General features: G+C 70.9%; 48 protein-coding genes, 4 tRNA genes and 1 pseudogene. 21 read left to right on the forward strand and 32 right to left on the reverse strand.

The genetic code is table 11. The annotated features are described in order from the left end of the window. Positions 1-123 precede the first annotated feature (123 nt). The 3 genes and pseudogenes from HGK34_RS07040 to HGK34_RS07050 all read right to left on the reverse strand — a co-directional run bounded on the left by HGK34_RS07040 (position 124) and on the right by HGK34_RS07050 (position 2,080). On the reverse strand, positions 124-609 hold the full coding sequence (locus HGK34_RS07040) for a YfbM family protein (RefSeq protein ID WP_201845880.1): 486 nt from the start codon (positions 607-609) through the stop codon (positions 124-126). A 729-nt stretch (positions 610-1,338) separates the two neighbouring features. Beyond that, positions 1,339-1,623: pseudogene (locus HGK34_RS07045) on the reverse strand (YxzC family protein); the annotation flags it as partial. A 22-nt stretch (positions 1,624-1,645) separates the two neighbouring features. Next, positions 1,646-2,080: a GntR family transcriptional regulator gene (locus tag HGK34_RS07050; protein WP_201845976.1), complete on the reverse strand. Its 435-nt coding sequence runs from the start codon at positions 2,078-2,080 to the stop codon at positions 1,646-1,648. Positions 2,081-2,219: 139 nt separating this feature from the next. Here HGK34_RS07050 and HGK34_RS07055 point away from each other — a divergent pair, with 139 nt between their 5' ends. Continuing rightward, positions 2,220-2,501, forward strand: coding sequence for a hypothetical protein (locus HGK34_RS07055; RefSeq protein ID WP_201845882.1), 282 nt, complete (start codon positions 2,220-2,222; stop codon positions 2,499-2,501). Positions 2,502-2,618: 117 nt separating this feature from the next. Here HGK34_RS07055 and HGK34_RS07060 read toward each other — a convergent pair. Together HGK34_RS07060 and HGK34_RS07065 are read right to left on the reverse strand one after the other, a co-directional pair. Further along, positions 2,619-2,691: transfer RNA gene (locus tag HGK34_RS07060), tRNA-Arg, on the reverse strand. Positions 2,692-2,896: 205 nt separating this feature from the next. Next, positions 2,897-2,985 (reverse strand) — tRNA-Ser (locus HGK34_RS07065). A 146-nt stretch (positions 2,986-3,131) separates the two neighbouring features. Between HGK34_RS07065 and HGK34_RS07070 the strand changes: the two genes are divergently transcribed. Continuing rightward, entirely contained in the window at positions 3,132-4,835 is a 1,704-nt protein-coding gene (locus HGK34_RS07070) for a GMC oxidoreductase (RefSeq protein WP_201845883.1), read from the forward strand. Positions 4,836-4,932: 97 nt separating this feature from the next. Here HGK34_RS07070 and HGK34_RS07075 read toward each other — a convergent pair. The 5 genes from HGK34_RS07075 to HGK34_RS07095 form a co-directional block, all read right to left on the reverse strand. Further along, a tRNA-Ser gene (locus HGK34_RS07075) sits at positions 4,933-5,017 on the reverse strand. 98 nt (positions 5,018-5,115) lie between these two features. After that, on the reverse strand, positions 5,116-5,739 hold the full coding sequence (locus HGK34_RS07080; RefSeq protein WP_372433083.1) for a GTP-binding protein: 624 nt from the start codon (positions 5,737-5,739) through the stop codon (positions 5,116-5,118). Between the two features lie 154 nt (positions 5,740-5,893). Next, entirely contained in the window at positions 5,894-6,304 is a 411-nt protein-coding gene (locus tag HGK34_RS07085) for a DUF742 domain-containing protein (protein WP_201845884.1), read from the reverse strand. Positions 6,305-6,314: 10 nt separating this feature from the next. Continuing rightward, positions 6,315-6,764: a roadblock/LC7 domain-containing protein gene (locus HGK34_RS07090; RefSeq protein ID WP_123812895.1), complete on the reverse strand. Its 450-nt coding sequence runs from the start codon at positions 6,762-6,764 to the stop codon at positions 6,315-6,317. A 37-nt stretch (positions 6,765-6,801) separates the two neighbouring features. Beyond that, on the reverse strand, positions 6,802-10,854 hold the full coding sequence (locus tag HGK34_RS07095; protein ID WP_201845885.1) for a HAMP domain-containing sensor histidine kinase: 4,053 nt from the start codon (positions 10,852-10,854) through the stop codon (positions 6,802-6,804). Between the two features lie 128 nt (positions 10,855-10,982). Between HGK34_RS07095 and HGK34_RS07100 the strand changes: the two genes are divergently transcribed. Both HGK34_RS07100 and HGK34_RS07105 read left to right on the forward strand, forming a co-directional pair. Continuing rightward, the gene (locus HGK34_RS07100) at positions 10,983-11,990 is read left to right on the forward strand and encodes an NAD(P)H-quinone oxidoreductase (RefSeq protein WP_207193276.1); all 1,008 of its coding nucleotides are present in this window, start codon (positions 10,983-10,985) and stop codon (positions 11,988-11,990) included. Positions 11,991-12,107: 117 nt separating this feature from the next. Further along, complete coding sequence (locus tag HGK34_RS07105; RefSeq protein ID WP_201845887.1) at positions 12,108-12,710, forward strand: bacterial proteasome activator family protein; 603 nt, start codon at positions 12,108-12,110, stop codon at positions 12,708-12,710. 41 nt (positions 12,711-12,751) lie between these two features. On the opposite strand, the gene HGK34_RS07110 is transcribed toward HGK34_RS07105, so the two are convergent. From HGK34_RS07110 to HGK34_RS22570, 4 genes are all read right to left on the reverse strand, one after another. Continuing rightward, positions 12,752-13,612: an EamA family transporter gene (locus tag HGK34_RS07110; RefSeq protein WP_201845888.1), complete on the reverse strand. Its 861-nt coding sequence runs from the start codon at positions 13,610-13,612 to the stop codon at positions 12,752-12,754. A gap of 65 nt (positions 13,613-13,677) precedes the next feature. After that, positions 13,678-14,796: a hypothetical protein gene (locus tag HGK34_RS07115; RefSeq protein ID WP_201845889.1), complete on the reverse strand. Its 1,119-nt coding sequence runs from the start codon at positions 14,794-14,796 to the stop codon at positions 13,678-13,680. A 46-nt stretch (positions 14,797-14,842) separates the two neighbouring features. Then, entirely contained in the window at positions 14,843-15,418 is a 576-nt protein-coding gene (dcd, locus tag HGK34_RS07120) for a dCTP deaminase (RefSeq protein WP_201845890.1), read from the reverse strand. A gap of 184 nt (positions 15,419-15,602) precedes the next feature. Continuing rightward, positions 15,603-16,040 (reverse strand): TM2 domain-containing protein, encoded by a 438-nt coding sequence (locus tag HGK34_RS22570; RefSeq protein WP_201845891.1) that lies wholly within the window; start codon positions 16,038-16,040, stop codon positions 15,603-15,605. A gap of 157 nt (positions 16,041-16,197) precedes the next feature. On the opposite strand from HGK34_RS22570, the gene HGK34_RS07130 reads away from it, so the two are divergent. Both HGK34_RS07130 and HGK34_RS07135 read left to right on the forward strand, forming a co-directional pair. Continuing rightward, a tRNA-Gly gene (locus HGK34_RS07130) sits at positions 16,198-16,268 on the forward strand. A gap of 189 nt (positions 16,269-16,457) precedes the next feature. Next, positions 16,458-17,492: a pirin family protein gene (locus HGK34_RS07135; protein WP_201845892.1), complete on the forward strand. Its 1,035-nt coding sequence runs from the start codon at positions 16,458-16,460 to the stop codon at positions 17,490-17,492. 67 nt (positions 17,493-17,559) lie between these two features. Here HGK34_RS07135 and HGK34_RS23495 read toward each other — a convergent pair whose 3' ends face one another. Beyond that, positions 17,560-18,282 (reverse strand): GntR family transcriptional regulator, encoded by a 723-nt coding sequence (locus HGK34_RS23495; RefSeq protein WP_201845893.1) that lies wholly within the window; start codon positions 18,280-18,282, stop codon positions 17,560-17,562. Between the two features lie 245 nt (positions 18,283-18,527). On the opposite strand from HGK34_RS23495, the gene HGK34_RS07145 reads away from it, so the two are divergent. Beyond that, positions 18,528-18,863 (forward strand): hypothetical protein, encoded by a 336-nt coding sequence (locus HGK34_RS07145; RefSeq protein WP_201845894.1) that lies wholly within the window; start codon positions 18,528-18,530, stop codon positions 18,861-18,863. 619 nt (positions 18,864-19,482) lie between these two features. Here the strand turns inward: HGK34_RS07145 and HGK34_RS07150 are convergent. Then, a complete protein-coding gene (locus HGK34_RS07150) occupies positions 19,483-20,493 on the reverse strand; it encodes a hypothetical protein (protein ID WP_244666514.1) in 1,011 nt (336 codons plus the stop codon). Positions 20,494-20,735: 242 nt separating this feature from the next. Here HGK34_RS07150 and HGK34_RS07155 point away from each other — a divergent pair, with 242 nt between their 5' ends. Beyond that, entirely contained in the window at positions 20,736-21,347 is a 612-nt protein-coding gene (locus HGK34_RS07155) for a TetR/AcrR family transcriptional regulator (RefSeq protein ID WP_201845895.1), read from the forward strand. A gap of 84 nt (positions 21,348-21,431) precedes the next feature. Here the strand turns inward: HGK34_RS07155 and HGK34_RS07160 are convergent, their stop codons facing one another. Further along, positions 21,432-21,908 (reverse strand): PTS sugar transporter subunit IIA, encoded by a 477-nt coding sequence (locus HGK34_RS07160; RefSeq protein ID WP_201845896.1) that lies wholly within the window; start codon positions 21,906-21,908, stop codon positions 21,432-21,434. Positions 21,909-22,047: 139 nt separating this feature from the next. On the opposite strand from HGK34_RS07160, the gene ptsP reads away from it, so the two are divergent. Together ptsP and HGK34_RS07170 are read left to right on the forward strand one after the other, a co-directional pair. Then, positions 22,048-23,799 carry a phosphoenolpyruvate--protein phosphotransferase gene (ptsP, locus tag HGK34_RS07165; RefSeq protein WP_201845897.1) on the forward strand — a complete coding sequence of 584 codons (1,752 nt, stop codon included), beginning with the start codon at positions 22,048-22,050 and terminating at the stop codon, positions 23,797-23,799. Between the two features lie 47 nt (positions 23,800-23,846). Then, complete coding sequence (locus HGK34_RS07170) at positions 23,847-24,707, forward strand: sugar phosphate isomerase/epimerase family protein (RefSeq protein ID WP_201845898.1); 861 nt, start codon at positions 23,847-23,849, stop codon at positions 24,705-24,707. A 96-nt stretch (positions 24,708-24,803) separates the two neighbouring features. Here the strand turns inward: HGK34_RS07170 and HGK34_RS07175 are convergent, their stop codons facing one another. The 4 genes from HGK34_RS07175 to HGK34_RS07190 form a co-directional block, all read right to left on the reverse strand. Further along, a complete protein-coding gene (locus HGK34_RS07175; RefSeq protein WP_201845899.1) occupies positions 24,804-25,961 on the reverse strand; it encodes a magnesium and cobalt transport protein CorA in 1,158 nt (385 codons plus the stop codon). A 404-nt stretch (positions 25,962-26,365) separates the two neighbouring features. Next, entirely contained in the window at positions 26,366-28,471 is a 2,106-nt protein-coding gene (locus HGK34_RS07180; protein WP_201845900.1) for a thioredoxin-like domain-containing protein, read from the reverse strand. Positions 28,472-28,481: 10 nt separating this feature from the next. Then, a complete protein-coding gene (locus HGK34_RS07185) occupies positions 28,482-28,826 on the reverse strand; it encodes a hypothetical protein (RefSeq protein WP_201845901.1) in 345 nt (114 codons plus the stop codon). A 127-nt stretch (positions 28,827-28,953) separates the two neighbouring features. Next, entirely contained in the window at positions 28,954-30,066 is a 1,113-nt protein-coding gene (locus tag HGK34_RS07190; RefSeq protein ID WP_201845902.1) for a chymotrypsin family serine protease, read from the reverse strand. A gap of 179 nt (positions 30,067-30,245) precedes the next feature. On the opposite strand from HGK34_RS07190, the gene HGK34_RS07195 reads away from it, so the two are divergent. Next, positions 30,246-30,452: a hypothetical protein gene (locus tag HGK34_RS07195; protein WP_201845903.1), complete on the forward strand. Its 207-nt coding sequence runs from the start codon at positions 30,246-30,248 to the stop codon at positions 30,450-30,452. A 65-nt stretch (positions 30,453-30,517) separates the two neighbouring features. Here HGK34_RS07195 and phnD read toward each other — a convergent pair whose 3' ends face one another. Then, positions 30,518-31,447, reverse strand: a complete 930-nt coding sequence (gene phnD, locus HGK34_RS07200) for a phosphate/phosphite/phosphonate ABC transporter substrate-binding protein (RefSeq protein WP_201845904.1) — start codon at positions 31,445-31,447, stop codon at positions 30,518-30,520. A 94-nt stretch (positions 31,448-31,541) separates the two neighbouring features. Then, positions 31,542-32,711, reverse strand: a complete 1,170-nt coding sequence (locus HGK34_RS07205) for a TIGR03364 family FAD-dependent oxidoreductase (protein WP_307815837.1) — start codon at positions 32,709-32,711, stop codon at positions 31,542-31,544. Between the two features lie 193 nt (positions 32,712-32,904). Between HGK34_RS07205 and HGK34_RS07210 the strand changes: the two genes are divergently transcribed. Further along, entirely contained in the window at positions 32,905-34,941 is a 2,037-nt protein-coding gene (locus HGK34_RS07210) for a bifunctional copper resistance protein CopD/cytochrome c oxidase assembly protein (RefSeq protein ID WP_307815838.1), read from the forward strand. Between the two features lie 101 nt (positions 34,942-35,042). After that, a complete protein-coding gene (locus tag HGK34_RS07215) occupies positions 35,043-35,324 on the forward strand; it encodes a WhiB family transcriptional regulator (RefSeq protein ID WP_201845906.1) in 282 nt (93 codons plus the stop codon). A 185-nt stretch (positions 35,325-35,509) separates the two neighbouring features. On the opposite strand, the gene HGK34_RS07220 is transcribed toward HGK34_RS07215, so the two are convergent. The 4 genes from HGK34_RS07220 to hisC form a co-directional block, all read right to left on the reverse strand. Continuing rightward, on the reverse strand, positions 35,510-37,003 hold the full coding sequence (locus HGK34_RS07220; RefSeq protein ID WP_201845907.1) for a dihydrolipoamide acetyltransferase family protein: 1,494 nt from the start codon (positions 37,001-37,003) through the stop codon (positions 35,510-35,512). A gap of 12 nt (positions 37,004-37,015) precedes the next feature. After that, the gene (locus tag HGK34_RS07225) at positions 37,016-38,059 is read right to left on the reverse strand and encodes an alpha-ketoacid dehydrogenase subunit beta (protein ID WP_372433085.1); all 1,044 of its coding nucleotides are present in this window, start codon (positions 38,057-38,059) and stop codon (positions 37,016-37,018) included. Then, positions 38,056-39,255: a pyruvate dehydrogenase (acetyl-transferring) E1 component subunit alpha gene (pdhA, locus tag HGK34_RS07230; RefSeq protein ID WP_307815839.1), complete on the reverse strand. Its 1,200-nt coding sequence runs from the start codon at positions 39,253-39,255 to the stop codon at positions 38,056-38,058. Before pdhA ends, HGK34_RS07225 begins: the two co-directional genes overlap by 4 nt. A gap of 281 nt (positions 39,256-39,536) precedes the next feature. Beyond that, complete coding sequence (gene hisC / locus HGK34_RS07235; RefSeq protein WP_201845908.1) at positions 39,537-40,622, reverse strand: histidinol-phosphate transaminase; 1,086 nt, start codon at positions 40,620-40,622, stop codon at positions 39,537-39,539. Positions 40,623-40,712: 90 nt separating this feature from the next. Here hisC and HGK34_RS07240 point away from each other — a divergent pair, with 90 nt between their 5' ends. After that, positions 40,713-41,111, forward strand: a complete 399-nt coding sequence (locus HGK34_RS07240) for a phage holin family protein (protein WP_201845909.1) — start codon at positions 40,713-40,715, stop codon at positions 41,109-41,111. On the opposite strand, the gene HGK34_RS07245 is transcribed toward HGK34_RS07240, so the two are convergent. Beyond that, positions 41,071-42,786, reverse strand: a complete 1,716-nt coding sequence (locus HGK34_RS07245; protein ID WP_201845910.1) for an alpha/beta fold hydrolase — start codon at positions 42,784-42,786, stop codon at positions 41,071-41,073. The two genes, HGK34_RS07240 and HGK34_RS07245, sit on opposite strands and share 41 nt — an antisense overlap. Next, a complete protein-coding gene (locus HGK34_RS07250) occupies positions 42,783-42,992 on the reverse strand; it encodes a hypothetical protein (RefSeq protein WP_201845911.1) in 210 nt (69 codons plus the stop codon). Before HGK34_RS07250 ends, HGK34_RS07245 begins: the two co-directional genes overlap by 4 nt. A gap of 190 nt (positions 42,993-43,182) precedes the next feature. On the opposite strand from HGK34_RS07250, the gene purB reads away from it, so the two are divergent. Beyond that, a complete protein-coding gene (gene purB / locus HGK34_RS07255; protein WP_201845982.1) occupies positions 43,183-44,667 on the forward strand; it encodes an adenylosuccinate lyase in 1,485 nt (494 codons plus the stop codon). A gap of 121 nt (positions 44,668-44,788) precedes the next feature. Here purB and HGK34_RS07260 read toward each other — a convergent pair whose 3' ends face one another. Together HGK34_RS07260 and HGK34_RS07265 are read right to left on the reverse strand one after the other, a co-directional pair. Further along, the gene (locus HGK34_RS07260; RefSeq protein WP_201845912.1) at positions 44,789-47,053 is read right to left on the reverse strand and encodes a YhgE/Pip domain-containing protein; all 2,265 of its coding nucleotides are present in this window, start codon (positions 47,051-47,053) and stop codon (positions 44,789-44,791) included. Beyond that, positions 47,050-49,878, reverse strand: a complete 2,829-nt coding sequence (locus HGK34_RS07265; RefSeq protein WP_201845913.1) for an MMPL family transporter — start codon at positions 49,876-49,878, stop codon at positions 47,050-47,052. The genes HGK34_RS07260 and HGK34_RS07265 overlap by 4 nt, the downstream gene beginning before the upstream one ends. Before the next feature lie 119 nt (positions 49,879-49,997). Between HGK34_RS07265 and HGK34_RS07270 the strand changes: the two genes are divergently transcribed. Further along, positions 49,998-50,735, forward strand: a complete 738-nt coding sequence (locus tag HGK34_RS07270) for a TetR/AcrR family transcriptional regulator (protein ID WP_201845914.1) — start codon at positions 49,998-50,000, stop codon at positions 50,733-50,735. 260 nt (positions 50,736-50,995) lie between these two features. On the opposite strand, the gene HGK34_RS07275 is transcribed toward HGK34_RS07270, so the two are convergent. Next, positions 50,996-52,348 (reverse strand): glycoside hydrolase family 6 protein, encoded by a 1,353-nt coding sequence (locus HGK34_RS07275; protein ID WP_201845915.1) that lies wholly within the window; start codon positions 52,346-52,348, stop codon positions 50,996-50,998. Positions 52,349-52,646: 298 nt separating this feature from the next. Here HGK34_RS07275 and HGK34_RS07280 point away from each other — a divergent pair, with 298 nt between their 5' ends. From HGK34_RS07280 to HGK34_RS07300, 5 genes are all read left to right on the forward strand, one after another. Beyond that, positions 52,647-52,856, forward strand: a complete 210-nt coding sequence (locus HGK34_RS07280) for a hypothetical protein (RefSeq protein WP_201845916.1) — start codon at positions 52,647-52,649, stop codon at positions 52,854-52,856. Between the two features lie 205 nt (positions 52,857-53,061). Then, positions 53,062-53,358, forward strand: a complete 297-nt coding sequence (locus HGK34_RS07285) for a GNAT family N-acetyltransferase (protein ID WP_201845917.1) — start codon at positions 53,062-53,064, stop codon at positions 53,356-53,358. Positions 53,359-53,417: 59 nt separating this feature from the next. Further along, on the forward strand, positions 53,418-55,106 hold the full coding sequence (gene pgm, locus HGK34_RS07290; protein ID WP_201845918.1) for a phosphoglucomutase (alpha-D-glucose-1,6-bisphosphate-dependent): 1,689 nt from the start codon (positions 53,418-53,420) through the stop codon (positions 55,104-55,106). Positions 55,107-55,293: 187 nt separating this feature from the next. Then, positions 55,294-55,749 (forward strand): NfeD family protein, encoded by a 456-nt coding sequence (locus HGK34_RS07295; protein WP_201845919.1) that lies wholly within the window; start codon positions 55,294-55,296, stop codon positions 55,747-55,749. A gap of 112 nt (positions 55,750-55,861) precedes the next feature. Further along, positions 55,862-57,346 carry a flotillin family protein gene (locus tag HGK34_RS07300; RefSeq protein ID WP_307815840.1) on the forward strand — a complete coding sequence of 495 codons (1,485 nt, stop codon included), beginning with the start codon at positions 55,862-55,864 and terminating at the stop codon, positions 57,344-57,346. Positions 57,347-57,671: the final 325 nt, after the last annotated feature.

The following is a 57,671-nucleotide window of genomic DNA, read 5'->3' on the forward strand; positions in this document are numbered from 1 at the left end:
ACCCTCCGCCGAGGGCAACAACGGCTCGATCCGCGCCCAAGCCGCATCGGTCAACTCACCGCGTCCAACACCCACAACCCTGACATTACCGGCCCTGTGACCTGCCCATTCGCAGGACAGGCCCTAGTCAAGCCAGACGAGCATCCCCATGCCGGAATCGGTCGCCTCGCGGAAGAACGCCTTCAGTCCTTCGAGGTGGCCGATCAGATACTCCGCCCACGTCGGTTCCTCCCAGAGCTCCTTGGGGTAGATTCCCTCGGCAGCGAGAACGGAACCAGGTACGGCCCTGACCGTCTCGATCGGGCTGATCTCGTCGAGCGCGGCGGCCAGCTCCCCCACTCGGGCCACACCCAGGGAGGACGGCGGGCCATAGCCCCAGTCGTCGGCGCCCGGGACCGCACCGTCACCGAAGATGATGCCGCTCGGCAGCCCGGCACGATCAAGGACCAGAGCAAGACCGTGCCACGCCTTGTCGACGTCGAACAGGCGCGGATCACCTTCATCGGCTTCGAGCAACTCGTCGACGAGTTCCCAGGCCCACTCGGGATCCGACAGTGCCTTCTCAAGGTCGCCCGGCGCGAGACGAACATACTCGCCGATCATGCTCATCGAGGCAACGATGCAGACCAAAGAGGGTCAGTCCGGCCGGCCCGGAAGAGCATGGAGAGAGCGGCCTACGCGTCGAGGGCGTACCGGAGCACGCACACCCGGCGTCGAGCGTCATGACGTTGGCCTCCACCGGGTCCCCGCCTCAGCACGGAGTGGGTGGCGTGAACGGCCTGCCGAAGTCGGGGCGTAGCCGGCGCACGGTCCCGTTTCCGGCGTCGTGCGTCGAGACGCTTCGTCGTCACCAGCGCGCACAGGAGAGAGCGCACGGCGGCCGGTGGTCGGTGGCGCGGCCTCGGGTACGACGCACTCCAGGCGAAGGTGGAGGTACGTCGCATCAGGTTTCCTGGGCCCGCAAGGGCTGGGCCGGACGAGCATGAGCGACACGCCCGAGGCAGACACACATTTCTGCCGCTAACCCGGGACAGAGCCCCACCCACGACATCCTGGCCAGAACGCGAAAAAGGCTCTGGTCAGCGCTTCCGCTGACCAGAGCCTCTTGTCCGTCTGTGCGCCCGGAGGGATCGAACCCCCAACCTTCTGATCCGTAGATGCGCCAGCCTCTTTAAAGAGGCATCTGGGACGGCTTGCCTCCGTCCGATGGAGTCCGGTGCCGTCCGTTCGCGTGCGCCCAGGTTGGGGCAGTGCATGGGGGCAGGCACAAGGCGTAGCCGCATCAGGCAACGTTCGCCCTCTTCACGACATCGCGGAGAGCGACGGCGCTGCGAGCGCTTACAGGGCTCGGCGTTTCCTCAGCTCAGCGAGCCACGTCCGCACCTGTTCGTCGTCGTGCAGGTAACAGCCGCTCTCGCCCGCAGGAAGATCGATTCCGCAGAGGAGGTCCAGCGCCCACCAGGACAGGCTGTCCCAGACGATCCCATCCTCCGACACCCACCTCGCCGCCCAGCGGTCAGCCTCGTCCCGGGACAGCCGACCCGCGACAACCTCAACGAAGCAATCTTCGATCTCATCAAGAGTCGGCTGGCCGCTGGCATCCACGCCCAGACCGTACAGGCAAGAAGCGCACGGAGAGTGCGCCCTACGCGTCGAAGTCGTACCGGAGCACGTACGACCCGGCGTCGAGCGTCATCACGTTGACCTCCACCGGGTCGCCCGCCTCGGTGACGGCGGTGCGGGTGACGACGAAGACAGGCGTCCCGGGCGCCACCTGGAGCCGCTCCGCCTCGGCCTTCGTGGGCATGCGGGACACGATGTCCTCGCGGAAGTGCGCTGGACCATGCCCGAGGTCAGCGAGCCGCGCGTAGATGCCGCCCGGCCCCGTGTCCTCGTCGAGGATGCGGGTGCCGGCTACCAGGTCCGCCGGGAGATACGACGTCGCCGCCAGGACCTGCTTGCCGTCGAGCAGGTACGTGCGCGCGCGAGTCGCCACCTTTGCCCCGTCCTGGTTCAGCAGCTCTGCGACGTCGGCCGGCGGCTCGACCGACGCGGTCCGCCGCAGACGCCATGGACGCAGTCCTCGGGGGCGTCAAGTCGTCGAGCTGAGGTAGCGGCTCGCGTTCGGCGTGTGGCGGTCAAGGATGTTGGCAGCCATGCGCCGAACGCGGGAACCGCTTGCCGTGCGGCACCAAGTGGCCGTTGGAAGGCTGTGCACCATGGCGACTTTCGAGTACGGGCAGATCCAACTAGGCGCCAGCGATGGCACTCCGATGGTCGTGCAGGGGATGGCCGGCATCCCCGCCGCCGACGGGTCCGTGGAGGGCTTGAACGCGATCGAGGCCCTCAACCGGTTGGGAGCCCGCGGCTGGCGTCCCGTGCAGGTCCAGGACTTGACGAAGGTCATCAGCGATCTCACGTCCGCAGAGGTCTGGCACGTGGTGCGCAGCTCTGACGACAAGCCGAGTGACCCCGTCAAACCCGGGTTCGCCTTCACATGATCGGAGAGCCAGTTGGGGCAGACCGTGGGGGCAGTGCCGGACCCACGGCATGGGCAGGCCAGACAAGAAAGAGGCTCTGACCGGCCTATCGCCTGGTCAGAGCCTCTTGTCCGTCTGTGCGCCCGGAGGGATTCGAACCCCCAACCTTCTGATCCGTAGTCAGATGCTCTATCCGTTGAGCTACGGGCGCCTATCGGTGCTTCCACCGCATCGGCCGCTCACGCGGCCGAACGACGAGAACACTACCGCCTCACGGGCAGGTTCCCAAACCGAAATCCCACTTCGTGACCGACGACACCTCGTCGACCACGTACTGCACGTTCCAGGACATCCAAGACCCCCGGAAACAGCGAAGGCGAGGAGACCCGAAACGGATCGACCTCACCTTTCACCAGCGGAGACGGCGGGATTTGAACCCGCGAACGGCTTGCACCGTTACCACCTTAGCAGGGTGGCGCACTAGGCCTGACTATGCGACGTCTCCTCACGGCGCCACCCGAAGGGCGGCGAGCGCGCAGCCCAGAGTACCTGGCGCACCCGCCGTCCGGCAAAGCGGCGTGCGGTTCGCGACAGATCCGCCTGATCGACGTGTTATTGAAGTTTTCTTCAGTACTCCAGTACCTTCGCCTCATGGACTACGACGTCTTGGTCATCGGATCGGGCTTCGGCGGCAGTGTCGCCGCGCTGAGGCTCGCCGAGAAGGGCTACACGGTGGGTGTGCTCGAGGCAGGCCGCCGGTTTGCGGACCACGAGTTCGCCCGGAACAACTGGCACCTGAAGGACTATCTCTGGGCGCCACGGCTCGGCTGGTACGGGATCCAGCGTGTCACCCTGCTGCGCAACGTGCTGTGCCTGACCGGCAACGGCGTCGGCGGAGGGTCGCTGGTCTACGCGAACGTGTCCTACAGGCCTCGTGGCGACGCGTTCTTCCAGGACCCCGCCTGGGCCGGCATCACCGACTGGAAGGCCGAGCTGGACCCCTACTACGACCAGGCGTCGCGCATGCTCGGCGTGACCACCTATCACGGCGACTCCCCCGCGGACCGCCTGATCCGCGATGTCGCCCACGACATGGGCGTCGCGGACACGTTCCGGCCCACCGACGTCGCCGTGTACTTCGGTCCCGGCGGGGCATCCCGACCCAGCCCGGACCAGACGTTCACGGACCCGTTCTTCGGCGGCGCCGGGCCGGAGCGCACCGGCTGCCGGGAGTGTGGCGAGTGCATGACCGGCTGCCAGCACGGCGCCAAGAACACCCTCGTCAAGAACTACCTCCACCTCGCCGAACAGGCAGGTGCGCAGGTGCACCCACTCACCACCGCGCACGTCGTCCGGCCGCTTGAGGACGGCGGCTACGAGGTTCTCGCCCACCGCACCGGCCGGCGGCGCACGGACCGGCGACGGTTCACCGCGCGCGAGGTGGTCTTCGCCGCGGGAACGCTCGGCACGCAGGAACTACTGCACCGGATGAAGGCCGACGGGATCCTCCCGGGCATCTCGGACCGGCTAGGCCGGCTGACCCGCACCAACTCCGAGTCCCTGCTCGGCGCGGTCACCAAGAAGGTCTCCGACGTCGACTACTCGCGGGGCGTCGCGATCTCGTCCTCGATCTTCCCCGACGAGCACACACACGTGGAGCCCACCCGGTACGGCAAGGGGTCGAACCTCATGGGAGCCCTCGTCACACCCCTCGTCCCCGGCGACAAGCCGCTGCGAGCCCTGCGCTGGGTCGGAGTCCTGCTCCGGCATCTCCCGTGGCTGCGCGTCCTGGTCGACTACCGCCGCTGGTCCGAACGCGCCGTCATCGCCCTGGTGATGCAGGACCACGACAACTCCCTCGACGCGCAGCTGCGGCGCGGGCTCCTCGGGCGGAGACTGACGACGCGACGCCCGGCGGAACGGCCGAACCCGGCGTGGATACCGGAAGGACACGAGACCGCTCGCCGCATGGCGGACCGCATGGGTGGCGTTGCCGGCAGCGTCGTCACCGAACCCTTCGGCGCTCCGATGACGGCGCACATCATGGGCGGCTGCGCGATCGGCACGTCCCCCGAACGCGGCGTCGTCGATCCTTACCTACGCCTGTACGGGCACCCCGGCCTGCACGTGATGGACGGCACCACCATCACCGCCAACGTCGGGGTGAACCCCAGCCTCACGATCGCCGCACAGGCCGAGCGCGCCTGCGCGCTCTGGCCCAACAAGGGCGACGACGACGATCGCCCCGTGCTCGGTACCGCCTACCGGCGTATGGCCCCGGTGCACCCCGCCCGCCCTGCCGTCCCGGCATCTGCACCGGGCGCACTCCACCTGCCGATCATCGACATCACCTGAGTCCCGCTGTCCGACCGGCGCCCGTCGGCCACGCCGGCGTGGCCGATTCCCCACGACGAAGGCCCCGGGGCTGTCTTCCCCGGGGCCTTACGCTGAGCGGAGGGCGAGGGATTCGAACCCCCGGTGCGTTGCCGCACAACGGTTTTCAAGACCGTCACATTAGGCCGCTCTGTCAGCCCTCCTGGTGCCGCACAAGTCTAACGGCGGGCCGCCCGTCCATGGACAACCCGCCGTTCGGCGAGGCACGTCGTGCCTCGCCGGCGAACCTGTTCGGCCGCAGTCAGCCCTGCTTGCCGGCGCGCAGCTGGCGCATGGCGAGCTGCACGAGGGCGATCAGGGTCTGCTTGGTCGCCGCGCGGGAGCGGGCGTCCGTGTACAGCATCGGAACGTGCTCGGGGATCTGCAGCGCTTCGCGCACGTCCTCGAGCCGGTGCTTGGCCACGCCGTCGAAGCAGTTCACGCCGACCACGAACGGGATGTTGCGCGACTCGAAGTAGTCGATCGCCGGGAAGCACTGCTCCAGACGGTCCGTGTCCACCAGAACGACCGCGCCGATGGCCCCGCGCACCAGGTCGTCCCACATGAACAGGAAGCGGTCCTGGCCGGGCGTACCGAAGAGGTACAGCCACAGGTTTCCAGGGAGCTCCACGCGACCGAAGTCCATGGCCACCGTGGTGGTGGTCTTGCGGTCGGTCACGCCGCCGGCGTCGTCGACGCCCACCGAGTGCTCCGTCATGGCGGCCTCGGTGTTGAGCGGCTCGACGTCGGAGATCGAGCCGATGAACGTCGTCTTGCCGACGGCGAAGCCACCGGCGACGACGATCTTCACCACTGTCGGCGCGGTGCGCTCGCCGGTGGGCTGCGCGGCAGCTCCCGACTGACCGGACGGGGGCTGCTGGACCACCGGCGGGGCAGGCTGCGCGGGCTGGGGCGGGCGCGCCCCGGCGGACGGTGCCGCAGGGGCGGACCCACCCCCGCCGAGCACGCTCTGCCGGGCCGGGGCGGCCGTTGCGGAATCGGACACCGGCGCCCAGTTCGGGCCCGCGCCGGTCCCGTTGCTAGAGGGCGGAAATGCCATTCAGAACACTCTCCAAGACACTGAGCGACAGGCCCGAGTTCGAGCTTCCATGGCCTGTGTGGACGTTGACGGGGGTCGAGGTGTGCACCGTGATGTGCCCCTCCTCCTGCATGTCCGCCACGAGGATCCGGACGACACCGAGGGGCAGCCGAAGCAGAGCGGACAGCTCGGCGATCGACACGTACGTATGCGCGGCGTGCTGGAGAATCGCGCGCTTCTCCGGGGGTAGGCCCTGACCATTGACCGCCCCGGGCATCACCTCGACAAGGGCTTCGAGTGGCAGGTCGGACATCGCCGACCGCACACGGCCCCCGGTGACCGCATAGGGGCGGACCGTCGACGTCTCATGGACATCGGCGGACCCCTGGGAACCCAAAGGTGCGTACGTCATCGTCTATGCCTCATCCCAGACTGGCGGCTCGGGTCTGTCCATCGACCGGGAGGCTGCCACGCATCTCCGAGATCAGCTGCGGCGTGAGCGTGGCCTCGGTGCGGGACACCATGAGAGCCATCTCGTAGCCGATCAGACCGATGTCGCAGGTCGCCTCCGCGACGACTCCGAGGACGGAACCGTTGGACACGTTCATCAGGAAGAGGAAGCCGTTGTCCATCTCGATGATCGACTGGCGCACATTCCCGCCGTTGAGCTGGCGCGACGCGCCACGGGTCAGGCTCGACATCCCGGAGACGATGGCGGCCAGCTGGTCACCGCTGGTGCGGTCGAGCTGATCGGACATCGCCATGAGCAGACCGTCCGCAGACACCACGAGCGTGTGGCGGCTACCCGGAACGGTTCGCACGAAGTTGTCGAGCAGCCACCCGAAATTGGTTGCTTCGGTGCTGAGGGTCACTTCTGTTCCTCCTAGTCAGAATCCACAGACGCGCTTGTCACCGCGGCTGCGGCGCTGAGTCAGGGACATCATTCATCGTCGAGGGTGGCCACGTCGAGCCCCCCTCGTCGTCCTTGTTTCCGGGAGCCTGCTCTGTCCCGCTCTGGTCCACGGCCTCGTCTCGTCCGCGCACAGTAGCCGACTGGAAGGCCGACAGGCGCGACCGAAGCTGCTCGGGATCACGTTCGATGCGAGCCGAGTGCTTGTCCACGGCAAGATCCGCCCCCGTCCCGGACGCCCCGCGCGTACGGCGCGTGAGCCCGGCCGGAGCCCCCTGCAAGGGGGACGAGACCGTTTCGGGACGGTAGGAGTCCCTGCCCTCGGTCCTCACATCATCTTCCTGGTAAGCCCCTCGGTTGAGGAGGCTCGTCATTTCCTCGTACAGGGTGGCGGACGCGACCCACTCCGACCGGGCCTCCACGGAGTCCCTCACGTACTCGCGGGCCAGGGGGTCCGCGCCGTCGCTGTCGGATCCCGGCGTACGCCGCGTGAGCGAGGCCGGCTCACCGTAGGAAGACGGGTCGTACACCGCGCCGGTCGGGTACGGATCACGGAACTCGGAGCCGCTGAGCTGTTCGGCGGCCGGCCCCGGAACGGGCCGGGCCGGGGCGAGCGGTGCCGCCGGTGCCGGGGCGGGCGGTGCCGGCATCGCGGATGCGGCCGGAGGCCTCGTCGCGTCGGCCGGGGGCATGGGCACGGCCTCGGTGGCCGGACCTCCTACCCGTGCGGCCGCGTGCGCGACGCGCTGGTCGACAGGGCTTGTCGCGGGAGTCGGAGCCGGAACCGCGGAGCGCGGCACGGTCGACGTGTCCACGTCCACCACCGTGTGAGCCCGGGTCTCCTCCAGCGCGCGCTGGTAGCCCTCCTGGTAGCCGCGCTGGTAGGGCTCCTCCCGTACGGGAGCCGCCGGTGCGGGAGCCGCTGGTGCCGGTGCGGGAGCCGCTGGTGCCGGTGCCGGCGCCGCCTGTGCGTGCCGCGCGAGATCGGCACCCGCCGGCTCGGCCGTCATGGGAGACGCGGCCGGAAGGGCCTGCGGAGCCGCAGCGGGCTGCGGGACCGGCGACACAGGCGGGCGCGACGTCAGGGTCGGCTGCGATTCCGGCTGGACCTCCGGCTGGTAGGCACGCAGCTCGCCCGTGGCAGGCTGTCCGGGCCTGCGGCCGAAGAGTCCGCGTTTGCCGGCCGGCTTCGTGTCCCGCACGGTGCGGCGGCTCGGCAGGTCCTGCATGAGTTCCTCGAAGGCGGGGAGCGCCTCGTAGCGCCCGTCGTCGCCCTCGCCCTGCATCTCCGCACCGAACCCGGCCGACGACGGCACGTGGCCGGGCCGGACCTGTGGCTGCGAGGAGGTCATCGGTCGCTGCTGCGGAATCCCGCTCGTGGGCGGCCTCATGCCTCCGGAAGCCGCCGGGAAGCGCATGATGTCCGTGTCCGGGCCGCCCGGGAGGGAGGCCGGATCCTGTGTCACGGGGTCGAGCTGAAGCGACTGCGGCTCTGCCCCGTCGATGGTGTTCATCGACCGGAAGCTCGAGAAGAGCGCGCTGCGCTGGTCGACGTTCACCGGTGCCGGCGAGGTCTCCTCGAACACCGGAGGGGCCTCGGGCTCCTCCTGCTTCTTCGCCGGTGCGCGGCTCGGCAGCGAGTTCCCTCGTGCGACCTCCTGCGGAGGCGTCCAGCCGACCTCCTCGCCCGGCGCGATGTCCGGCATGGTCGGCGTCTGGATCTCCGGAAGGACGATCGAACCGGTCGGCGTGGTCTGCATCGCCGACGTGGGCGTCGACTGCCGGCGCCGGGGCATACCCAGCGCGGTCGTACCGTCGGTGAGTGCGTCGATGTCCACGGGCACGGCCGCGGGCGGCTCCGGCTGCGGCGGCAGTGCGCTCGCCGCAGGCATGACCGGCGCACCCGACGGGGCGCCCACCTGCGGCCGTCCGTTCGGAACGGGCTCGCCGGCACCGGGCACGGGGAACGACGTCGTACCAGGAGCGGCAGGAGCGACCGGCGGGGTCGGAGCCGAGGAGCCTTCCGGCAACCCGCCGACGCGTGCCGCGGCGGCCTGCGTGGATGCCTCCAGCGGGTCGGTCGGCTGCGGCAGCGGCATCGAGTTGTCCGGGAGGAAGAGCACGGCCGGGAAGCGCACCGTGACGACGGTGCCGTTGCCGTCAGCACCCGTGCCGAACTCGACGGTCGCACCGAGGCGGTCCGCCAGGCGTCCGACCACGAACAGGCCGAGGCGCTGAGCACCGACCGCGTCGGACGCGGCGTGGCTCGCGACCTTCGTGTTCGCCTCCGCGATCTCCTCCGGCGTCATGCCGAGACCGTGGTCCCGGACCGTCACCGAGACGAAATCCTCCGTGCGCTCGGTGGCGACCTCCACCGGCGTGTGCGGCTCGGAGAACATCGTCGCGTTCTCCAGCAGCTCCGCCAGCAGATGTGCCGCGTTCAGCGCGTTGTGGCCCAGCATCATCGGGTCGGTGACGAGGTTGAGACGCACGCGGTCGTACAGCTCGATCTCGGACGACGCCGTACGGATCACGTCGGACACCGGCATCGGCTGACGCACGCGGCGGCCGGAGTCGATCCCGGCGAGGACCAGCAGTGACTCCGCGTTGCGGCGCATCCGGGTCGCCAGGTGGTCGAGGCGGAAGAGGTTCGACAGCGTGGTCGGATCCTCCTCGGAACGCTCGAGGTCGTCGAGGAAGGCCAACTGTCGGTTCAGCAGCACCTGGTCTCGACGCGCCACGTTGACGAACATCTCCGCGATGGACCCGCGAAGTGCCGCCTGTTCTCGCGCGACCTCGATGGTGGTGCGGTTCACGTCGTTGAACGCCGCGGCCAGCTGGCCGATCTCGTCCGCGGACTCGACGCTGATCGGGTCGAGGTCCATCGTCGGGCCCTGGCCCGGGACGGACACCTGCTCCACCAGCGTGGGGAGACGGTCACGGACCACACCGGCTGCCTGGGTCAGACGACGCAGCGGCGAGACCAGGCGGCGGGCGATGACGAGCGCCGTGACGATGGAGAACGCCAGCGCACCGATCGCGATACCACCGGTGATCAGAGCGGTGTTGAAGGCGTCACGGGCCTGCGACTGCGCCAGGTCGAGCGCGTCCTCGCGGATCTCGTCCCGGACGACGCGAGCTTCCTCGACCCAGGTCGCGGACTCACGCTCGAAGGAGTTGGCGAGCGAGCCCTGCTCGGTCACGTCCTGCTCGTGGCCCTGGAGGATCAGGATGCGGACCGTGCCGAAGTCGCCGTCCATCGGCGGCACCCGCCGGTCGCCGGGAAGCTTCTCGAGGGCGAGGTTCGCGTCCTCCTCCTGGATGTCACCCAGGGTGATCTGCTCGATGGCGCGCCGCACGACGGTGGGGTCCACCGTCTTGTCGTTCTGCTGCGCCAGGACGGAAGACGTCAGGAGGTTGGCGATCAGCGGGCGTTCGTAGGTGTTGGTCAGCATCAGCTCGTCCATGAGCTGATGCGCCCGGATCCGCTCACCGAGGTCGCGGTTCTCCGTCGTGTCCGCGAGCTGCTTCATCACGTCGACCGAGTCATCGATGATCTCGTTGTACGGCCCTGTGACCTGCTGCTCGGCAATGACCCGATCGCGGACCTTGCGCTGGATCTCCTGGATCTCGCCGCGGTCGTAGATGGTCTGGTCGATGGCCGCCTGCACACGCGGATCCAGGAAGCTCGTGTCCAGCGCCCTGAGCTTCGCGTCACGCTCGTCCAGGGCCTGGTTCGTCTGCTCCTGAGCCGACGGGAGCACGTACTTGACCTCGCCGTCCTCCTTGACGACCTTGCCGTTCTCGTCCGTCTCCGGAAAACCCTTGAGAAGGAAGCCCTTGTACCGGTCCGCCCGACACGGATTCTCGCTGGGGAGACACGGCGCCGAGGCAAGGATGTTCAGCGCACGTTCCTGCGCGAACGCCGTACCGGCGTTGTCCTGCTGCTCGAGCGCCGCGACCAGGTCGGCGGTCTGCTGTGCGCGCAGCGCCGACTCGATGGACGTCCAGGTGATGTACGCCGCCGCGATGATCATGACGAGGGCAGGCACAACAAGGGTCGCAAGAACTTTCCCGCGAACTCCCAACCTGCGGAACATGCGTACCTCTCTCCATCACTGTCCGCGACGTGGAAGAACTCGCTTGCGCGTGCTCCGACACTCTCGCGGAGTGCGTACAAATGACCGACGCCCGGCTAGGCTCCATCGGTGTGCGAGCCGTCACGATATCCGCAACCGGGCGCTCAGGGAAACTCTCCCTTTCGACCATATCTGACCCGGTTCCCGGGATAGGCGAAGTGCTGGTCAACGTTGCTGCGGCCGGCGTAAACCATGCTGACCTGCTGCAACGAGCCGGACATTACCCACCTCCGGCCGGGGCTCCCGACTGGCCCGGCCTGGAGATCTCAGGTGAGATCACGCGTGTCGGTACCGGCGTGTCGGGCTGGCAGGAGGGAGACCGCGTGGTAGCCCTCCTCGACGGCGGCGGGTACGCGGACCAGGTCACGGTGCGTGCGACACAGGTCCTGCCGGCACCACGAAGCGTAGACCTGGTCGATGCCGCAGCGCTCCCCGAGGCCGTGTGCACGGCGTGGGACAACCTCGTCACGGTCGGCGGGCTCCGCGCCGGGGAATGGGTCCTGATTCACGGAGGATCCGGTGGCGTGGGCACCACCGCCATCCAGCTCTCGAAGGCCCTGGGCGCCCGGGTGGCGGCGACGGCCGGCGGCCGGGAACGTGCAGATCGATGCTCTGACCTGGGCGTTGACCTCCCGATCGACTACCGCGAGCAAGACTTCGTCGCCCTGGTTCGCGACGCTTCCGGAGGTTCCGGCGCCGACGTCGTCCTCGACGTCGTCGGGGCCGCCTACCTGGACGACAACGTGCGCGCCCTCGCCCGCGGCGGGCGTCTCGTCGTCATCGGGCTTCAACGGGGCCGCCGCGGAGAACTCGACCTCGGAACCCTCATGGCCAAGCGCGCCACCGTCACCGGGACCACCCTCCGCTCACGCCCCCCGGCGGAGAAGGCCGCCGTCGTCGCCGCCGTGCGCGACCACGTGTGGCCCATGGTCGACGACGGCCAGGTACGGCCCGTCGTTCACGCGCGGCTCCCCCTCGCGGAGGCCCAGCAGGCGCACGAACTGCTGGAATCCGGCGAAGTCTTCGGCAAAGTGCTTCTGGTGCCCTGACCAAGCCCGGGGGCGACGACGGAGTGAGACTCGCAATCACCTGTGGACGACCACTTGTCCACATCGTGATACGCGTTGCGCCTGCCGTGTCGTGACCGGACGCGCAACACTGGGACCATGAGCCACGCCGACGACACACCGACCGCGCCGGAGACCGGCACGACCGCCCACGACGAGCATTCCCAGATCGTCACGCCTGACGGCCGCACCATCAGCCCCCACTCGCAGGAGCGCCCCCGCGAGCAGGAGGAGGACACCGACGCCGAGGACGTGGTGAGCCAGGTCGAGGAACCGGCGAAGGTGATGCGGATCGGCGGCATGATCAAGCGGCTCCTCGACGAGGTCCGCGACGCACCGCTCGACGACGCCGCCCGCACCCGTCTCGCCGAGGTGCACGAGCGCTCCATCAAGGAGCTCGAGGACGGCCTCTCACCCGACCTCATCGACGAGCTGCACCGCATCACGCTGCCGTTCACCGAACAGGACCCGCCGTCCGACGCCGAGCTCCGCGTGGCCCACGCTCAGCTGGTGGGCTGGCTGGAGGGCTTGTTCCACGGGATCCAGACCGCGCTCGTGGCCCAGCAGATGGCAGCCCAGGCACAGCTCACGGGCATGCGCCGCGCACTCCCGCCGGGCGCGCACGTGAGCCCCTTCCCTCCCGGGGACGAGGAGCAGGCGGACGGGCGCCACCACGAACGCGGCCCCGGACAGTACCTCTGACCGGTCCGCCGCGATCCGGCGGTACGCCGGACAGTCCCGCGTCAGTCCGCCCGGGGAGGCGCCAACGCGATCGCCGCCGACACGCACAGCAGCCCGATCACCTGCGTCGTCCCGGGCAACTGCTGCAACATCACCGCGCCGACCACCGCCGCCGTCGCGGGCAGCAGCGCGAGCAGGACCGCGAACGTCGCCGGGGGCACACGCCGCAGCACCACCTGCTCCAGGCCGTACGGCACCACCGAGGAACACACGGCGACGACCACGAGGAGCAGCACGAGGCCGCCGTCCGACAGCACGTCCGGGACGCTGCTCAGGAAGAACGGCGCGAAGCAGAGCGAACCCACCGACATCCCGATGGCAAGTCCGTCCACACCCGCGCCGACCCTCGCGACCCGCCGTCCCAGCAGGATGTAGAACCCCCAGCAGGTCGCCGCACCCGCGATGGCCAGCAGCCCGGCGACGGCGTCCGCGCGGGACAGCCCGGAGTCGAGCGCGACGCCCGCGAGCAGCACCACTCCGGCGGCCGCCCCGGCGATCGCCGCCCGCGAGCGCCAGCCACGCCCGGTCAGGGCGGCGACCGCGACGGGGCCGCAGAACTCGATCGCGACGGCGGTCCCGAGGGGCAGGTAGGCGATGGCGATGTAGAAGGCGAGGTTCATGGCGGCGAGGACTGCTCCGAATGCCGCCGACCAGCCCAGGTCCTGTCGTGTCCAGGCGCGTCGCCACGGCCGCCGCCAGAGGACCAGCACGACCGCCGCGAAGGCGATGCGCCACCATCCGACCTCGGGAGCGCCGAGCCGGGCGAAGAGCCCGACCGCCACGGCCGCGCCGGCGTACTGCGTCAGGCCCGAGACGACGAAGACCGCGGGGGCGGGAACGCGTTCGAGCGGGTTGGCGTGCACTGGCGGAGCGTAACCTCCGCGCCTCGAGGCCGCCGGAGCCGACCACCGGGCCCGGCGGGACGGTGCTACAGGTCCGCGGGGTCGAGGAGGAACTCGTCCTCGTCGGCGATCTCGCCGCCGACGGCGTCCTGGAGCCGGCCGGCGATGCGTGCCACGAGCTCGGCCGCGCGTCTGCGTGCGACGCGATGCTCCATGCCCGGCTGTTCGCGGTTGGCTTCGACCTGGTCCGGCGGTTCCCAGTGCACGCGGTAGCGCACGGCTCCGTCGGCGGTCCACGGGAGTCCGCGCAGCACGGGCGGGAGGTGTTCTTCGCCGGCCACCTCCACGGCGACGATGCCGTCCACGCCGAGGTCGGTCAGCAACCCGTATCCGTGCAGGAGCTGCGGCCCTTGAAGTGCGGCGATGTCGTACCGCTCGGCGGCGGCGTGAAGTTCCTTGCGCCGCTGCGGGTCCATTTCCTCGCCGGGGTAGAGGGGCCGGTCGGCGATCCCCTCGGGCGGGCCTCCCCATTCCGTGCCCTCGGTGGCGAGCCGGGTGCGCGGGTGCAGGGGCCGCACGGTCGCGAAGGCGGCCTCCGGCTCGAGCCACACGCTTGAGTAGACGGACATGTCGACGGCGACGTCTCCGTCCGGTGTGAGCACGACGCCGGTTCCCGGACGGGGTCCGGGTCCGCCCTGCGCCGGTCCGGACGCCCACAGGCCACCGACGTCGACCCTGATCGAACCGCCGAGCCGCCGGGCGACGGCGACGAGCCAGGTGAGCAGTCTCCCTTCCTCCCGGGTCGGGAGGCCCTCGGCGAAGGCGCGTCCGATTCCGTCCCGGTCGCCGATGCTGAACGGTGGTTCGCCGCGCTCGCGATGGCAGACGACGTCGAACACCATGGCGGTGCCGGGCGGGAGGCCGAGGTCGAACCCGTCGCCCTGCGGTGCGTACGGTCCGGTGAGCGTGGCATGCCGGGAGACCCGCAGGATGCCGGGGGCGTGGCCCTTGGCACGGGGGCCCTGCGGCGCGCCGGTGACGTTGCCGGGCAGGATCCCGGCGGGCGTCAGTTCCCATCGTGTGCCGGTGAACCGGGAGGTGGCGAGCACCTCGATCTCGTCCACGGTGACGTCGCCGGGGACGGCGAGCAGGTGTCGCGCCTGGTGGGCCTGGGCCACGCTGCGCGGTAGGGGCGAGTACGTCATGAAGCGTGAGCGTAGCCCGGTCGCCTGACGGGCACGCTCGGGTGGTTCAGACGTCGGTGCGGTGGAAGGCCCTGGCGGAGCGGGACGCCGTCGGGCCGCGTTGTCCCTGGTAGCGGGATCCGTACACGTCCGAACCGTACGGGTGTTCCGCGGGTGAGGAGAGGCGGAAGAAGCACAGCTGGCCGATCTTCATCCCGGGCCAGAGCGTGATGGGCAGGGTGGCGACGTTGCTGAGTTCCAGGGTCACGTGGCCGCTGAACCCTGGGTCGATGAAGCCCGCGGTGCTGTGGGTCAGCAGACCCAGCCGTCCCAGGGAGGACTTTCCCTCCAGGCGTGCGGCGACGTCGTCGGGGAGGGTGACGGCCTCGAAGGTGGAGCCGAGGACGAACTCCCCCGGGTGGAGGACGAGCGGCTCGTCGGGCTTCACATCGACCAGCCGGGTGAGCTCGGGCTGATCCTGGCTCGGGTCGATGAACGGGTACTTGTGGTTGTCGAAGAGCCGGAAGTACTTGTCGAGGCGTACGTCGATGCTCGACGGCTGGATCATCTCCGCGTCGTACGGATCCAGGGAGACGCGCCCGGCGTCGAGTTCGGCGCGGATGTCACGGTCGGAGAGCAGCACGCGGAAACGGTACTCGGTCGGCGGCTCCCCGGCAGCTCTGGTCCGGCTTCCGTCGCGTCAGGGGTGGACGGTCAGGAGCGGACGGTCGGGAGTGCGGATCCTCGCGAACCAGCTCGCGCTTGAGCTGCCGGGACGGCGTCCGGGCAGCTCGCGCGGCCGGTCCGCGAGGATCGCGGGCCTCTTCTCAGTCGCGCAGCGGGCGCTGCTTGGCGTCGACCGCCCAGTAGCCCTTGCGCAGGGCCAGGTAGAGGATCCCTTCGACCACACCCCAGATGGCCGAGATGAAGCCGAAGTTGGCGATCGCGCCGATCACGGTGATGGCGAGCATGACGAAGCCCAGGGCCCGGTACCCCAGGTAGAAACGGTGTGCGCCCAGGGCGCCGAGGAAGATCCCGAGCAAGCCGGCGACGACGCGCGACTTGCCCCTGGTCGCGGAGGTGGGGTGCTGCGGAGGTGGTGGGGTGCTGCCGGGGAAGTGCAGCGGGCGGGTGTAGCCGGACTCGACGCGCTCCCCGCCGGGCAGCGGGATGGTCTCGTCGAGGGGTCGGCCACCCGGGACCTGCACGGTCTTCTCGTAGTCGATGGCCTCTGTCGGCTCGTCGTTCGGATGGTGCCTGTTCACGGCGTCTCCAGTCGCGGGCGGTGTCGTCGGGTTCGGCTTTCCGGCGACGTCGGTTATGATCGGTGCGCGCACCAGTTCAGTGGTTCGGTGTGGGGATCGCGTGGATCCTCACGAAGGACCATCGTAGGATGGTTAAACCCGGCTGAACCGGGACGATGCGGGTGTAGTTCAATGGTAGAACTTCAGCTTCCCAAGCTGACAGCGCGGGTTCGATTCCCGTCACCCGCTCTCTGAGGCTCCGCCCCAGGTCAGGACACATGTCCCGGCCTGGGGCGGAGCTGTTTCCGGACGACGACGGAAGACGCCGCCCCAGATCGGCCCCGGCCGAGGCCGAGCGTCGCGATTCCCGGACGTTGCCGCCGCACCCAGGGCGGCACCCCCGGAACTTGATGCCGCACCTCGCCGTACTCTCGGTGCATGAGCAACCTGGAGACCCGGCCGGCTGAGCAGGTGTGTTCGTCGGGGACGGCCGACGACGGAGTGCAGATTCTCGGGGCACGCGAGGTCCCGCTCGGCGGGCCTCGTGCGATGACGGTCCGGCGCACCATTCCCCAGCGCGCCCGATCTCTCGTCGGCGCCTGGTGCTTCAGCGACCACTACGGGCCCGACGACGTGTCCGGCACCGCCGGGATGCAGGTCCCGCCGCATCCGCACACCGGGCTGCAGACCGTGTCCTGGTTGTTCGCAGGGGAGATCCTGCACCGCGACTCGGTGGGATCGCTTCAGATGGTCCGCCCCGGCGAGCTCAACCTCATGACGGCCGGCACCGGCATCTCCCACTCCGAGGAGTCACCCTCCGGCGCACGCCCGCCGTCGCTGCACGGGATCCAGCTGTGGACCGCCCTGCCGGGCACCGCGCTCGACGTCGCGCCGCACTTCGAGCACCACGGCGACCTCCCGGTCTCGGACGCCGACGGCGCCCGGGTGCAGGTGTTCCTGGGGGGCCTGCGCAGGGCCGGGCAGGATCTCGTCTCGCCCGCGACGACGTACTCACCGCTCGTCGGCGCGCAGCTCGACCTGGAACCAGGCGCCGAACTGCACCTCGAGATCGATCCGGGGTTCGAGCACGGCCTCATCGTGGACAGCGGGGACGTCCGGCTGGAGGGCACGCCGGTGCGGCCGTCAGCACTCGGATACCTGGGTCCGGGACGACGCCGGCTCGTGGTGGCCGCGGGCGCGGGCCGCCCCGCACGGGCCGTACTGATCGGCGGCACACCGTTCACCGAGGACGTGGTCATGTGGTGGAACTTCGTCGGACGGACGCACGACGACGTGGCCCGTGCCCGCGCCGACTGGATGGCACAGATCGCCGACCGGCCCGACGGCTCGACCACCTACGGTGACGGCGCCCGTGAGCGCCGGTTCGGCCAGGTGGACGGCTACGCGTCCGGGCCGCTGCGCGCGCCGGTGCTGCCCGATGTCCGCCTCAGGCCTCGAACCCGGCCGGCCTGACCGCTTCCGCCGCGACGAGCGGCCGGGGTGTCGAGCGGCCGGGCTGCCGGGCAGTGACGGTCGGGCGTCACGCGTCGAAGTCGTAGCGGAGCATGAACTCGCCGCCGTCGAGGACGATGCGGCTGTACTCGACCGGCGCGCCGCCAGCGTCCAGCGCGGTGCGCATCACCTGCAGCACGGCGGTGCCGGGCTCGATGCGGAGCGCCTCGATCTCCTCGATGGTGGGCATCCGTGCGACGACGTCCTCGTGGAACCTGACGGGTTCGTGCCCGAGTTCCTTCAGGCGGGCGTACGTGCCACCGGGCCCGATCTCGTCCTCGGCGATGGCTGTGCCGGCCGCGATGGACGCGGGAACGTAGGAGACCCCGTGCAGCATCGGCTTGCGCCCCTTGACGTGGAGCCGCTCCCGGGTGGTCACCTGGACGCCCGGATCGAGACCGAGTGCTCTGCGGGCCTCCTCCGTCGGGTCCTCCTCGGGAGTCACCGCGAGCGTCCGGACGGTCAGCCCCGCATCGGTCTCGTCCATCACCGGGGTGATCGTGGCCTCACCGGACGCCGACCCCGTGCTGTCGAAGACGATCGGATCGAAGGAGCGCACGAAGACGCCCGATCCGTGGCGGGTGACCGTCAGGCCCTCGTCCTTGAGCATCGACAGGCCGTGGCGTGCCGTCATGCGGGCGACCCCGTAGGTCGCCATCAGCGCCGCCTCGCTGGGAAGCCGGTCGCCGGGCTTGTACGTACCCGCGCGGATCTCGGCGCGCAGGTCCTTGGCAATGCTGGAAGCTGTCACTCGGCCCTCTCTAGACACGGGATCCACCTAACTATCTGCCGTTGCGGATGCGCAACTTTTCAGCCTTCGAGTTGCGGGCTCTAGTCATCGTACCCATCGTGGACTACGCACCTAGAGCTACTCACATGAGGTACCGAAAGGACTGGAATGGGCACTTCGACGAATTCTGCCTGGGTCTCGGGCAGCCGCTTCCGTCGCGCCGAGGATCACTGCGCGCACAAGCAGTCCATCCGGAGGTGGGCGCGGTGAGCCGGCCCGCTCCGGCCAGGTCCGGCCCGGCCGAGCTCGTCGCCGTCACTGCCCTGATCGCCCATGTCACCGACACGCACGCGCTCGAGGTGCGGGCCGGCGTCGACCATCTCGACCTCGGGGAGGAACTTCTCGGCACCATCTCCGTCGACGTCCTCGTCGCCCAGGCCTCGGCGGCGCAGCGGCTGGCGGGCCGGCTTCAGCTCATGGAGCGCTCCGGCCATCACCCGGCGCGGGACTGCGGCGTCGCGCGGCGTTGCTGGAGCGGCTGGCTGGCCGGGGCGAAGTGGAGCCTTCCCGTGTCGTTGCACCTGACGACGCTCGATCGCTGAGGAGGCTCACGGGCGGGCGCTGCCACCGGCGGGGCAGTTGCGGGGCCGCCGTCGATCGTGGGAGGCGCCAGGGCTCCCGGGGCAGGCCGGGAGCCCTGGCGCACCGCGTACCTCTGGCCGACTTACCCGGGGACCAGAGGCGCCGCGTCGACGTCACGGCTCCGGTCCACGCCCCTCCGGCCCGGATCGCCGGGCCGTAACTGGTGCAGAGCGTGTCGGACGCGGGTGGTCTTCCGGGTCCGTTCAGGCGCCTGTGTCGTCACCCACAGCCCGTACCGCGGTACGGGGCGGCCTGTCGTTCTCCGGTCGACCGGCGTCCGGCGGCCCGGCCCTGCGGTGCTGCTGCAGCGCACCGACCAGGCCGTCACTCACCGAACCGATAGCCACGTTTCTAGTTGCCGTTCGGCGCCGCGGCAACCGGTCGAGCGCCTTTCTCGACGCACACTTTTTCCGACACGTCAGTCCACAACACTGTCCACAAGCCTTCCTGCGACTTCGCCGGATATACACACCCCTGTGGAAAAGATCTGTGGATAATGCATATGCATACACCTCGCCGGCCACCGCTCCCCGGGTTCGCCGGGACGGTCCACGCCCGGCGATCGAGCCGTCGCGGCCGTCAGACCCAGGCGCGTCCGCCGCTGCCCGTGCCGGCCTGCGGATCGTTGCGTGTCTCGAGCTCGCCCGCGCCTGCCACGAACCCGCCGTCGTCCACCACGATGCCCGCGATCCGGCTCTGCAGCGTGACCGCCAGGCGCGCCATCGACGACCTCATCCGGGCGCGCGCGATGACATGGAGGCCCGACGGCTGCTCCAGGTCCAGCTCGTACGGATTTGCGGGGACCCAGCTCATCCGGTAGGCGAAGGGCCCGTAGGACCTCCAGTCGAGCTCGGCGAGCGCACGAGGCACCCGGTCCACGCGCTCGACGTCGATCACGATCGATCCGTCGTAGGCGGTGGGACCCACGAGCCGGTAGTGCGGCGAACCGTCCGCCGTCGGCTGGTCCGCGCCGACCTCCGCCGTGGCGATGAACGCCCGGAGCAAGGGCAGGATGTCGCCGGACGCGAGCGGGTGGGCGCTGTAGAGAGTGAGGTTCACGGAACCGGTCGGGTCCGGGGCCATGAGGCGATGCCCGTCGGCGAGCAGCACCCCACCCGTCTTGCGCGCGGCGGCGACCGCCCACTGGATCACCCGCAGTTCCCCGCCCTGCGGCAGCGCCTGGGGGAACGACCGCGCGATACCGTCCCTGTCGTCGTACGACGTCGGCGCCGGAGCGCGCACGTCACGCAACCCGTCGCTGCGCGCCAGAACGTACGCCTCGGCCTTCGGCGCCTTCAGGGAGACCTCGGCGAGCCGCTCCCCCTCCACCGCGAACGGGCCCGTGGCGATGTGTTCCTCACCAAGACGCATGACCCCGGGCGTGACCGACTCGGCCTGCTGGATCCCGCGGAACCGGGCTCCTGTCATCTTGCGTGCCCCGGAGGCGCGCGACGGCTCGCGCAACCAGGTGACGTCGGAGAACCAGGCCGACGCCATCGGACTGACCGCGACCGGACCGTCCGGACACGGCAGGACGAGCGTGTGCCCCGCGGCATGTTCTGCGGGGATGATCCCTGCAAGAAGCGTCATGCGGGAACAGTACTGCCGCTGTCGAGAGGCCCGGCCTCGACGAGGTTACGGCCGCGAAACACGCCTGTGACGAAGACCTCGATGTGTTTCACGCCGATGAGCCCGATGTTTCCGGCGTGAAACACGGCGGCGGGAAAAGTGGGGCCGGCCTGCGGATCACAGCCACGGATGCGGCTCCCGCCCTCGTGAGGAAGGGCAACGACACCGACCTCTAACTGACAGGCTGGTCCTATGATGTCATCATGCCCAAGATCATCGGCAAGAGCCTGCACGAACACCGCCAGATGACGAGGCAGAAGCTGTTCGCCGCGCTCTCGACCCTGATGGCGGAGCGTGGCTTCGACACGATCACCCTCGCCGACATCGCCGGAGCGGCCGACGTCGGACGCACGGCGGTCTACAACCACTTCCACGACAAGGAAGCGCTGCTGCTCGGGTTCATCACCCACGAGACCGAGCAGTACGCACACACCCTGGAACGTGCGCTCGACGGCGTCGACCACCCGGTGGAACAGCTCCGCACCTACATCCGCCAGCAGGCTCAGCTCACCCGCGTCTTCCATCTCGCCCCCGGGCCGGACCTTCGCACCGTCCTCTCCCGCGCCACGCAGGCCCGCCTGCGTGAGCACGCGGAGATCGTGGAGTCGATCCTGCGCCGCATCATCACCCAGGGGATCGAGACCGGGGTCTTCCCGCCGCAGGACGTCGAACCCACCGTGCACCTCGTCAACGCCTGCCTGTCGGGCCGGCTGATCCCGGACGAGCCCGTGGCCCGCGAACGCACCATCCGCGCCACGGAGACCTTCGTCCTGCGGGCGGTGGGGGCGCGTGCCCTCGAACGTGTCCCGGTCTGAGGCCGACGACGAGACCCGGCGCGGCGCCCTGGGCACAGCGCTCGTCCGCCGCCGGCCAGGTCAGGGAATCCGCCGCCGGCCAGGTCAGGGAATCCTGAGGAGCGCCGTTCCGGGCGAGTCACCGCCGGCCGCTGTCACCCGTGTCCCCGGGGCGGTCAGGATCTCGAGCTCGTCCGGCGTCACCTCCAGGGCGAGGACCGGCACCAGCGGTGAGCGGCCGCCGGCGGCGACCTCGGCGGGTGACCAGGTGATCAAGGGCTCGCCGGCCCGGACGGCGTCTCCCTGGGCGACGTGCACGGTGAATCCGTCGCCCCGGAGCTGGACGGTGTCGATGCCAAGATGCACCAGCACGCCTCGTCGGCCGTCGGAGACGACGAACGCATGAGGGTGCAACGAGACGACCGTCCCGGCGATCGGCGCCACGGCCGTCGACGTGTCGCCGATCCCCACAGGATCGACGGCAATTCCCGGACCGACCATCCCCTCGGCGAAGACAGGATCGGGGACGTCCGACATCGCGACGACGGTACCGGTGACCGGGGACAGCACGACGAGGGCCATACCGTCATCCTGGCAGAGGCGGCCTCCGGGTCGCAGGAGGCCGGCCCGCGCCGAGCGGGCACCTCGGCAGCCAGGGGCTCGAGCGGGTAACGTGCCTCGCGCACTCGAGGTAGTCATCTCACGCAGAGACGGGAGCGGTATGCCCGGCGAGAAGCGAACCGGCGTCCCCGCGAGTCCTGGCCGAGCGGCTGGTCCGGTGGTTCACATGCCCCCGCGTGTGCTGGAGCCGGCGACCAACCGGATCCAGCCGGGGGCGGTGGACAGGGCGGTCGAGGCCGTGCGGGAGGCCGCGGTCCGGGTCGAGCGTGACCTCGCCGAACGCGCGGGGCGCGCTTCGAGGACCGCCGCGGACATCCTGGCCGTCACCGCCGCGATGGCTGCCGACCCGACGCTGGCCGCCGATGCGGCGCACCGGGTTCGCGCCGACCATCTGACCCCGGAGCGGGCGGTCTGGGACGCGGCAGGCACGGTGGCGACTCAGCTCGAGTCCCTCGGCAGCCCGATGGCGGAGCGGGCTCGCGACGTGCGGGACGTCCGCGACCGCATCGTGGCAGCGCTCACCGGTGCCGCGCCCCCGGGTGTCCCTGATCCGGGCCACCCGTTCGTCCTGGTCGCCGCCGACCTCGCACCCGCCGACACCGCGACGCTCGATCCGGCGACCGTCCTGGCGGTGGTCACCACCCGCGGGGGCCCCACCTCGCACACGGCGATCATCGCTCGGTCGCTCGGGATTCCGGCCGTCGTCGCGCTCGGGGAGGCCGCTGACCTGCGCGCGGGCGAGACCGTACTGGTGGACGGCACCGACGGCGAGATCGTGGTGGCCCCCGGGGACGACGACCTGTCCGCGGCGGGCCTCGGCGAGGAGACGAGTGCCGCGGGGACGGGGACAACGGCCGGTCCGGGCCTCGTGATCCGTCGCGGCGCCTCGATCCGCGGGACGTTCGACGGCACCGCGGCGACACGCGACGGGCACGACATCGACCTCGTGGCCAACGTCGCCGACCCTGCGGAGGCCGTCGCCGCGGCGGAGGCGGGGGCACGCGGCGTGGGCCTGTTCCGCACGGAGTTCTGTTTCCTCGGCCGGGGCGAGGAGCCCACCGTGGCGGAACAGGTGGAGGCCTACCGTGCGGTGCTCGCGCGGTTCGGCGGGCGTCGCGTCGTCGTCCGCACGCTCGATGCCGGTGCCGACAAGCCGCTGCGCTTCCTCACTCCGGATCACGAGGCGAACCCCGCGCTCGGGGTCCGGGGAATCCGGACCGCCGTCGACCACCCGGATGTGCTGGACCGTCAGCTGGAGGCGATTGCGCTGGCGGCGCGTGCCGAGAGCGCGGAGGTCTGGGTCATGGCGCCGATGGTGTCCACCGCCGACGAGACGAGTGAGTTCGTCGCGGCCTGCGCCGCCCACGACCTCACGACGGCGGGCGTCATGATCGAGACGCCTGCCGCGGCCATCCAGGCTCGCTGGCTGCTCGCCGATGCCGCGTTCGCCAGCCTCGGCACGAACGATCTCACGCAGTACACCATGGCCGCCGACCGTGACCTGGCCGGGGTGGCGGCGCTGTCCACACCGTGGCAGCCGGCAGTGCTGGACCTCGTCCGGGTGGCGTGCGAGGGCGGGACGGTGCATGGTCGTCCGGTCGGTGTGTGCGGAGAAGCCGCCGCGGACCCGCTGCTGGCACCGGTGCTGGTCGGTCTCGGCGTCACCTCGCTGTCGATGACGCCACGCGCACTCGCCGGGGTGGCCGACGCCCTGTCCCAGGTCACGCTGGAGCAGTGTCGCGCGCTGGCCGCGAGCGCACTCGACAAGCCGACGGCTCGCGCCGCGCGAGCCGCGGTACGGGATTCCAGGAGGGGCTTTCGTGATGTCTCCGCACGTCGCCATGCCCTGTGAACCCTGGGGTCACGTTTTCGTTACGAACCCCTCGTAAGGTGGAAGACATGCAGGAACCGATCGGATCCGACGGGACCGCGCCCGGTGTCGCGCCCGGTGTCCAGGTGACGCTGTCCACGGCGTCCGTGTTCCCCCGCCGGGTGCCCTACGCCTTCGAGGCTGCCGCCGAGGCGGGGTATGACGGCATCGAGGTGATGATCTGGTCGGAGGAAGCGACCCGGAACCCGCTCACGCTCGCACGCCACGCCGCCGAGACGGGGATGCCGGTGCGCTCGCTGCACGCCCCGACGCTGCTGGTCAGCCAGCGCGTGTGGGGCCGCGCGCCAGGTCCCAAGCTGGACCGGACCGTCGAGATGGCGCAGGAGCTCGGTGCCGGCACGGTGGTGGTGCACCCTCCGTTCCGCTGGCAGTTCAAGTACGCGCGGCAGTTCGAGGAGCAGGTCGCGGCGCTCTCGGAGTCGACAGGAGTCACGATCGCCGTCGAGAACATGTACCCGTGGCGTGGCGGCGGCCGGGAGATGCAGGCGTATCTTCCCGGGTGGGATCCTGCCGATCACGGATATGACTCCGTCACGCTCGACCTCTCGCACGCGAGCGTCGCGCAGCAGGACGGTCTCGAACTGCTCGAGACGTTCGGCGACCGGCTTCACCACCTGCACCTCGCCGACGGCACCAGCAGCGCGCGGGACGAGCACCTCGTCCCGGGGCGCGGGACGATGCGCTGCGACAAGGTGCTCGCGGAACTGAGCCGGCGAGGCTGGCAGGGTGATGTCTGCCTGGAGATCTCGACGCGGGGACGGAGCGCCGTGGAACGCACGGCCGACCTCGCCGAGGCCCTGGCCTACGCCCGCGACCACCTGGGCGCCGGCGCAGGTGTCACCGTTCCGGATGTCACGAGCCGTACCTGATCGGCGACGAGAGGCACCTGAACGGTGCGGGCCGGCACCCGTATCCGAGAAGGAGAGCGGAGCCCCGACGTCGCCGCGAGCGGTCCGTCCGGCGCCTCAGATCCAGCGCTTGCCCCGGAACACCCCGAAGAGCCCCGTGCTGACCGCGGCCATGGCGACCAGTGCGCTCGGGTAGCCCCAGGCCCAGTCGAGTTCCGGCATGCCCTCGAAGTTCATGCCGTAGACGGTCCCGACCAGGGTGGGCGCGAAGAGGATCGCGGCCCAGCCGGAGATCTTCTTGACCTCCTCGCCCTGCCTCAGGCTGACCTCCGAGAGGTGCTTCATCTCCTCGTTCTGCCGCTGCGCGACGAGCGTGGAGTTCACGGTGAGGATGTCGCGGAGCGCCGCCCGGTAGGAGTCGACGCGATCGGCGGCCTCGGTGAGGTGGTCCGCGACGTCGCGCAGGTAGGCCTGCAGCTCCAGGTGGACGTCGTACTTCTCGGCGCCCTTGGCCAGCGACGCGCAGATCTTCTGCGCGGGGCGGACGGCCCGCTGGAAGTCCACGACCTCGCGGGACAGCTCGTACGTGCGCCGCGAGACCTCGGGGTCGCCGCCGAACACGTCGGACTCGATCTCGTCGATGTCGTTCTCCAGCCCTGAGACGACCGGCGCGTAGCCGTCCACGACGTCGTCGAGGATGGCGTAGAGCACGGCCTCCGGGCCGCGCGCGAGCATGTTCCGGTCCCTCTCGAGCCGCGTGCGGACGGCGCCGAGGTCCGGGGAGGCCCCGTGCCGGACCGTCACCACGAAGTCAGGTCCGACGAAGACGTGCAGTTCGCCGAACTCCACCCGTTCGGCGGCGTCGTCGTAGCGGGCCGCGTGGAGCACCACGAAGAGGGTGTCGCCGTAGCGCTCGATCTTGGGACGCTGGTGTGCCTGGATCGCGTCCTCGACCGCGAGCGGGTGCAGGTCGAACTCCTCGGCGAGCGAGTTGAGCTCGATCGCGTCGGGCCGCTCGAGACCGATCCAGGCCATGCCGCCCGGGCGGCTGCGCAGCGCGCGGAAGGTGTCGGAGAGCTTCGAGAAGGACGCGGTGCGCTCTCCGTCGTCGTAGATCGCGGCCGCGACGACGGGCGACCGGCGCGGCGTGGAGGGCATCAGCGTGCCCGGGTCCGGCGTGCTGAACGGAACGTCCGGACGACGGCGTGGGCGTGGGCGCAGTGCGTCCAGGAGAGGGCGTGAGCGGACGGGGCGTGCGGGCAGGAAGGTGGCCATGGGGTACTCCGAGGTCGTTGCGGCTTCGCCGGCGCGCCGTTCAGCGGCATGGGCGGTGCAGCACAAGAGGACAGGGGCACGGAGTTGCCGCGGCTCAACGGCTCGGGGAGGACGGCACGACACACCGATGCGGCGGACGCATCGGCGCGTTCTCGTGCGTGGGTGACCTGTGGGCCGAACCGTCAGCCGCGGCTCTGACTACTGGGGGGCTCGCTGCGGGTCATGAGCGCCACCCCCTCCAGGTCCGGGCGGCTCGTGGGCCGCCGATGAATGCGCGGGCCGCGAACTGCGAGACCGTCACGCCGGTGATTCCTGCGGGGCCAGTCTAGCCAGGGGCCATTCGGGTTCGAAACCTTTCGAGACCGCCATCACAAGGTCTTCACCCGTGCCCGGCCCCGCCCGCCTCATCCCCGCAGCGGAAGCGTGAGCGCGCCCTGCCCGCCGTCAGCGGCCGGAACCACCCGCACCGGGACACCCCAGTCCTGGCTCGCGAGATGGCAGGCCGGGAACACCTCCGGGTCCGGCTCGCCGTCCGGCCCCACCGGCACGACGTCGCAGGAGGCGGCCTTGGCGGTCACGTGCAGCACGCCCTCGGGCACGTCCGGATCGATCTCGAGGTCCCGGAACAGGTCGGTGCCGCTGCCGGCCCCGGCGCGCAACAGCTCGGGAGGGGTGGCGCTGACCCGCAGCTCGGTGGACGGCCCCCAGCGGTCGTCGAGCTTCTGGCCGGGCGCCGGCTCGAAGGGCACCTCCAGCCGCAGCCTCCCGGCGGTGACGTCGGTGGCGGGCCGCCGGGTGTGCCGTGCCCCGGAGTCCAGCACCTCGCCGACGAGATCGGCCGGGACGGGGATCCTCGTGAGGCGGTGTGCGGCGGACTCCACGACGGTCACGTGCAGTTCGTCGCCCGAGACCTGCACGAGCACGCCGGACGGCTCGGCCAGGCCGGTCGCGAGCGTGGTCACCTCACCCGGGATCCGGAATCCGCCGTACATCCCGCCCAGGCTCTCGCGATCGGCCCTCTCGGCCCCCTCGACGTCAGGGACGAAGCGGCGCAGGGCACCGTTGTAGGTGTCGGCGACGACGACGGAACCGTCCGGCAGCGCCGCCACGTCCAACGGGTGCTGGAGCCGCGCCGCGTCCGAGAACCCGTCCCGGTGACCGAAGTCGAAGAGGCCGCTCCCGACCGCGGTGACGACGGCAACCCCGGGCAGGTGGTCCGGCGTGACCTCACCGACATAGGACAGGGCTTCCGGCGAGTTCCGGAGATCGACCGGGGTGACCCGGCGCAGGGCCGAGGTCTCGGAGTCGGCGAGCCAGAGCATGCCGTCCGGCTGCCCGTCGGGGCCGATCGACTCGGCCAGGCCCGAGGGCTGCGCGAGCCACGCGGACGTGCCCGGGCCGTCCTCGAGCCCTTCGTTCATCGTCCCGGCCAGGAGCCGCGCCCGCAGACGCACCTGGCCCTCCCGTCCTTCCGTCCCGCCGAGGGAACCGACCGCCCAGAGCGTGTGGTTCCCCGCCATCGCGACGACCAGCGCGCCCAGCGCGGCCGACCACGTCACGTCCCACGGGGAGGACAGGCGGATCGAGCGGGCGTCGTAGGACGCGTCCGGATCGAACTCGCCGGTACGCTCCTCGTGGTTCTCCAGGCCACCCACCATGAACTGGCGCCCCGTCCCGGCCAGGGTGGTCACGACCCCGTCGGCCAGCCGCACGCCCCGCAGCGCGTGGTTCACCGTGTCGGCGACGACGACGTCGCAGCCGAACGCGTCGCGCGCCTCCTGCGGAAGCAGGCAGATCCCGTTGGGCTCGCTGAACCGCGCCTCACCGGGACCGCCGTCGGCCAGGCCGCGCTCGCCCGAGCCGATGCGCCGGACCAGCGTCTCGCCGTCGCCCGCGAGCTCCGCGAGGGAGTGGTGGCCCGCGTCGGCGACCAGGAGGTTGCCCGACGGCAGCGCGATCGCCTTCGCCGGGAACCGCAGCGTGCCCGACGCCGGCACCGGCGGCACGTACGGGCCGTCACCCCGGTGGAGGGTGCCCTTGGCGTCGTGCTCCTCGATCAGTTCGGCGACCAGCGCGGTGAGGGCGGACGCGTGCCCCTCCCCCGCCATCTGGGCGACGATGTACCCCTCGGGGTCGATGACGACGAGGGTCGGCCAGGCCCGCGCGGTGTACGCACCCCACGTGACGAGCTCGGGATCGTCGAGCACGGGGTGGTGCACCTCGTAGCGCTCGACGGCGGCGGCGAGCGCCTCGGGATCGGCCTCGTGCTCGAACTTGGGTGAGTGCACGCCGACGATCACCAGCTCGTCGCGGTGTGCGGCCTCCAGCTCACGCAGCTCGTCCAGGACGTGCAGGCAGTTGACGCAGCAGAACGTCCAGAAGTCGAGCACGACGATCTTGCCCCGCAGATCGGCGAGGGTGAGTTCCCGGCCTCCGGTGTTGAGCCAGCCGCGGCCGGCGAGCTCGGAGGCACGGACACGGGGCAGGCGGGTGGTCGGCGCGGTGCTCACCGAGCCATTGTCACCCGGCGCGAACGGCCCCTACGACGCGAACGCGCACGGAGACGTCCGCGATCTCCTCGGGGATCTTGTCCACCACGGCAGGGTCGACCACGTTCACCTGGAGCACCCAGCCACCGTCCGCGCCGGGGAGGTCGTCGACGGCCACCTGCTGCGCGAGGACGTTCACGCGCGCGGCTCCTGGGGCGGACACCCGTTGCAGCGCGGTCCCTCGCGGGGTGGGCCGCTCCGGGTCGACCGGACTGGTGAACTCGGGAGCAACGCCGATGCCGACCACGCCGCTGATACTCGAGACCGCTGCTCGCAGCCCCTGCTTCGCCGCGCGCGCCTCGTCGAGTGTTGCCATCGGCGCCCACCTCCAGCCCTTCGTCCTGACCCACCATTGTGCGCCTGTTGCCCGGGCATGGCCAGGGCACATCGACGGTCGATCAGAGTGGCGAAGGTCACATTTCGGACGCCACCCGGCGTCGGGACTACCGCTCGGCCGCCGCGAGCTCGACCTCCATCGTCTCGAGCACGACGTCGATCGGGTTCGCGTACGTCAGCCCCCTGCCGCCCTGGCCGCCGCTCTCAGAGCCCGCGAAGAGCAGTCCGATGGCCGCGCCGTCCTCGCGGTAGACCAGCGCCCCGGAGTCCCCTCCCCGGGAGAAGGGTCCCTCGTTCCCCTCGATCTCCACCTGGTCGTCGAAGCTCAGGGCTCCGAGGTCCTCGTAGCCGACGACGACGTCGTCCAGCTCGATCGCCGTGACCCGGCCACGGGTGACCGCCGTCGTCCGCCCGACCTTCTCCACCGTCTCGCCGCCGAGCGGACGCGCGGTGCGAGCCACCCGGCCCACCGGGTACGTGTGATCCACCTGGGAGCTGTCCAGCAGCGCGATCGCCGCGTCCGTGGCACATACCTCGCCCGCCACGAGCGTGGCCACCCTGGTCAGCTCGCCGACCCTGTCGCCGGGCATCAGGCCGCCGTCGGCCGGGCCTGGCTGCAGCACGACGTCGCCCGGGATCGCCTGTGGGCTGCCTGCCAGGACGTGGTAGTTCGACAGTGCGTACAGCTCGCCCGGCTCCTCGGGCCGCCGCACGAACGCCCCGAGCGTCCCCGCGGTCACGCCGATGTGCCCGATCGAGATCCCGGGCCGGAGCGGACGCACGTGATGTGTCTCCCCCTCGGCCTGCGACGTGGGCGCCAGCCGGCGTGGGTCGAGCTCGCTGAGCGGACGGATGCGACCGGTGCGGCGCACGTCGGCGTCGGGCCCGGCCTCGTCCGCGATCCTGCGCACGACGGCCCGCGCCTGCGGAAGTCCGAGCCGGTACCGCACGGCGATGCCGTAGCCGCCGTCGGGCCGCGGCACGAGCCCCAGGGCAAGCGTGGGAGCGCGCACGGCGTCGGCCGCCGACGGCGTCGCCTCCGGAGGCGCGTCGGCGGGCCTGGCACCTGCGCCGCCGGTGCGCACATCCGAGGGTGGGGCGGCCTGAGCGCGCGGCCGCGCGCCGGCCCGGGAGGGCGTGCCCGGCCCGTACCGCTCACCCAGCTCACGGGCGAAGTCTGCAAGCTGCTCCTTCATCTTGCGGGCCGCGAAACGCTCCATGGCACGATCCTTACCGAAGTCACCGACACTCCGAGGGACAAGTCGATGCGACACGCCGGATGGCTGGAAAAGTCACCCCAAAGATGGATAACCACGATCTTCGGATCACGATATCGTTCCTGCCCGGACGGCCGTCGGGCCGGAACACCACACCACTTCGACCGAGGTCGCGCGCCCAGATGATCGGAACGACGAGCGAGACCCGCAGCACGCGGCTCAGTCGCGACGTCGTGCTCAAGGCCCTGATGTGGGCGCTCGAGCACGACGTCGCCGCCTTCGACGAGCACCGCACGGCGAGCCGCTCCGCGACCGACGACCTGTCACGCGCCCGGGCGAACAAGCGTCTCGTGGAGCGCTACCGCACCGAGGTGACGCGCCGCTTCTGACCGGCATCGACGGAACGGGAGTCGACGGAGCAGGAGTCGACGGAACGGGAGTCGACGAAGCGGGATCAGAGGTTCGCCTCGTCGATGCCCAGGGTGTCGACCACGTCGACGGCCTCGGCGTACGCGACGTCGTTCACCCCGACCATCCGGCCGCCAGGCGTGACGCCGGCGTGCTCGGCAACTCCTTCGATCGCGGCCGGCGCGACGTTCAGCAGGGTGTCCGAGACCGCTTCGGAGAGCTCCTCGGAGACCTCGGGCGCCATCACGATGGGGTCGTCCGGGATCACGCCCGACTCCCAGATGTGCCGGTAGTCATCGGGATCGAAGCTCCCGTCGGCCAGGGCGGCGGCCAGGGTCCGCGAGTCGATCTCGGCCGCCTCCGCCGAGCCGCTCGTCAGGGCGTCGAGCGCTGCGACATGCCCGCCGGAGTACGAGATCCGCACGTCCCCCGCGGCGAGGTTCGCGTCGGCGAGAGCCTTGCGCGGCAGGATGTCACCCGACGCGGACCCCTTCGCCCCCAGCGCGAGCGTGCGCCCCGCGAGCTGCCCGGGCCTCGTGATCCCGGAGTCCGCCGCCACCCAGATCCCGGCCGAGTAGCTGGACAGGTTGCCGTTCGGCATCCCGAAGGTGGCGACGGGAGTCACCGCCATCTTCTCGGAGGCGACGGCGTAGCCGAGCGCGGAGAACTGGGCGATCTCCAGCTCGCCCGCCTCCATGGCATCGACCGTGTGCGCGTAGCTGTCGAAGATACGGACCACGACGGAGCAGTCGAGCTCCTCCGCCATGGCGTCCGCGAGCGCCGTGTACGCGCCCTCGAGGTTCGCGGAGTCCCCGGAGGGCTGGACCCCGAAGCGGATCCCCTGCTCGGGGCAGACGTTGCCGGCCGCCAGGGAGGCGGGTGTGCAGGCGCTGAGGGACGTGGCGACGAGTGCGGCGAGCGTCAGTCCGACGATCGCCCGGATCGGTGTGGTGTGGTGGACGCGGGTTGCCTTCATGGGCGAACTCCTCGCAGTGATGAGGGTCGGGTGCATCCGGCCGCTGGGTGGTGCCGTAAAGCCTCGGGGGTGGGAGACGACGGGACGTCGGGGATCAGGCCACCTCCTCCATGACCTTCGCGGCGAGCCCGAATGCGCAGGCCATGCCGGTTCCCGAGGTCACGGACACGGCCGTGACGCCGGGCATCGGCTCGGCGACGAGGAAGGGCTGCGGGGCGGAGGCATACATCGCTTCCCAGCGCTCCACGGCTCGGAGCGGGACTCCGAGCAGGGACGCTCCTTCCGTGAGGAGGAGCTCGTCGAACGCCTCGGAGCGGAACGGGGCGAGCACGGGCCCGTAGGCGTGCGTCGCGCCGAGCGTCACCGTGCCGTCGGGCAGCTGGGTGACCGTGAGGCCGAGGCCGGCGCCGAGCAGCTCGGGGCGCGTCTCGGCGAGACGGTCGCGGATGCCGGCCACCCACGGGCTCCAGGCGAACCCGTCGTGGTGGAGCATCGACGTCCCGGTCAGCACGGCGGGGCCGATCTCCCCGATCGTGCGGCGGGCCGAGCGTGCCGGTTCGACCCGGAGCATCTGCTGTCGGCAGGGCTGCGTCCCGGCGTCGCGTGCGGCGGCGGGGAAAAGGTGTCCGACGTCGTGCCCGACCGCGCAGACCACGCGTCGCGCGACGACGTCGCCACGCGACGTCCGTACGAGCGTGACGCCGCTGCCCGGCTCCAGCCCGACGACCGACGTCGACCACTCGACGCGGCACCCGGACCGGGTGTTGAGCCACGCGGCGACGGCCGCGACAGTCGTCCGCTGGTCGACACGCAGGTCCAACGGCAGGAAGGCACCACCGGTCACACCTCGTGGCGAGACGGCGGCCCGCTCGGTCACGCCCCTGCGGGTGAGCAGCTGGGCGTCGCCGTCGCGACGGGCGGCGAAGTCGTCGAGGGCGGCGAGCTCGTCGTCGGCTCGGGCGACGACGAGAGACCCTGTCTCCCGGACGGCGAACCCTGCCTCCTTCCCGAGCCGCAGCCAGCGCTCCCGCGACGCCAGGGCGTACGAGAGCGCGACCCCGTCCTGGACCGTGACGCCGAGATGACCGAAGTTGCGCACGGAGGCGCCGACCGCGCGGGCGTCGCGCTCCACGACGAGGACCGACTGGCCGCGTGAGACCGCCTCGAGGGCATGGGCAAGGCCGACGATCCCGGCGCCCACGACCACGAGGTCCACACGAGCGGGCAGCAGGGATCCACCGGAGAAGCTGGTGCGTCGGCTCACAGCCAGAGATTGCCGGACGCGGAGAGTTCGGCTCAAGATCCCTGATGTCCTGCGAAAACACCTTCGCGTACTATTCATCGGCCGTTCCGCGGCGGCCATCTGGCGACCATCTGACGTTCACCGGACAGCCATGTTCGGTGGCGCCACCACCAGCCGTTTTCTCGCTCGACGCCGTCGGCAATAGCCTTGGCCGGTGACCACCCGGCAGGACACACGGACAGCAACCTCCACGGCATCGCTCCTCGCACGCCCGAGGTGGCTGCTCGGCGCGGTGGCGGCCGCCGTGGCGGTGGCGCTGGCCGCGCTCGGGGCCGCCGGATCGTTCTCCGGAGCGTTCGCCGCGTTCCAGCAGTTCGCGGATCCGGGGGTCCTGGCCCGCTGGGGTACTCCCGCGGCCCAGACCCTGTCGAACCTGTCCGCCGCCGTCACCGCGGGTTCCCTGGTCCTCGCCGCCTTCGTGCTGCCGGCCGGGCGCGACGCCCGCCGGGCGCTCGGCATCGCCGGACTGGCCGCCGGCGTGTGGACCGTGACGGCACTCGCCGCCCTGGTGCTGGGCACCTCCTGGGCCACGTTCCTGCCGATGTCCGACCCGGCGTTCGGCACGGCGCTGTGGTCCTACCTGACGGACGGCGAAGTGGGCCGGGCCCTGCTCGGAGCTGCCCTGCTCGCGGCCCTGACCTCGACGACGGCACTCCTGGTGCGCGGCCCGAGCGGCGCGGCCGTGGCCTTGGCGCTGGTCATCGGGGCGCTCGGGCTGCAGGCCTCGACCGGGCACGCCTCCGGCGCGTCCAGTCACGACCTCGCGGTGTCCGCGATGTTCGTGCACCTCGTCGGTGCGGCGATCTGGCTGGGCGGCCTGATCGGGATCGCGCTGCTCGGTCACCGGGCCACGACCCGGGCCGCGACCGTGCGCCGCTACTCCGCGATCGCCGGCTGGTGCTTCGCCGCCGTCGCCGTCAGCGGGGTGGTCAGCGCCTGGATCCGACTCGGCTCGCTGAAGGCCCTGGACACCGACTACGGCACGCTGTTGATCACCAAGGCGGTGCTGCTGGCGACCCTGGGCGGCGCCGGCTGGCTGCACCGGAGCAACGTCGTGCGGCACCTGGAGGGTGTGGAGCGGCTCGACGGAGGATCCCGGCGCGCGGCCGGCCTGTTCTGGCGGCTCGCCGCCGTGGAGCTCCTCGTGATGGGTGCCGTGTCCGGTGTCGCGGTGGCCCTCGGCTCGACGGCGCCGCCGGTACCGGACGACCCCATCTCCGACCCGACCCCTGCCGAGCTGGTCACGGGCCACCCGCTTCCCCCCGAGCCGACGTTCACGCGCTGGGTCACCGAGTTCCAGTGGGACGTGCTGTTCGCATTCGGCTGCGCGGCGGGTGTCGTCGTGTATCTGACCTGGTACCGGCGCCTGCGCAAGCGCGGCGACCGCTGGCCCCTGGCGCGCGTCGTCTCATGGTGCTGCGGCATGGTCGCGATGTTCTGGGTGACCAACGGAGGTGCCGCCGCCTACGGTCACGTGCTGTTCAGCGGGCACATGGTGCAGCACATGGTGCTCGCGATGGTGGTGCCGCTGTTCCTGGTGCTCTCCGCACCGGTGACCCTGCTGCTGCGGGCCGTACCGCCGCGGAAGGACGGGTCCCGCGGCCCTCGCGAGTGGGTCCTGTTCTTGGTGCATTCGCGGTACGGGACGTTCATCGCCAACCCGATCGTGGCCGCCGTGCTGTTCGCGGGCGGGATGATCCTGTTCTACTTCACCCCGCTCTTCGAGTGGGCGCTGACCAGCTACGTGGGTCACGTGTGGATGTTCGTCCACTTCACGCTCGTGGGGTACCTCTTCGCCAACGCCCTGATCGGGATCGATCCGGGCCCCAGCCGGCCCACGTACCCGATGCGGCTGGTGCTCCTGTTCGCCACGATGGCGTTCCACGCGTTCTTCGGCGTGACCCTGACGACCGGCACGGCTCTGCTCGTGCCCGAGTGGTTCGGGCTGATGGGGCGCGACTGGGGGCCGTCGGCGATCGTGGACCAGCAGCGCGGCGGCGCCGTCGCCTGGGGAATCGGCGAGTTGCCCACGCTGCTGCTGGCCATCGGTGTCGCCGTGCAGTGGTCGCAGTCCGACGCGCGGGAGGCGCGCCGCAGCGACCGGGCCGCCGAACGCGACGGCGACGCCGAGCTCGAGGCCTACAACGCGATGCTGGCGCGCCGCGCGGAACGCTCACAGCGGTCGAACTGACAGGCGCACCAGGACATGCACGGCTGACGGAGACTTCTTCCAGAAATCCTCGTCCGGGCCCCATCCTTTTCCCCGGCGAGCACGTTCTACCTAGTGTGAACATGATCGCGACCACCCCCAGCGCCGCTGATGTTCTGGAGTTCGCCGGCACCGACGTGCCCTGCGCGGACGAGCCCGACCTGTGGTTCTCCGAGCACCCGACCGAGCTCGAGTCAGCCAAGCGGCAGTGTCTGGCCTGTCCACTCGCCCAGCAGTGCCTTGAGGGAGCCATCTCCCGCCGGGAGCCATGGGGCGTGTGGGGCGGGCAGATCGTCGTCGACGGCGTCATCCGTCGGCGCAAGAACCGCCGCGGACGCCCGCGCCTGCAGAACTTCGCGGCCTGACCCTCACCGACGCCGCCGCCGGGGCCCTGCCCCGGACATGGCTTCGGCGGTTCTTCCCGCACCGGCGCAGCGGCATCCGCGGTGCGGGGCCGGGCGGGCGCAGGGGCCCACCCGGACCCGGAAATGCCACAGCGGCCGGAGCAATGGCTACCAGCCGCTGCCCCGGCCGCCGTGGCGACCTGTCGCTACCTGCCCCAGACCAGCCCTCGGGCCGGGTCCTGCAGCACGGCGGCGACATCGGCCAGGAACTTCGCGCCCAGCTCACCGTCCACGAGACGGTGGTCGATGCTCAGCGAGAGCTGCGTCACCCAGCGCACGGCGAGCTCGCCGTCGTGCACCCACGGCTGCTGACGGATCGCGCCGAACGCGAGGATCCCTGCCTCGCCCGGGTTGAGGATCGGCGTCCCGGTGTCGATGCCGAACACACCCACGTTCGTGATCGTGAACGTGCCACCCGTCATCGCTGACGGCTGTGTGCGCCCGTCCCGGGCGGTGGCGGTCAGGTCGGCGATCGCGGTGGCGAGCTCCAGCAGGTCGAGCCGGTGCGCGTCCTTGATGTTCGGCACCACGAGGCCCCGGGGAGTCGCCGCAGCGATACCCAGGTTCGCGTAGTGCTTGTAGACGATCTCCTGGGCCGCCTCGTCCCAGCTCGCGTTGATCTGCGGGTGCCGGCGGATCGCCAGCAGCACCGCCTTCGCAGCGATGAGCAGCGGAGTCACCTTGACCTCGGAGAAGTCGCGGTCCTTCTTGAGGTTCTCGACCAGCTCCATCGTCCGGGTCACGTCCAGCGTGTGGAAGACGGTCACGTGCGGAGCGGTGAACGCGCTGGCCACCATGGCCTCGGCCGTCCGCTTGCGCACCGACTTCACGGGGACGCGCGTCTCACGCCCGTCCACGCTGACAGCACCGGACTCGAGCCACGGCTCGGTGTCGCCCGCGTACGTCGCCAGCGGCTTCGGCTGCGCCGCCGCCTGGTGCGCGAGCACGTCCTCACGGGTGACGATCCCGCCCGGACCGGAGGCGTGCACGCCCGCCAGGTCGATGCCCAGGTCCTTGGCCAGCTTGCGGACCGGAGGCTTCGCCAGCACGCGGGTGTTGGTCCCCGGAGCCGGAACACTCACGACGCCACCGGTGGGAGCCGGGGCAGGCGCCGGAGCAGGCGGCGCCTGCGCGGCCCGGACCGGAGCGGACGGCGCGGGAGCGGACGGCGCGGGAGCGGACGGCGAGGGAGCGGACGGCGAGGGAGCGGACGGCGAGGGAGCGGACGTGGCGGAACGACCGTCCTGGTAGCGCCGGCGCCGGCCACTTGCCTTCGCCTCCTGGGTCCCGTACCCGACAAGCACCGATCCGGAGGCCTCCGAGTCGGACGAGTCGGACAAGCCGGCGGAGTCGGCCGCGGGGACGTCCGACCCCGGACCGCCGTCGGATGCGGCAGCGCCACCGACGGTGATCTCGATGATCGGTGTCCCGACCTCGACGGTGGTGCCGGGCTCCACGAGGAGTCCGGCGACCGTGCCGCTCCACGGCGAAGGAAGCTCGACCAGCGACTTGGCGGTCTCGATCTCGACGATCGTCTGGTTCACCTGGACCGGATCGCCGGGTTTGACCCGCCACTCGACGATCTCGGCCTCGGTCAGCCCCTCCCCGACGTCGGGCAGGGGGAAACTCTGGTTTGCCACGGTACCTCCGGTTCAGTGCGCGAAGGCGCGGTCGACGGCGTCGAGGATGCGATCGACGCTCGGCAGGTAGTCGTGCTCGAGCTTGGCGATCGGGTACTGCATGTGGAAACCGCCCACGCGCAGCACGGGAGCCTCGAGCGCGTAGAAGCACTCCTCCGTGACGCGCGCGGCGATCTCCGCACCCACCCCGTAGAAGACGGGTGCCTCGTGGATCACGACGCAGCGTCCGGTCTTGCGCACGCTCTCCACCAGGGTCCCGGTGTCGAGCGGCGACAGGGCGCGCAGGTCGACCACTTCGGCGGAGCGTCCCTCGGCGGCGAGCGCCTCGGCGGACTTCATCGCGGTGGCCACGGTGGGCCCGTACGCCACGAGCGTGATGTCGGTCCCGGCGCGTGCGATGCGAGCCTTGTTGAGCGTGTCGGATCCGACGGGCGCTCCGAGGTCGACGTCGCCCTTGGACCAGTAGCGCCCCTTGGGCTCGAAGAAGATCACGGGATCCGGGCAGGCGATGGCTTCCTGGATCATCGTGTAGGCGTCCTGCGGCGTGGCCGGGGTGGCGACGCGGAGGCCCGCGGTGTGGGTGAACAGCACCTCGGGGCTCTCGCTGTGGTGCTCGACCGCACCGATGCCCCCGCCGTAGGGGATCCGTACGACGACGGGCACCTGGATCTTGCCGCGGGTGCGGTTGAACATCTTGGACAGCTGGGTGGTGATCTGGTCGTAGGCGGGGAAGACGAACCCGTCGAACTGGATCTCGCAGACGGGCCGGTAGCCCCGCATCGCCATGCCGATGGCCGTGCCCAGGATGCCGGACTCCGCGAGCGGGGTGTCGACGACGCGCTGTTCGCCGAACTCGGCCTGCAGACCGTCGGTCACGCGGAAGACTCCGCCGAGAGGCCCGATGTCCTCACCCATGAGCACGACCTTGTCGTCGTGGCGCATGGCCGCTCGCAGGCCTTCGTTGACGGCCTTTGCCAGGGTGAGGGTCTCGGTGCGTGGCTCGGTGGCCTGCATCGTGGCCGGGTCGGTCATGGTGCGCTCCATCGTGGCGGTCATCGGGTCCCTCCCTGCTGCGCGACGGCGGTCTGCGAGGCGGCGCCGGCCGGTGCCGACGTCGCGTAGGTGGCGTCGGTGGGCTCGCCTGCCTCGTAGGCCTCGAACCAGGCGCGGTCCTCGGAGACGATCGAGTGCTCGGTGGCGTAGACGGTCTCGAACATCTGGGTCTTGGTGGCCGGTTCCAGCTTGCGGGTGCGCTCGCGCAGCCGCTCGCCGAGCGCGTCGGCCTCGGCCCGGAGCTCGGCCTCGAAGTCGCCGTCGATCGCGCCCTCGTTCTCCAGGAGGATGCGCAGGCGGTCGATCGGGTCGCGCTTGCGCCAGATCTCCTCCTGCTCCGTGGTGCGGTAGCGCGTGGGGTCGTCCGACGTGGTGTGGGCGCCCATGCGGTAGGTGAAGGCCTCGATGAAGGTGGGGCCACCACCGGAGCGGGCGCGTTCGAGCGCTTCCTGGGTCGCGGCGTAGCAGGCGAGCACGTCGTTGCCGTCGACGCGGAGGCTCGGGATGCCGAAGCCCTCACCGCGCTTGTAGAGCGGTGTGCGTGTCTGGCGGGTGGTGGGCTCGGAGATCGCCCACTGGTTGTTCTGGCAGAAGAAGACCACGGGCGCCTGGTTCACGGCCGCGAAGACCAGGCCCTCGTTGACGTCTCCCTGGGAGGTGGCGCCGTCACCGAAGTAGGTGACGACCGCGGTGTCCTTGGCCGGGTCGCCGGTCCCGACGAGACCGTCGCGCTGGACACCCATGGCGTAGCCGGCGGCGTGCAGTGCCTGCGAGCCGATGACCACCGTGTACACCTGTGCGTTGTACTCGAGGGGGTTCCAGCCTCCGTGGTCGGTGCCCCGGTAGAACTCGAGCCGGTCCACGGGGTCGACCCCGCGGACCTGCAGGACTCCGTGTTCCCGGTACGAGGGGAAGACGAAGTCCTGCGGGGCCAGTGCGTACGCGTTCCCCACCTGGGCGGCCTCCTGGCCGCGGGACGGGGCGTAGAGGCCCAGTTCTCCCTGCCGCTGCAGGGATGTCGCTTCGTCGTCGAAGCGGCGGGTCAGCACCATGTCGCGGTACATCCCACGCAGCTGCTCCGGCTTGAGGCCTGCGATCCGCTTCCGGTACGCGGAGTTGCCGCGGCCGGTGACTCGTGCGCCCTCGGGTGTGAGGAGCTGCAAGAGCGGGACCTTGTCCTCGCCAATGTCGCTGTTCACGATCTCTCCTTCGCTGCGGGCCGTAACCTACGTTCACGTAGCTTACGCAAGCGTAGGTTAGGGCCCACCGTGTCCGGCAGCCGCCGTGTCAGCCAAGGCTTGAGTCGTGCATTTGGAGGGTTCCCCCAAACGACTCCGGCCCGCTGGCGACGACGGTGTCGCCGGGAGATGGCATCTTTCCCGTTCAGACTGTCACCCTCCGCCCGCAAAGGAAAGTGAAGTCGCCCGGGACCGAAAGATCTTCGGGGTCTCACCCGAGATCCGTGCGGCCGAGACCGCGTTCAGCGCCAGGCGGCGGCAACCTTCAGGAAGGCGTCGTTGGCCTCCGGCTCACCGATCGAGACGCGAATGCCGTCACCCGCGAACGGGCGGACGAGGATGCCTGCCTCCGTCGCCTCCCTGGCACGGTCGGTGGTGGCATCGCCCAGGCCGAACCAGACGAAGTTCGCCTGGGTCTCGGGCAGCTCCCATCCCTGGTCGCGCAGCGCCTCCACGACCCGGTTCCGCTCGGCGACCAGCGCGTCGACCCGCTCCATGAGCTCGGCCTGTGCACCCGGGGCGAGCGAGGCGAGCGCTGCCTGCTGCGCGATCCCGGACACACCGAACGGCGTGGACGCGGAGCGGATCCCGGACGCGAGCTCGGTGGGTGCGAGGGCGTAGCCGACACGCAGCCCGGCAAGCCCGTAGGCCTTGGAGAACGTGCGGAGCACGACGACGTTCGGGTGCGCGCGCAGCAGCGCCACGGCGTCGGGAACCTCGGGGTCACGCACGAACTCCAGGTACGCCTCGTCGATGACGACGAGAACCTCGCGCGGGACCTCGGCCAGGAAGGTGGCCAGCTCACCGGCGTGGACGGCGGGACCGGTCGGGTTGTTGGGAGTGCACACCAGCACCACCTTGGTCCGAGGCGTGACCGCGGCAGCCATGGCAGGCAGGTCGTGTCGGCCGTCCGCGGTGACCGGCACCGTGACCGACGTCGCGCCGGCGACCGCCGCATAGATCGGGTAGGCCTCGAAGGACCGCCACGCATACATGACCTCGTCGCCGGGCTCGACGACGGTCTGCAGCACGTGGCCGAGCACAGAGACCGACCCTGTGCCCACCACGACGTTGGCCGGTGCCAGCCCGACGTGATCCGCGATCGCTCCCACGAGTTCCGTGGCGTACATGTCGGGATAGCGGTTGACCTCACCGGAAGCGCGAGCGATCACCTCACGCACGGACTCCAGCGGCGGGTAGGGATTCTCGTTGGAGGACAGCTTCCAGGCGCCGGACCCGGGCGCCACACGGGCACCTGGCACGTAAGCGGGCAGCGCGGCGACGGCGGCGCGCAGCGGGACCGTGGTGTTCTCGGGGGTGGTGTTCACGCGATTCAGGATGCCACGTGCCACGGGGCAAGGGAGCGGCCCGCGAAGGGAATCCTGCGATTCTCCGGCGACCACGAGTAGGTTCGACCCATGAGGCTCCTGCTACGCATCCTGGTCACCGCGTTCGCGATCTGGCTGACGACGGTGCTGTTCAGCGACCACGTCGAGGTCATCTCTCCCGAGGGAACCGGCCCGTACCTGCTCTCGCTGGTCGTGATCGCCGTGATCTACGGCCTGGTGCACGCGATCATCAAACCTCTGGTCAACCTCCTGGCGCTGCCGCTGTACCTCCTCACGCTCGGGCTGATCTCCTTGCTGATCAACGCGCTGATGCTGTGGATCACCACGCTGGTCACGGGACTGTTCGACAGCTACGGGCTGGAAGTCACCGGAGGATTCTGGTGGTACGTGATCGCGGCGCTGGTCATCGTGTTGGCGCAACTGGTCGTCATGGCGATCCTTCCCGACCCGTCGAGGCGCCGGAACTGACGCCGCCCACGACCCGTTCGGCCCGGTAGAACACCGTCTCGGCACGCTCCGCACGCAGAAGCGGCTCGATGCGGTCGACCACGGCGGCGACGCGCGGGTCGCCCGCCTCACGAGCCAGCGCCAGGGTGCGGGCATGTGTCGGGATCGAGTGCGCACGAGAGGCGTCCCTCGCCGCCGCCTGGTCCACTCCGGCCGGCGACGCGCCCAGCACGCGTCCGATCGTGACGCGATCCGGAGCACGCGGGTTCTCCGTACTCGACCGGCCGTCCGTGCCGGAGACCACCTCCTCGGCCGTCTCCAGGTGAAGTACGGGCGTGCCGGGCAGGGTCCGGAACGTGGCGACGGGCGCACCGGCCGTCACGACCCCGCCGATCCGATACCGCTCCGCGACGGCGGGGCTGCCGGCCAGGGCCGTGACGACGATCCCGCCGAGGCTGTGTCCCACCAGGACGACCGGCTCGTGGGGCCCGATGCCTGCCGCGGACATCGCCGCCTCCACGGCCTCCGTCGCCTGGTCAGGACGGCCGGCCACGAGCTCCAGGTCGGAGAGGCCGTCCCACGGATGGGCAGCTGGTGTCGCCGACTGCGTGCCGGGCACCAGCACCAGCCACGACGTCGTGCCGTCCGCGCCGACGGTTCGCTGCACGGCGACGGTGGCTTGCGGCGCACCGCTGCGGGGGTACAGGTCGTCGATGCGGGACAGCGCCTCACCCACCGTCCCGGCACCTTGATCGCGCCAGGCGGGCAGGCCCCCGGCGAACTCCTCGGGCCGGGACCGTTCCAGCCGGACGCTCCGGCCCAGGGTGCCCACCGGCACGTCCCGTACGGCGTCGGCCAGCGCGCCCGCGCCGCCCGGAACCCCGTGGCCGGTACCGGCAGACCAGGCGACCCCGTGGCCGAAGCCGTATGCGAGCTCGTCGGTCCACCGTGCGCCGTCCCGGACGACGACGCCGCCGAGCCCCCCTGCGGCTCGGCGGCCGTCCTCGACGGCACGCTCCTCGGCCCCGCCTGCGGGCGCGTCCCCCCGCTCACCAGGTGGTCGGCGGCCGCCGGCCCGGTGCGTTCCCGCCACGTGGAAGGCGGCTGCGGAGCCGGGCACGACCGGTCGTCCCACCGCCCTGGCCGACTCGTTCAGGACGGCCAGACTCCCCAGAGCCCGGTATGCCGAGGCGAGCAGGCGACGGACCGGCGGGACGCCCACGGCCGTGCCGATCGCGAAGCCCTCGGCCGTGACCAGTCCGCCGACGAGCCGCTCGGCCAGCCCCTCTGCCTCGTCGTACAGCCCGGCGACCCGCAGCAGCCGCCACCCGAGGAGGTCGAACGCCGCCGCGCAGCGCCTCAGCCCGGACGTCGCCGCCTCGAGCGATGCACACACGGCTCGGCGCGCGGCCTCGGACTCGAGCCCGGCCGCGCCCAGGCCTGCGCCGGCCGATGCGGACGCAAGAGTGCCGGGTTCCACGGCGACGGAGCCACCTGCCACGTCCGCCCAGGCGGTACCGGCCAGTCCGGCCGCTCGCCGGAGGCTGTCCGCGACCCCCTCCATCCGTGCCGCGGCGAGCCGAACCTGCGCCGCGTCGACGGCGGACGGCCCGGTTCCACCCGTGACGACGATCGTGTCGGACGGGGCGCGCGGTCCGTCCGGCCGTGGATGCGACGGAGCGGCCGAGGAGGTCACGCCAGCTCTCCCACCAGTCGTCCGGCCTCGTCCAGGGCATCGAGCTCGGCCACGAGCAGGCGAGTCAGTGAGGCGGCCTCGTCACGGAACCGCTCGGCCGCCGCCGAGTCCCACCCGACCCGCGTGGCCTGCGCCGCGTCCTCCATGGCGGCCTCGACCAGTCCGCGAGCGGCTGCGAGAGCCGGCATCGGCTCGAATACGCTCACCTACCCTCCCCCCGTCGTGTTCCGTACTGTCCGCGCCGGTACGACGCTACGGGCACAGTGGTTGCCTCCACCGGGCGCCGCTCGGCGCGTGTCGACAACTCCTCGGCGGACGCCTGTGTGGTCAGCGTCGCATCCACGGAACCGCGTGAGGACGGGACGCCTGGGCCGCCGGAGCGCCTCGCGTGGGAAACTGGTGGACGTGCCAGAGACCACCCTGAACACGTCCGTCCCGGCCCGCGTCAGCCTCGCCGAGGTGACGCCGCCCATCGCTCTCGGTCCGCTCGACGGCCGGTACCGCTCCGCCGTCGCGCCGCTCGTCGACCATCTGAGCGAGGCCGCGCTGAACCGCGAGCGTCTGCTCGTCGAGGTCGAGTGGCTGATCACGCTGTGCAACGGCGTCGACGGTGTCGCGGGACCGGTGGTCCCGGGAGCACCGCGCCTGACGGACGAGGAGATCTCCTACCTGCGCGCGATCCCCGCGACGTTCGGCGCGGACGAGATCGCCGAGCTCAAGGAGATCGAGCGCACCACGGTGCACGACGTGAAGGCGGTCGAGTACTTCATCAAGCGGCGCATCGCGGCAGCACCCGAGCAGATCCCGGGGACGGACCTGCCGGCGGCGTCGGAGCTGGTGCACTTCGCGTGCACGAGCGAGGACATCAACAACCTCTCGTACGCCCTGATGGTGGCAGGCGGGGTCCGTGGCGTATGGCTGCCGGCGGCGACGGCGCTGGTCGACCAGATCGCGGACATGGCGCGTGAGCACAAGGCGGTGCCGATGCTCAGCCGCACGCACGGGCAGCCGGCGACGCCGACCACCATGGGCAAGGAGCTGGCGGTCCTCGCGCACCGGCTGCGGCGCCAGCTGCGGCGGATCGAGGGCGCGGAGTTCCTCGGCAAGCTCAACGGAGCGACCGGGACGTTCGGGGCGCACACGGTCGCCGTGCCGGGTGCGGACTGGCCGGCGGTCTCGCGAGCGTTCGTCGAGGGGCTCGGGCTGACCTGGAACCCGCTGACCACGCAGATCGAGTCGCACGACTGGCAGGCCGAGGTGTACGCGGACATCGCCCGGTTCAACCGGATCCTGCACAACCTGGCCACCGACGTGTGGACGTACATCTCCATGGGCTTCTTCACCCAGATCCCCGTCGCGGGAGCGACCGGGTCGTCGACGATGCCGCACAAGGTGAACCCGATCCGGTTCGAGAACGCGGAGGCGAACCTCGAGATCTCGTGCTCGCTCCTGGACACACTGGCGGCCACGCTGGTCACGTCGCGCCTGCAGCGCGACCTCACCGACTCGACGACGCAGCGCAACATCGGCCCGGCGTTCGGGCACGGCCTGCTCGCGATCGACAACGTCTCCCGCGGCCTGAAGGCGCTGGCGGTGAACGCGGTGCTGATGGCCGAGGACCTCGACGAGAACTGGGAGGTGCTGGGCGAGCCGGTTCAGTCCGCGATGCGCGCCGCCTCGGTGGCAGGCGTGCCCGGCATGGACAACCCGTACGAGCGCCTCAAGGACCTCACGCGTGGGCAGCGGGTGAACGCGGAGCGGATGCGTGAGTTCGTCACCAGTCTGGGGCTGCCCGACGACGTCTCCGCACGCCTCACGGAACTGACCCCGGCGGCGTACACCGGGCTGGCGGAACAGCTCGTGGACGAGTATCTGGGCTGATCGGGATATCGCGGCGGTGCCGGTCCCGCAGGCGTCTCGCGTGACGCCTGCGGGACCGGACCGGCACCATGGCGCCGGTGGCCGCGCCTGCCGGGATCGGCAGGCGCGGCCATCGGTGTTCTCAGGCCGTTCGAAGGCTCGCCGCACGCAGGGAGCGGGAGCGGGAGACCATGAACGTCGTGGCGGCCATGCCTGCCAGCGCCCAGACGACCACCGCGACGCAGGCCGCCGCGACCCCGCCCGTGCCGGCGGTGATTCCGGACAGCGCGTCCTGAGCGGCTCCGACCGGGAGGAACGCGGCCAGTGCGCGGATCCCTCCTGGCGCGGTCGAGACCACCCCGGCGGCGATGACCAGGACAGCGACGATGAGGCTGATGCCGCGTCCCACATGCCCGAGCGCGGCGGCGAGTGCCTGGTTCACGGCGACGAACGCCACGGACACGAGGGTGCCGACCCCGATCGCGGCCGCCCAGCCACCGGCGTCGAGGCCTTCGACACCGGCGAGGATCGCTCCTGTGAGTGCCCCGGTCGCGAAGCCGATCCCGGCCGGCACCGTGAACGCTCCGAGGGCCAGGCGCAACGAACCGCGTGTCGACCCGCGTGCGCCGAACGGTACGGGCGGGAACACCAGCATCAGTCCGAGCGCGCCGAGCCAGAGGGCCAGGACCGCGAACATGGGTCCGGTCGCCCCGGTGCTGAGCTCGGATGCTCCGCTCACCTCGACGGGATCCGCCACGACGGAGGCCAGGGTCTGGCGCTCGGAGTCCTTGTAGTCGGGGATCTCCTCGGTCGCCTGTCCGAGACCGTCGGACAGGTCGTTCGCTCCCCCGGCCATCTCGTTGATGCCGACCGCGAGATCGTCCGTCCCGGTCGCGACCGCCGCGATTCCTCCCGAGAGGTCTCCGGCGCCGGATGCGAGCCCGCCCGCGCCGTAGGCGATACCGCCGGCGCCGGTGGACAGCTCGTTCGCCCCACCTGCCAGGCTCGTGGCCCCTCCGGCAAGGTCTCGCGCACCGGCAGCCAGGCCTGACATCCCGGAGGCGGCGTCGTTCGCCCCGGACTGGAGCTGCCGGAGCCCGCCGGACAGCTGACCGGCGCCCTCCGACAGACCGGTGACACCGTCGGCTATTTCCTGGGAGCCACCGGCCAGCCGCGCCGACCCGTCCGCGAGGTCGTTGGCCCCGGTCGCCAGCCGATCGAGCTCGTTGGAGACGTCCCCGATTCCGGACTCGACCCCGCCGTTGAACTCCGCCAGCTTCGCGCAGAGTCCCGCAACCGTGGGGTCCTCCTCGGCGAGCGGCCCAGCACACAACTCGCCGAGTGCCGCGCTCAGGTCCTCGAAGTTCGCGCCGAACTCCTCGACAGCCGCAAGGGTTTCCTGCGCCTGGCCGGTGAACGCACCGACCTCCTGATCCATCGCGGCCAGGCCGTCGGCCAGCTCCTGCGACTTGTCGGCGACCTGCTGGGCTCCACCCGCGAGCTGGTCCGCGTTGGCCGCCAGGTCACCGGTACCGTCCGCGCTCCTTCCGATACCACCTGCGAGGTCGTACAACCCGGAGGAGAGGCCGTCAGCTCCCGCCGCCCACTGGCGGGCGCCTCCGGCCCACTCGCCCGCGCCTCCGGCCCACTGGCCGGCGCCGCCCGCGAGTTCGCCGGCGCCGCCCGCCAGCTCGCTGGCACCGTCGCCGAGCGCCGACGCGCCGTCGGACGCCTGGTGCGCGCCGTCAGCGAGTTGTTCCGCGCCGTCACCGGCCTCGGCGGCGCCGTCGGCGAGCTCACCCGCTCCGTCCGCCGCCGTGCCGAGCTGATCGGACAGGGTGGAGAAGCCCATCAGGACGTTGTCCACGTACGTCTCGGTGAGGGTGTCGCCCAGGACCCGCGTCGCCGTCTGCGCGACGATCTGGGCGAGAGCGTCGTCCAGGATCCGCCCGTCCGGGGCGGTCGTGACGTCGATGGTCGCCTTGCGCGCCTCGGACGGGTCGTCACTCCCGTACGACGTCGCCGCGGCGGAGAAGCCCTCGGGAATCGTCACGACGGCGGCGTACCTGCCGTCGGCCATCCCCGACGCCGCGTCCTCCTCGTCGGTCACCTGCCAGTCGTAGCTCTCGTCCGACGGCCGCACGGCGGCGGACTCGCCCTCCTCGGGTGTTTCTCCGCCGCTCACCAGGCCGGCCGTGAGCTGCCGGCCGAGTGGAACCAACTGCTCGTCGACCGTCACCGGCTCGTCGAGGTTCACGATCGCGGCAGACACGGTGTCGAGCCGTTCCTGCGGGTTCCACAGCGCCGCCAGCAGCAGCACCAGAATCATGAGCGGCAGCAGTGCGACAGCCACCGCTTGCGGCCGGTTTCGTACCGGCTCCGGCCGCAGCCACCTCGTCGCGTTCATCGCCGAACCTCCCACATCGAAATCTCGTTCCCGCTCCGGTCCACAAGGCCGGCGGCACCGGTCACGCCGATGTCCAGCACCGGCGTACCGGCCGGGGCCAGGTCCGTCGCAGGGGCGCCGACCGCACCCACCACGACGGCGATGTCCTCGCGCTGCGTCTCCGCGAGCACCTGGGCCAGCTCCATCCGTTCGGCGAGATCGCCGACCATCTCGGTGCCGACCACCACGACGATGCGTGCGCCGTCCCGCACCGCCTGCCGGACCGCCCGGCCCGGCCCGGTCCCGGCACCCGCGTCGTCGATCTCTCCGGCATCGACGACGGCCACCCGTCCGCGCACCGTCGCCGCCCGTTCGGGCAGCGCCAGACCGGTGGTCTTGAGCTTGCCCTCCAGCTCGATCCCGCCTGCACGCACGATCCGTCCGGCGATCGCAAGCAGCACGCCGCCGACCTGGGCCGCGGAGTCGCCGCGGACGAGCAGCGCCGCCCCGGACGGAACACGGACGTTCACCGGGCCCGCCACCACGCCGGCCTCGCTGCGGATGACCAGCCCCTCGGCCGCGACCGCGTCATCGGCGCCGGGCTCGGGCCAGTCGGCCAACGCGATCTCCCGCGCCAGTCCCTCGCCCTCGACGTCGAACGACGGCAGCACGGCGTCGAGCTTCCGCGGGATCCACCACGCCTTCTCACCGAGCAACGCCAGGACCGCGGGCACCAGCATCATCCGGACCACGAACGCGTCCACGAACACACCTACCGCCAGGCCGAGGGCAATGGGCTTGAGATTCATGTCCCCGTGCGGGACGAACGCGACGAAGACAGCCGTCATGATCACGGCAGCCGCGGTGACGACCCCGGCAGCGCCCCGGAATCCGGCGCCGATGGCCTTGCGCGCGCGATCCCTGCCCCTGCCGTGCACGTACTCCTCACGGATGCGGGAGACGAGGAAGACCTCGTAGTCCATGGCCAGGCCGAACAGCACACCCATCAGGACGATGGGCATGAAGCTGATCACCGGTCCCGTCCGGGTCACGCCCAGGAGGTCGGCGAGATATCCGTTCTCGAAGACGAGCGCGATCACGCCGAAGGCGGCGCCCACGGACAGCAGATATCCCACGGTCGCCTTGATCGGCACCGCGACCGACCGGAACACCATGGTCAGCAGCACCAGCGACAGCCCGACGACGAGCAGGGCGAACGGCAGCAGAGCGGCTCCCAGCTTCGCCGAGACATCGATCCCGACCGCCGTCGAGCCCGTGACCGCGAGGTCGACCCCATAGGTGTCCAGGAAGTGATCGTGCAGGCTTCGGATCTCGTGGACCAGAGCCTCGGTCTCGGCCGACGTGGGGCCGCTCTCGGGGATCACCTGCACGATCCCTGTGTCCGCCGACTCGTTGGGCGTGGCGAGGGGCACATCCGCGACGCCTGGCAGACCGGCCAGCTCATCGCCGATGTCGTCCATCAGCGTCACGGGATCGTTGCTCGTCACGATCGTCCCCGTGATGATGAGCGGCCCGTTGAAGCCGTCGCCGAACTCCTCGGACACCAGGTCGTAGGTCACGCGGGCCGAGTTGTCCTCCTCCAGCACGCCGGCGTCCGGCAGCGCGAGGCGAAGGTTCATGGCGGGTACGGCGAGAGCACCGAGCCCCACCACCACGAGCGCGACGGTCACCGCCGGGAAGCGCGTCACACCCCGCACCCATCCGGCGAAGAACCGGTCGGCGACGCCGTGCGGCCGTGTCGCGGCCGCCTCGGCATCTGCCTCCTCGCCATCTGCCTCCTCGGAGATCGCTCGCGAGCGTTGCCTGGGCCGCAGCCGCTCGCCCGCCATGGCCAGCACCGCCGGCAGCAGGGTCAGGGACACGACGACGGTGACACCCACCGTCACGGCGGCCGCCACACCCATGACCGAGAGGAACGGGATGCCGGCCACGCTGAGCCCGACCAGGGCGATCATGACCGTCAGTCCCGCGAAGACCACGGCGGAACCCGCAGTCGCCGTGGCGCGGGCCACCGATTCCTCGACCGGTAGCCCGTCCTTGAGCTGTTCCCGGTGCCGCGACACGATGAACAGCGCGTAGTCGATGCCCACGGCCAGCCCGAGCATCACGGCCAGCATCGGCGTGGTCGAGCTGATCGGGCCCAGGGACGTCGCGGCGAACAGCAGGGCCATCGACACCCCGACGCCCAGCAGCGCGTTGAACAGCGGAAGGCCGGCCGCGACCAGTGACCCGAGGGTCATCACCAGGACCACGAGCGCCACCAGCAGCCCGACGCCCTCGACCAGGGAGAGCTCCGGGAACTCCTGGGCGAAGAGCTGGCCGCCCAGATGCGCCTCACCGCCGGCGGGCAGCGCGGCGTCGAGGGCCGCGGCCTCCTCGGACAGGGCGTCCTTCGTCTCGTCGGTGATCGAGCCCTGGTCACCGTCGAGCTGGATGGTCAGCAGGGTGGCGGTGTCGTCGTCGGACACCGAGGCCGGCATCTGGTCGTCGTACGGGGACGTGACCGCCGCGACCTGGGAGACGTCGCCGAGGGCGGCCACGCCGTCCTCGACGGCGCTGCGCACGTCGTCGGCGAACACGTCCGAGCCGTCCGGCGCGACGACGATGACCTGCGCGGAGGCGCCGCTCACCTGTGGAAATGTCGCCGACAGCTGGTCGAGCGCGAGCTGTGACTCGGTGCCGGGGATCGTCACCTCGTTGTCGAGGCCTTGTTGGAGCAGGCCCGCGGCGCCGCCGGCGATCCCGAGCACCAGGATCCAGCCGATCAGGACGAGCCGGCGTGCGCGCACGGCCCAGCGGCCGAGCGAGTAAAGAGCAGAAGACACGAACGCTCCCAGGGGGTTCCAGTGGTTCGATGCATCACTGTATCGGATACATTCGTGTATCGGAACCTGAGCAACCGGACTACACTCCGTAGTCGCACCACCACCCGAGGAGAGAGATCGTGACCGCCGAGCCGCTGCGCGACAACGCCGGGACGGACGCCGGTACAGCCGCACGTCCGTCACCGATCGACCGCGCCCTGGCCAACACCCTGACCCCGCGCCGCGAGCGCACCCGGGCCCGCCTGATGGACGCCGCCTACACCATCTTCGCCCGGGACGGGATCAACGGCGCCTCGATCGAGGTCGTCTGCGAGACGGCGGGTTTCACCCGAGGCGCCTTCTACTCCAACTTCGGTAGCAAGGAGGAGCTGTTCCTCGCGCTCGCCGACCGCCTCAAGCGACAACAGCTCGACGCGCTGGAGGCTGCCACCGCCGCGCTGGACCCCAGCGAGTTCCGCTCCGGAACGGTCAACCACGAGGTGATCACCTACATCCTCAACGCGGTGTCCACCGATCCGGACCACCGTCAGTGGACGCTGCTGAACTCCGAGCTCGAACTCCTCGCCATGCGGGATCACCGGGTCGCGGAGCTCTACGCCGCCCACGTGGCCACGCTCCGGGAGGAACTCGTCGCCGCCATCACGCGCATCCTCAACACGCTGGGCCTGCGCTTCGTGATCGGGACGGGCATGGCCGTCGAGCTGCTTCTCGCCGTGCACGACGCGGGCGCACGCCGACAGGCCGTCGAACGCTCGCTCGCGGAGTCGGGCGCCGCGGACACGTCCACGGGACCAGGCAACCCGGAACAGGCCCTGCTGAGCGACATGGTCGACTTCCTCATCACCCCGAAGGCGTGACGCGAAGACCACTCCTGGACCACCTCGCACGGGAACGGCCGCCGACCACGAGCCGGACCGGCCAGCCGGCAGGTCGCCGAATGCCCACCGGGTTCGTCGTGCCCGTCTACTTCGTGGCGCGGGTCATCGAGTCGATGGTGGCCAAGAGCGAGGCGCGCGCGGACGAGCGCGCACAGGCGAGCGCCTGAGAAGCTCCCGAACGGACGCCGGGGCAGGGGGATCGGACGGATCCCCCTGCCCCGGACCGTCACCGGACGGCCTCACCACGCAGCGTTGCGCGCCAGCTCCAGGGCCATCTCCTGCCACCAGGCACCCGCCGCCGGGCCGCCGTTGCACTCACCGTCGGACTCTCCTGGGAGCTTCACCCAGAGCAGGGCGTCGAGGTGCGTCCCGTCGTCGACGAGCGCCGGACGCTCGCCGAGCGCGCGACCGCCGGGGTTGCACCAGTCACTTCCGGGGCCGTTCCCGTTGCGCGAGGTGTCGATCACGAACGGCCGGCCGCCGAGCTGGGCCGAGACCTGCTCGCCGTAGGCTCGCGAGTCGGCCGTGGTCCGGTAGTTCGACGTGTTCAGCGCGAAGCCGACGGCGCCGTCGAAGCCGACCTGCTGCAGGCGGCTCGCCGCCTCGCCGGCGCTCAGCCAGGCGGAGTGGCCCGCATCGATGTACACGCGGGCGCCCGCGTCCGCGAGCGAGTTCGCGGCGTACCGCAGGAACCCGACGCGGTCCCCCTGACCGTCGCAGTCACCGAGCTGCGCGAGCGCGTCGGGTTCAAGAATTACCCAGGGCTCCCCTTGGATCCCCGAGGCGACGGTGTCGACCCACTGGGCGTACTCGCTCTCCTCGACGCCGCCCCCGGAGTGGCTGCCGCAGTCGCGGCCTGGAATCGCGTACACCGTGAGCAGGGGCGTCGCCCCGGCCGCGACGGCACGTGAGGTGTAGTCGGCCACCTCCTGACGCGAGTGGTCGGCGTCGGCCCAGCTGCCCACCCAGTAGGACTGGGGTGTCAGCGCGATCTTCTCCAGCAGTTCCCTGTCGGTCCCGGAGGCCGCCTGCCACGCCTCGTACGCCTGGGTCCCCGTGTCGACGTAGAACTCGCCACCGCCCGGCGGATTCGGTTCGGTGGGGTCGCCGGACGGGTCACCGGTCGGGTCTCCCGTCGGATCCGCCGTCGGTTCACCACCGACGTCGCCCGTGCACAGCGTGTCGTTCATCGCGAAGGACGACGGCGTCCCCGCCGTCCCGGTCGCGATGAGGCCGAACGTGGCCGAGCCTCCGGTGCCGAGGCTGCCGTTCCAGCCGACGTCGGATGCGCGCGTGCTGCCGCCCGACTGCGTCACCTGGGCGTTCCACGCCTGTGTGACGTTCTCCCCGGCCGTGAACTGCCAGGTGAGGTTCCACCCGGAGATCGGCTCGCCGAGATTGGTCAGTGTGACGTCGGCCTGGAAGCCGCCGTCCCACGAGTTCGTGACACGGTACTCGACGCCGCATCCTTCGGCGGCGGCGGCGCTGGTGGCGGCGACGGTTGCCGCGGTGAGGGCGCCTCCTGTGCCGAGCGAGACGACAGCGGCCAGTGCGGCCCACCTCGCCCGTCGTCGGGAGCTCGAGGTACGCATGGGGATCTCCTTCGATCGGTGCCGTTCCGCGCCAGACCGTACGAAGGCCCGCGTCGGACCGGCACCTCCCGAAGCGTTTAGATGCGTGACCTGCGCGGGAAGCCGCCAGCGCACCCTCACCGGGCCATGAAAAAACCCGCCACCAGATCGGCGTGTCGTACAACTTCACATTGTCCTGAATCTGTGTAACAGTTTTCCCACGGCGCCCCGCACGGGGCGCCGGCCAACTTCACCAAGCAGCACTGCACAAGCACCACGCAGGCAGCCCCCGAGCACACAGCCACCGGAGGTCAGCAACGTGACGCACTCGGATCGCGCGACGCAGAGCACCCACTGGACCCTTTCCCGTTCGCGGGGTTCGAGCCCCGCGAGGCTGCTGGAACTGAGGGTCGGCGGATTCGGCAGGCGCGAGTTCCTCACCATGGCCGGGATCGGCTCGGCCGCCACCGCGGTCTGCGTCACCATCGCCGCCCTCGATCCCGCCCTCTTCTTCGGCACCCCGTGGTGAGATTCCCCTAGCCACCCGCGGGACGAACCCTCCACCGCTACCCGGCCACACGTGGCCGGGACGTGCGGGTATCCCAGAACACCGTCTCACGCCGACAGGCCCGGACAACGGCGTCCGGGCCTGTTTCCCTTACCGCCGAGATTCCTCATGACCTGGAGTGACGTGGACCATGGCTAGTCAAGAACCGGCTCAATACGCTGAGGCGATGACCGCGCAGTTCGAGTACGACGTCGTCGACAACACCGAGGCATCACGCTACGAGGCCCGCCTGACCGATGGAGCCGTGGCCGGCTACCTGGAGTACCGCGTCGAGGGCGGCACAGTCGTCATGCCCTCCACCGTCGTGGACCCGAGGTACCGGGGCCACGGCATCGCCGCACGCCTGGCACGCAACGCACTGGACGAGGCACGCACCGGGCGCAAGAAGGTGGAGCCACGTTGCTGGTACCTGGCGGAGTACATCGAGAAGCACCCGGAGTACGCAGACCTGGTCGGAGACTGACCCGAGGCTGACAGGCACCGGATGCCCCGCGAGGTGCGCGAACCTGGCACCATCGACCTATGCACCCGCGCGCCGGAACTGTTGCGACCGCAGACGACCTGATCGACGTCGACCACGTGGTCGGCGCCTACTACGACCTCACACCCGACCCCGAGAACCCCGCGCAGCGGGTTGTCTTCGGCACGTCCGGGCACCGGGGCTCAAGCCTCGACACCGCGTTCAACGAAGCCCACATCATCGCGACCACCGCGGCGATCATCGAGTACCGCCGCTCTCAGGGCACCGACGGCCCGCTGTTCATCGGGCGCGACACGCACGCCCTGTCCCTGCCGGCCTGGCAGACCGCACTCGAGGTACTCGCGGCGGCGGGCGTCACCGTGATGGTCGACGCCCGCGACTCCTACACGCCCACGCCCGCGGTCTCGCAGTCGATCCTCCTGCACAACGAGGCACTCTCCGAGACCGGGGTCCGCACGTCGGGCCCCGGCCTGGCCGACGGCATCGTGGTCACGCCGAGTCACAACCCCCCGCGGGACGGCGGGTTCAAGTACAACCCGCCGCACGGCGGACCCGCCGGATCCGAGGCGACCGGCTGGATCGCCGACCGGGCGAACGAGCTCCTGGCCTCCGGAACGGGATCCGTCGCCCGGGTCTCCCTCGAGGCCGCTCTTGGCGCGGACACCACGCACCGGCACGACTTCCTGACGACCTACGTCGACGACCTCGCCACCGTGCTGGACCTGGAGGCCATCCGCTCGGCCGGGGTACGGATCGGCGCGGACCCGCTGGGCGGGGCATCCGTCGAGTACTGGGGCGAGCTCGGCGAGCGGTACGGGCTCGACCTGACCGTCGTGAACCCGCAGGTGGATCCCCGCTGGGCCTTCATGACGCTCGACCACGACGGCAAGATCCGGATGGACTGCTCGTCGCCCTCGGCGATGGCGTCGCTGGTCGGCCGCATGAATCCGGCCGACGGATCGCCTGCGCCGTATGACATCGCCACCGGGAACGACGCCGACTCCGACCGGCACGGCATCGTCACCCCGGACGCGGGCCTGATGAACCCGAACCACTACCTGGCCGTCGCGATCCGATATCTCTTCTCCGGAGCGCGCCCGGAGTGGCCCCGGACGGCGGCGGTCGGCAAGACCCTCGTGTCGTCGTCACTGATCGACCGGGTCGCGGGCGATCTCGGCCGACAGGTCGTCGAGGTCCCGGTCGGGTTCAAGTGGTTCGTGCCCGGGCTGCTCACCGGTGAGATCGCGTTCGGCGGCGAGGAGTCGGCCGGCGCGTCCTTCCTGCGACGCGACGGGCGGGTGTGGAGCACGGACAAGGACGGGCTGCTCCTGGCGCTGCTGGCCTCCGAGATCCTCGCGACGACCGGAACGACGCCGTCGCAGCAGCACGCGGAACTCGTGCGACAGCACGGCGAGTCCTGGTACGCACGCGTCGACGCCCCCGCGACCCGCGACGAGAAGGCTGCCCTCGCCACGCTCTCGCCGTCGGACGTCACGGCGACCGAGGTCGCCGGAGAGCCGATCACGGCAGCCCTGACCGAGGCTCCGGGCAACGGCGCGAAGATCGGCGGTCTCAAGGTGACCACACCGAACGCGTGGTTCGCCGCGCGCCCCTCCGGCACGGAGGACGTGTACAAGATCTACGCCGAGTCATTCGTCTCGGCGGACCACCTGGCCCAGGTCCAGTCCGCCGCGAAGGACGTCGTGAACGGAGCACTGGCCGGGCGATGACGTTGCCCGCGGGCGCCCTCCGGCCAGGGCGCCCGCGGGAAGCCCGGCGCGTCTCTCCGTCACGACCGCTGCGGTCACGTTTTCTTCACGCTACTTTTCGTGCGCGCGCAGATACTGCCTTGATACGTTGCAGGAGCTTTCACTCGATCTTCACGTCGGGTCGCTCAGGCTGCCCTCAAGGAGACCCATGCTCGTCTTCATCGTCCTCGGCATCGTCGGACTCGCTCTCGGTCTGCTCTCGGTCGCCCTCGGCGATCTCTTCGAGCTGGGTGACGGCGCCCTGTCAGGCACCTCGCTCGGCGCCGGGCTCCTGCTGTTCGGGGCCACCGGCGCCGTGGTGACGTCATCCGGCCTGCCCGTCGTGGCCACGTACCCGATCGCCGCAGCCATCGGCCTCGGCGTGATCCTGCTCGTGAACCTGCTGCTCAAGCGCCTGCGACAGTCCGACGACGCCACCCCACGGTCGATCGTCGGCCAGCAGGGGGCCGTGACATCCGAGGTGTCACCCGCACACGGCGAGGTGTCGCTCGACAACGAACTGGAGACCCGGATGGCCTTCGCGGACATGCCGCTCCCGCAGGGCACTCGCATCGCCGTCGTCGAGCAGCACGGCAGCCGGGTGAAGGTCATATCGGCCGAGTGATCGGCGCAGGCCCTTTCGCCGGTCCGCATCGTGAGTCCGGCGGTCACGCCCGCACGGCGGACGCCGACATGACCGGCGCCAGCCCCCACGAAACACCCCCCAAGGAGTACATGTGTTCCTCGCCAGTGCCGCCGTCGTCAGCGTGATCGCTGTCGTCGCCGTCGTCATCGCCCTCCTGATCCTGATGGCGTTCATCTCCAGCAGGATCCGGCGGGTCCCGCCGAACCAGGCCCTCATCGTCGTCGGCCGGGGTGCAGGAAAGCGCGAGGCAGACCTCGCGAACCAGAGGGTCGTGGTCGGTGGCCGCACCTTCGTCTGGCCCGTGCTGCAGCAAGGCTTCTCCATCTCCCTGGAGCAGCGCCAGATCGGCATCGTCGTCGAAGGCGTCGACGCCAACCGCATCAAGGTGGCGATCAAGGCGTCGGTCAACTTCAAGGTTCGCGGTGACGAGGAGGGCGTCCGCCGCGCCGCCCAGCGCTTCCTGTCCCAGCAGGACATGCTGACCGAGATCATCAAGGAGGCTCTGGAGGGCTCGCTGCGCTCGATCGTGGGCGACATGACCCTCGAGGAGATCATCTCGGACCGCAAGGGCCTGTCCGATCGTGTGGTGCAGTCCACCAAGCTGGACCTCGCGGAGCAGGGCCTGCAGATCGACATCCTCAACATCTCGGACATTTCCACCCCGGGCTCGGACTACCTGGAGAACCTCGGCCGCGCCGAGTCCGCACGCGCCCGCCAGCTCGCCGAGGTGTCCGAGGCCGAGGCCAAGCGGGTCTCGGAGTTCGCCGTCATCGAGGCCGCGGAGCAGATCGCGCAGCGCCAGAAGGAGCTCGACCTGAAGAAGTCCGCGATCAAGGCCGAGACGGACAGGGCTCAGGCCGAGGCGGAGGCCGCGGGCCAGCTGGCCCGGGCGGAGCAGGACCGGACCGTCGCCGTCGAGGAGCGCGAGGCGATGGCGGAGAAGGCCCGCGTGGAACAGGAGCGCCTCGACATCGAGATCCGCAAGCCCGCGGAGGCCCGCGCCTACGCACAGGTCCAGGAGGCGAACGCCCGCCGCGACGCCGAGAACGCGTCGACCCAGGCGGACGCGTTCAAGCGCACGACGATCGCCGAGGCGAACAAGACCGCCGCCATCCAGGACGCCGAGGCCGCGGCCGAAGCCGTACGACGTGCCGGTGAGGCCGAACGCGACAGGCAGGTCGCCCTCGCCGCCGGTATCCAGGCCGAGGGCGAGGCCCGCGCGGCCGCGGTCGAGGCAGAAGGCCGGGCCGAGGCCTCGGCCACTGACGCCAAGGCGGAAGCGCTGCGCAAGTACGGCGAGGCCGCACTGGCGCAGGAGCTCATCGAACGCCTGCCCGAGATCGTGCGCGCCGCCGCCGAACCCCTGGGCAGCATCAAGGGCATGACCGTCGTCTCCACCGACGGCGCCTCGGCGATCACCCGGAGCGTGGCGAGCGTGCTCGGTGAGGGCCAGGGCGTCATCAAGCAGCTGACCGGTGTGGACATCAAGGAGCTCATGAACGGCGTCGCGGGGGCCGGCCTCGGCGGTGCGACGGCGGGCAGCTCCGACGTCGGCAACGGGTCCGCCGACAGGTAGACGGGCGGGCGCGGGGGCACGACCGGCAGGACAGCGCCGGGTCGGTCACGGCGCCGTTGCCCACGCGGTCGCTGGGGCCGGTCCGACGACGGACCGGCCCCAGCGTTTCCTGCGGCGGACCGGACACGGAGCGCCGTCGTGGACGCCACGGTTCCGTTCCGCACGGTACGGGCCTCGGCCGGAGGCACCCCCCAGCGGCACCTCCGACCTCGGCCCCTGACATCCGATGGCATGCCGCCCTGAGATGCGGGTGCACCCCCCAGTGAAAGCCCGCGAGCGGAGCCGCGAACCGGATGTCAGCCGTCGGCCGACAGCGCATCAGCGG

It is taken from the genome of Myceligenerans indicum (assembly GCF_016742955.1).
GTDB lineage: Bacteria > Actinomycetota > Actinomycetes > Actinomycetales > Cellulomonadaceae > Myceligenerans > Myceligenerans indicum.

Bases quoted from the DNA above. Each gene is read 5' to 3' on its own strand.
- HGK34_RS07040 (WP_201845880.1), bottom strand. From the start codon at position 609: ATGAGCATGATCGGCGAGTATGTTCGTCTCGCGCCGGGCGACCTTGAG.
- HGK34_RS07055 (WP_201845882.1), top strand. From the start codon at position 2,220: ATGGCGACTTTCGAGTACGGGCAGATCCAACTAGGCGCCAGCGATGGC.
- HGK34_RS07070 (WP_201845883.1), top strand. From the start codon at position 3,132: ATGGACTACGACGTCTTGGTCATCGGATCGGGCTTCGGCGGCAGTGTC.
- HGK34_RS07085 (WP_201845884.1), bottom strand. From the start codon at position 6,304: ATGACGTACGCACCTTTGGGTTCCCAGGGGTCCGCCGATGTCCATGAG.
- HGK34_RS07100 (WP_207193276.1), top strand. From the start codon at position 10,983: ATGACCGACGCCCGGCTAGGCTCCATCGGTGTGCGAGCCGTCACGATA.
- HGK34_RS07105 (WP_201845887.1), top strand. From the start codon at position 12,108: ATGAGCCACGCCGACGACACACCGACCGCGCCGGAGACCGGCACGACC.
- HGK34_RS07115 (WP_201845889.1), bottom strand. From the start codon at position 14,796: ATGACGTACTCGCCCCTACCGCGCAGCGTGGCCCAGGCCCACCAGGCG.
- HGK34_RS07135 (WP_201845892.1), top strand. From the start codon at position 16,458: ATGAGCAACCTGGAGACCCGGCCGGCTGAGCAGGTGTGTTCGTCGGGG.
- HGK34_RS07150 (WP_244666514.1), bottom strand. From the start codon at position 20,493: ATGACGCTTCTTGCAGGGATCATCCCCGCAGAACATGCCGCGGGGCAC.
- HGK34_RS07155 (WP_201845895.1), top strand. From the start codon at position 20,736: ATGCCCAAGATCATCGGCAAGAGCCTGCACGAACACCGCCAGATGACG.
- HGK34_RS07160 (WP_201845896.1), bottom strand. From the start codon at position 21,908: ATGGCCCTCGTCGTGCTGTCCCCGGTCACCGGTACCGTCGTCGCGATG.
- ptsP (WP_201845897.1), top strand. From the start codon at position 22,048: ATGCCCGGCGAGAAGCGAACCGGCGTCCCCGCGAGTCCTGGCCGAGCG.
- HGK34_RS07170 (WP_201845898.1), top strand. From the start codon at position 23,847: ATGCAGGAACCGATCGGATCCGACGGGACCGCGCCCGGTGTCGCGCCC.
- HGK34_RS07175 (WP_201845899.1), bottom strand. From the start codon at position 25,961: ATGGCCACCTTCCTGCCCGCACGCCCCGTCCGCTCACGCCCTCTCCTG.
- HGK34_RS07185 (WP_201845901.1), bottom strand. From the start codon at position 28,826: ATGGCAACACTCGACGAGGCGCGCGCGGCGAAGCAGGGGCTGCGAGCA.
- HGK34_RS07190 (WP_201845902.1), bottom strand. From the start codon at position 30,066: ATGGAGCGTTTCGCGGCCCGCAAGATGAAGGAGCAGCTTGCAGACTTC.
- HGK34_RS07195 (WP_201845903.1), top strand. From the start codon at position 30,246: ATGATCGGAACGACGAGCGAGACCCGCAGCACGCGGCTCAGTCGCGAC.
- phnD (WP_201845904.1), bottom strand. From the start codon at position 31,447: ATGAAGGCAACCCGCGTCCACCACACCACACCGATCCGGGCGATCGTC.
- HGK34_RS07215 (WP_201845906.1), top strand. From the start codon at position 35,043: ATGATCGCGACCACCCCCAGCGCCGCTGATGTTCTGGAGTTCGCCGGC.
- HGK34_RS07225 (WP_372433085.1), bottom strand. From the start codon at position 38,059: ATGACCGCCACGATGGAGCGCACCATGACCGACCCGGCCACGATGCAG.
- HGK34_RS07240 (WP_201845909.1), top strand. From the start codon at position 40,713: ATGAGGCTCCTGCTACGCATCCTGGTCACCGCGTTCGCGATCTGGCTG.
- HGK34_RS07260 (WP_201845912.1), bottom strand. From the start codon at position 47,053: ATGAACGCGACGAGGTGGCTGCGGCCGGAGCCGGTACGAAACCGGCCG.
- HGK34_RS07275 (WP_201845915.1), bottom strand. From the start codon at position 52,348: ATGCGTACCTCGAGCTCCCGACGACGGGCGAGGTGGGCCGCACTGGCC.
- HGK34_RS07285 (WP_201845917.1), top strand. From the start codon at position 53,062: ATGACCGCGCAGTTCGAGTACGACGTCGTCGACAACACCGAGGCATCA.
- pgm (WP_201845918.1), top strand. From the start codon at position 53,418: ATGCACCCGCGCGCCGGAACTGTTGCGACCGCAGACGACCTGATCGAC.
- HGK34_RS07295 (WP_201845919.1), top strand. From the start codon at position 55,294: ATGCTCGTCTTCATCGTCCTCGGCATCGTCGGACTCGCTCTCGGTCTG.